At 64.7% G+C, this 44,785-nt stretch carries 34 protein-coding genes, 2 other RNA genes and 3 pseudogenes; 21 read left to right on the forward strand and 18 right to left on the reverse strand.

What is annotated here, in order from left to right; translation table 11 throughout:
* The 4 genes and pseudogenes from WJW29_RS00515 to WJW29_RS00530 form a co-directional block, all read right to left on the reverse strand.
* A pseudogene (locus tag WJW29_RS00515) lies at positions 1-242 on the reverse strand (transposase); the annotation flags it as partial.
* 108 nt (positions 243-350) lie between these two features.
* Positions 351-1,658, reverse strand: a complete 1,308-nt coding sequence (locus tag WJW29_RS00520; protein WP_041182257.1) for an MFS transporter — start codon at positions 1,656-1,658, stop codon at positions 351-353.
* 161 nt (positions 1,659-1,819) lie between these two features.
* Positions 1,820-3,859 carry an NADPH-dependent 2,4-dienoyl-CoA reductase gene (locus WJW29_RS00525; RefSeq protein WP_011260130.1) on the reverse strand — a complete coding sequence of 680 codons (2,040 nt, stop codon included), beginning with the start codon at positions 3,857-3,859 and terminating at the stop codon, positions 1,820-1,822.
* Between the two features lie 207 nt (positions 3,860-4,066).
* Positions 4,067-5,089 (reverse strand): zinc-binding alcohol dehydrogenase family protein, encoded by a 1,023-nt coding sequence (locus WJW29_RS00530; RefSeq protein ID WP_011260129.1) that lies wholly within the window; start codon positions 5,087-5,089, stop codon positions 4,067-4,069.
* Between the two features lie 415 nt (positions 5,090-5,504).
* Between WJW29_RS00530 and WJW29_RS00535 the strand changes: the two genes are divergently transcribed.
* From WJW29_RS00535 to WJW29_RS00545, 3 genes are all read left to right on the forward strand, one after another.
* Positions 5,505-6,602, forward strand: a complete 1,098-nt coding sequence (locus WJW29_RS00535) for an OmpA family protein (protein WP_011409308.1) — start codon at positions 5,505-5,507, stop codon at positions 6,600-6,602.
* A 192-nt stretch (positions 6,603-6,794) separates the two neighbouring features.
* Positions 6,795-7,304, forward strand: coding sequence for a hypothetical protein (locus WJW29_RS00540; RefSeq protein ID WP_011260127.1), 510 nt, complete (start codon positions 6,795-6,797; stop codon positions 7,302-7,304).
* Positions 7,305-7,323: 19 nt separating this feature from the next.
* Entirely contained in the window at positions 7,324-8,184 is an 861-nt protein-coding gene (locus WJW29_RS00545; RefSeq protein ID WP_011260126.1) for a pseudouridine synthase, read from the forward strand.
* Here the strand turns inward: WJW29_RS00545 and WJW29_RS00550 are convergent.
* Together WJW29_RS00550 and kbl are read right to left on the reverse strand one after the other, a co-directional pair.
* Complete coding sequence (locus WJW29_RS00550) at positions 8,135-8,527, reverse strand: hypothetical protein (protein WP_011409307.1); 393 nt, start codon at positions 8,525-8,527, stop codon at positions 8,135-8,137. The two genes, WJW29_RS00545 and WJW29_RS00550, sit on opposite strands and share 50 nt — an antisense overlap.
* A gap of 2 nt (positions 8,528-8,529) precedes the next feature.
* Positions 8,530-9,738, reverse strand: a complete 1,209-nt coding sequence (gene kbl / locus WJW29_RS00555; protein WP_011260125.1) for a glycine C-acetyltransferase — start codon at positions 9,736-9,738, stop codon at positions 8,530-8,532.
* Positions 9,739-9,828: 90 nt separating this feature from the next.
* On the opposite strand from kbl, the gene WJW29_RS00560 reads away from it, so the two are divergent.
* The 5 genes from WJW29_RS00560 to WJW29_RS00580 all read left to right on the forward strand — a co-directional run bounded on the left by WJW29_RS00560 (position 9,829) and on the right by WJW29_RS00580 (position 14,849).
* Positions 9,829-10,926 (forward strand): sulfate ABC transporter substrate-binding protein, encoded by a 1,098-nt coding sequence (locus WJW29_RS00560; RefSeq protein ID WP_011260124.1) that lies wholly within the window; start codon positions 9,829-9,831, stop codon positions 10,924-10,926.
* Between the two features lie 3 nt (positions 10,927-10,929).
* Positions 10,930-11,790, forward strand: coding sequence for a sulfate ABC transporter permease subunit CysT (gene cysT, locus WJW29_RS00565; protein ID WP_011260123.1), 861 nt, complete (start codon positions 10,930-10,932; stop codon positions 11,788-11,790).
* Complete coding sequence (cysW, locus tag WJW29_RS00570; RefSeq protein WP_011260122.1) at positions 11,787-12,740, forward strand: sulfate ABC transporter permease subunit CysW; 954 nt, start codon at positions 11,787-11,789, stop codon at positions 12,738-12,740. The genes cysT and cysW overlap by 4 nt, the downstream gene beginning before the upstream one ends.
* Before the next feature lie 7 nt (positions 12,741-12,747).
* On the forward strand, positions 12,748-13,782 hold the full coding sequence (locus tag WJW29_RS00575; protein WP_027703808.1) for a sulfate/molybdate ABC transporter ATP-binding protein: 1,035 nt from the start codon (positions 12,748-12,750) through the stop codon (positions 13,780-13,782).
* Positions 13,783-14,135: 353 nt separating this feature from the next.
* Positions 14,136-14,849, forward strand: a complete 714-nt coding sequence (locus tag WJW29_RS00580; RefSeq protein WP_011409306.1) for a TorF family putative porin — start codon at positions 14,136-14,138, stop codon at positions 14,847-14,849.
* A gap of 69 nt (positions 14,850-14,918) precedes the next feature.
* Here the strand turns inward: WJW29_RS00580 and tdh are convergent, their stop codons facing one another.
* Both tdh and WJW29_RS00590 read right to left on the reverse strand, forming a co-directional pair.
* Complete coding sequence (gene tdh / locus WJW29_RS00585; protein WP_011260119.1) at positions 14,919-15,953, reverse strand: L-threonine 3-dehydrogenase; 1,035 nt, start codon at positions 15,951-15,953, stop codon at positions 14,919-14,921.
* A gap of 502 nt (positions 15,954-16,455) precedes the next feature.
* A complete protein-coding gene (locus tag WJW29_RS00590) occupies positions 16,456-18,789 on the reverse strand; it encodes a TonB-dependent receptor (RefSeq protein ID WP_011409304.1) in 2,334 nt (777 codons plus the stop codon).
* A gap of 55 nt (positions 18,790-18,844) precedes the next feature.
* Between WJW29_RS00590 and WJW29_RS00595 the strand changes: the two are divergent.
* The 3 genes and pseudogenes from WJW29_RS00595 to WJW29_RS00605 all read left to right on the forward strand — a co-directional run.
* Positions 18,845-20,834 (forward strand): annotated as a pseudogene (locus tag WJW29_RS00595) (phospholipase C, phosphocholine-specific); the annotation flags it as partial.
* 241 nt (positions 20,835-21,075) lie between these two features.
* Positions 21,076-23,151: a S46 family peptidase gene (locus WJW29_RS00600; protein ID WP_027703644.1), complete on the forward strand. Its 2,076-nt coding sequence runs from the start codon at positions 21,076-21,078 to the stop codon at positions 23,149-23,151.
* A gap of 91 nt (positions 23,152-23,242) precedes the next feature.
* Positions 23,243-23,887: a histidine phosphatase family protein gene (locus tag WJW29_RS00605; protein WP_011409301.1), complete on the forward strand. Its 645-nt coding sequence runs from the start codon at positions 23,243-23,245 to the stop codon at positions 23,885-23,887.
* 713 nt (positions 23,888-24,600) lie between these two features.
* Here the strand turns inward: WJW29_RS00605 and WJW29_RS00610 are convergent.
* A non-coding RNA gene (locus WJW29_RS00610) (sX9 sRNA) lies at positions 24,601-24,677 on the reverse strand.
* A gap of 182 nt (positions 24,678-24,859) precedes the next feature.
* On the opposite strand from WJW29_RS00610, the gene folC reads away from it, so the two are divergent.
* From folC to WJW29_RS00635, 5 genes are all read left to right on the forward strand, one after another.
* Positions 24,860-26,158 carry a bifunctional tetrahydrofolate synthase/dihydrofolate synthase gene (gene folC / locus WJW29_RS00615; protein WP_011409300.1) on the forward strand — a complete coding sequence of 433 codons (1,299 nt, stop codon included), beginning with the start codon at positions 24,860-24,862 and terminating at the stop codon, positions 26,156-26,158.
* A 67-nt stretch (positions 26,159-26,225) separates the two neighbouring features.
* Positions 26,226-27,308 (forward strand): SPOR domain-containing protein, encoded by a 1,083-nt coding sequence (locus WJW29_RS00620; RefSeq protein ID WP_011260113.1) that lies wholly within the window; start codon positions 26,226-26,228, stop codon positions 27,306-27,308.
* A 214-nt stretch (positions 27,309-27,522) separates the two neighbouring features.
* A complete protein-coding gene (locus WJW29_RS00625; protein ID WP_011409299.1) occupies positions 27,523-28,269 on the forward strand; it encodes a CvpA family protein in 747 nt (248 codons plus the stop codon).
* A 30-nt stretch (positions 28,270-28,299) separates the two neighbouring features.
* Entirely contained in the window at positions 28,300-29,766 is a 1,467-nt protein-coding gene (gene purF / locus WJW29_RS00630; RefSeq protein WP_011409298.1) for an amidophosphoribosyltransferase, read from the forward strand.
* A 138-nt stretch (positions 29,767-29,904) separates the two neighbouring features.
* Positions 29,905-30,717 (forward strand): ferritin-like domain-containing protein, encoded by an 813-nt coding sequence (locus tag WJW29_RS00635; RefSeq protein ID WP_113079141.1) that lies wholly within the window; start codon positions 29,905-29,907, stop codon positions 30,715-30,717.
* A 46-nt stretch (positions 30,718-30,763) separates the two neighbouring features.
* Here WJW29_RS00635 and WJW29_RS00640 read toward each other — a convergent pair.
* Positions 30,764-30,841: non-coding RNA, sX9 sRNA (locus WJW29_RS00640), on the reverse strand.
* 564 nt (positions 30,842-31,405) lie between these two features.
* Between WJW29_RS00640 and WJW29_RS00645 the strand changes: the two are divergent.
* Positions 31,406-31,531 (forward strand): annotated as a pseudogene (locus WJW29_RS00645) (peptidyl-Asp metalloendopeptidase); the annotation flags it as partial.
* Positions 31,532-31,797: 266 nt separating this feature from the next.
* Positions 31,798-32,217: a hypothetical protein gene (locus WJW29_RS00650; RefSeq protein ID WP_011260109.1), complete on the forward strand. Its 420-nt coding sequence runs from the start codon at positions 31,798-31,800 to the stop codon at positions 32,215-32,217.
* A 179-nt stretch (positions 32,218-32,396) separates the two neighbouring features.
* Here the strand turns inward: WJW29_RS00650 and lpxH are convergent, their stop codons facing one another.
* The 8 genes from lpxH to WJW29_RS00690 all read right to left on the reverse strand — a co-directional run bounded on the left by lpxH (position 32,397) and on the right by WJW29_RS00690 (position 43,545).
* Positions 32,397-33,140 (reverse strand): UDP-2,3-diacylglucosamine diphosphatase, encoded by a 744-nt coding sequence (gene lpxH, locus WJW29_RS00655; RefSeq protein WP_011260108.1) that lies wholly within the window; start codon positions 33,138-33,140, stop codon positions 32,397-32,399.
* Between the two features lie 647 nt (positions 33,141-33,787).
* Entirely contained in the window at positions 33,788-34,330 is a 543-nt protein-coding gene (locus WJW29_RS00660; RefSeq protein WP_011409295.1) for a phosphatase PAP2 family protein, read from the reverse strand.
* A complete protein-coding gene (locus WJW29_RS00665) occupies positions 34,311-35,447 on the reverse strand; it encodes a glycosyltransferase family 1 protein (protein WP_011409294.1) in 1,137 nt (378 codons plus the stop codon). The genes WJW29_RS00660 and WJW29_RS00665 overlap by 20 nt, the downstream gene beginning before the upstream one ends.
* A gap of 204 nt (positions 35,448-35,651) precedes the next feature.
* Positions 35,652-37,172 carry an exopolyphosphatase gene (gene ppx, locus WJW29_RS00670; RefSeq protein ID WP_012445948.1) on the reverse strand — a complete coding sequence of 507 codons (1,521 nt, stop codon included), beginning with the start codon at positions 37,170-37,172 and terminating at the stop codon, positions 35,652-35,654.
* A gap of 177 nt (positions 37,173-37,349) precedes the next feature.
* Positions 37,350-39,452 carry a polyphosphate kinase 1 gene (gene ppk1, locus WJW29_RS00675; protein WP_011260104.1) on the reverse strand — a complete coding sequence of 701 codons (2,103 nt, stop codon included), beginning with the start codon at positions 39,450-39,452 and terminating at the stop codon, positions 37,350-37,352.
* Between the two features lie 115 nt (positions 39,453-39,567).
* Complete coding sequence (gene phoR, locus WJW29_RS00680; RefSeq protein ID WP_012445946.1) at positions 39,568-40,896, reverse strand: phosphate regulon sensor histidine kinase PhoR; 1,329 nt, start codon at positions 40,894-40,896, stop codon at positions 39,568-39,570.
* A gap of 72 nt (positions 40,897-40,968) precedes the next feature.
* Entirely contained in the window at positions 40,969-41,658 is a 690-nt protein-coding gene (gene phoB, locus WJW29_RS00685; RefSeq protein ID WP_011260102.1) for a phosphate regulon transcriptional regulator PhoB, read from the reverse strand.
* A gap of 180 nt (positions 41,659-41,838) precedes the next feature.
* A complete protein-coding gene (locus tag WJW29_RS00690; protein ID WP_027703647.1) occupies positions 41,839-43,545 on the reverse strand; it encodes a M48 family metalloprotease in 1,707 nt (568 codons plus the stop codon).
* 89 nt (positions 43,546-43,634) lie between these two features.
* Between WJW29_RS00690 and grxC the strand changes: the two genes are divergently transcribed.
* The 3 genes from grxC to WJW29_RS00705 all read left to right on the forward strand — a co-directional run.
* Positions 43,635-43,943, forward strand: coding sequence for a glutaredoxin 3 (gene grxC / locus WJW29_RS00695; protein ID WP_012445944.1), 309 nt, complete (start codon positions 43,635-43,637; stop codon positions 43,941-43,943).
* Entirely contained in the window at positions 43,940-44,335 is a 396-nt protein-coding gene (locus WJW29_RS00700) for a carboxymuconolactone decarboxylase family protein (protein ID WP_011260099.1), read from the forward strand. Before grxC ends, WJW29_RS00700 begins: the two co-directional genes overlap by 4 nt.
* Positions 44,336-44,485: 150 nt before the next feature.
* Positions 44,486-44,785: transposase (locus WJW29_RS00705; RefSeq protein WP_146760417.1), on the forward strand; the 300-nt coding region annotated here is incomplete at its 3' end.

Raw genomic sequence — 44,785 nt, forward strand, 5'->3', positions numbered from 1 at the left:
GATCCACTCGCGCACCAGCGCACGACGCGCCGGTGCGCTCACCATTGTTTTTGCAGCGCATCCTTGATCAGGTCGTTCTGGAACACCTGCTCGGCCAGCAACTTCTTCAGTCGCGTGTTCTCGGCCTCCAGGTCCTTGAGCCGCTTGGCATCGGGCACGCTCATGCCGCCGAACTTGCTGCGCCACAGGTAGTAGGACGCCTCACTGAAGCCATGCCGTCGGCACAGGTCCTTGATCGGCATGCCGGCCTCGGCTTCGCGCAGGAAGCCGATGATCTGCTCTTCGGAAAAACGCTTCTTCACGTCCAATCTCCTCGGGTTAGGGAATTGGACTCCAAACTGAGGTGCTACTCAAACTTGGGGGGACGTCGCCGCTGCAGCGGGCGTTTTTCGTCTGAGCGGCAAGGCCAGGCTACCGGCCCAGGCCAACAGCACGCACAAAAGGCCGCACACCACCGGACCCAACGCCATCGCCCATGCTAGCGCCTCGTGGCGACGGTCGCTGGAGTCGCAGGCACTCAACAACAGACCGATCAGTGCGCTGCCGATCGCCAGCGCCACCTGCGCGCTGGCGGTGAGGATGGCGATGCTGTTGGCCTGCTGAGCGGCCGAGTGGCTGCAGGCCAGTTCAGCATGCCGTGCCCAGACCCAGTGCCCAGCGGTGCCGGCCGCCATGCCCATGCCCAACGCGAGCGCTCCATCCAGCCACACGTGCCTGGCCGCATCCAGCGCAAACAGCAGCCCGAAGGCCGTCAGCACGACGCCGCTGGCTCCTAGGCGCCGCAAGGCGGTGGTGAGCCAGCGTGACGCCAGCGGCTGCACCAGGATCGTGCCTGCCGCATAACCGGTCAGCACCGCGCAGCTCCAGCCCGGCGAGCTGCGACCGGTTTGTGCCAGATACGGCGCGAGCTTGGTAAAGGTCGGCAGGGCCAGCGACAGCGCCGCAATCACCGATGGCGGCAGCAGACGCTGTCGTTGCCAGCGCAGCGTCGGAGCCGGCGAGGGCGCACCAGTGGTTGCCACCACATGCGTCTGCAGAGACTGCCGAAGCCACCATGCAGACAGCAGTGCGATCGCGCTGACGGTCGCCACGAAGGCCAGCGCAATCGATGCGGATGTCTGTTCGCCGGCGCGCAACAACAAGCCGATTGCCGCACTGATCGACAACGCAGCCAATCCGCTGCCGATCAGGCGCAGTGCGCTGACGCCGCGCGCGCCCCGCCAAGGCCAACGCGCCAACCCGATCAAGGTGTTCTGGGCGACATCGCCGACCGCGTAAGCGATACGGAAGGGCAGGCTGACAAGGAGCACGCAGACCAAGCGCATTGCCGGTGGCAGCAGCGGCGTCAGAAACAGCAGCGATAACGCAATCGCGGCCCAGGCAATGCCGTGCCATTGCGATCGTCCGGCCCAAGCCAGATTGGCCCCCGGGCGCCAGCGGCGCGCCGCGAAGACGCCCATCGCTGCGCTGATCAGCAGGCCGGCGGCCACTGAGAAGCCCGCCGCCACAGAACTCAGTCCAACATATTCGGTCAACGCAAAAATCAGCAGCAATTCGCCGATGTACCAGAGCAGGCTCTTGCCGAAATGCGCTGCCGCGTAGGCAAGCAATGCGGCAGACGGTAGTGCAGGAGGTAATGCGTGCGGTGGCAATGACATGCGAGTGGTTATAGCCGAGCCGCACGACAGGAAAAAGAAGGCGGCCAGTGCGGACCAGGGCATCCGCGCGCATGTTGGCGTTGGTCACGCCGCATGCAGGTCAGCATTGCAACCAGACCCGACCGCAGCGGCGGCGTCGTGACCCCGTCCTGGCGAAACCCTTACAACGTCGCGGCCAGCCGGCTCGCCTGGTTGATCGCGCGTTTGGCGTCCAGTTCGGCCGCCACATCCGCGCCACCGATCAAATGCGGCTGCTGGCCGTTGGCTTGCAGCGCGGCTAACAATGCGCGACGCGGCTCCTGCCCGGCGCATACCACCACCGTGCCGACGTCGAGCAACTGCTCGCTGCCTTCCGCGCGAATGCGCAGACCGGCATCGTCCACGCCCAGGTATTCCACGCTGCCGAGCATCTTGACGCCCTTGGCCTTGAGCGTGGCGCGGTGGATCCAGCCGGTGGTCTTGCCCAGGCGCGCACCGGGCTTGCCGGGGCTGCGCTGCAACAACCAGACCTGGCGGGCAGGGCGCGCCGGCTGCGGTTTGGTCAACGCGCCGCGTGTTTCGAAGCTCGGGTCCACGCCCCATTCGGCCATCCAGCGTTGCGGGTCCAGCGACGGCGATTCACCCGTGTGTACCAGAAATTCACCGACATCAAAGCCAATACCGCCCGCACCGATGATCGCCACCTTGTCGGCGGCCACGTGGCGGCCCAGCACGACATCGAGATAGCTCACCACCATCGGATGATCGGCGCCGGGGAAATCCACCTTGCGTGGCTCGATGCCGGTCGCCAGCACGATCTCGTCGAAGTCTTTCAGATCAGCCGCCTGCACGCGGGTACTCAAGCGCAGTTGCACGCCGGTCGCCTCGATGCGATGGCCGAAATAGCGCAAGGTCTCGTTGAATTCCTCCTTGCCCGGGATGCGTTTGGCGACATTGAATTGCCCACCGATCGCATCGCTTGCATCGAACAAGGTCACCCGGTGCCCCCGTTCTGCTGCCACTGTCGCGCAGGCCAAGCCAGCCGGGCCTGCGCCGACCACGGCGATGCGCTTGGGCGTGGTGGTCGGCGTGTAGTTGAGTTCGGTCTCGTGCGCAGCGCGTGGATTGACCAGGCAGGTGGCCAACTTGTTGTCGAAGACGTGGTCCAGGCAGGCCTGGTTGCAGGCGATGCACGTATTGATGGCGTGCGACTGCCCGGCGCGCGCCTTGTTGGTCCACTGCGGGTCGGCCAGCAGCGGGCGCGCCAGCGACACCATGTCTGCCGCACCGTCGGCCAGGAGGCGTTCGGCCACGTCCGGCATGTTGATGCGGTTGGTTGCGACCACCGGAATGCGCAGATGCGGCTTGAGCTTGGCGGTGACGCCGGCAAACGCGGCGCGCGGCACCGAAGTGGCGATGGTGGGGATGCGCGCTTCGTGCCAGCCGATACCGGAATTGATGATGGTCGCGCCGGCCGCTTCGATCGCTTGCGCCTGCGCCAGGATTTCCTGCCATTGATTGCCGTTTTCGACCAGATCCACCAGCGACAGCCGATAGATGATCATGAAATCCGGTCCACAGGCCTCGCGGATGCGCCGCACGATCTCCACGGCAAAACGCATGCGCTTGCTGGCATCGCCGCCCCACGCGTCGCTGCGCTGATTGGTGCGCGCGGCGGTGAATTCGTTGATCAGATAGCCTTCCGAGCCCATCACCTCGACGCCGTCGTAGCCGGCCTCGCGTGCCAGCCGCGCGGCGCGTGCATAGGCGACGACCTGCCGGTCCACGGCGCTGGCCGACAAGGCGCGTGGGGTAAACGGGGTGATCGGTGCCTTGAGCTTGGACGGCGCCACCGACAGCGGGTGGTAGGCATAGCGCCCGGCATGCAGCAGTTGCAGGCAGATCTTGGCCCCGTGTTCGTGGACGGCGCGGGTGACCTGGCGATGTGGGCGCACTTCCCACGGCCAGGACAACTTGCCACCGAATGGCTTGAGCCAACCCACCACGTTCGGCGAGAACCCGCCGGTGACGATCAGGCCCACGCCGCCGGCAGCGCGCTCGGCGAAATACGCCGCCAGCTTGGGGAAATCGCGCGCACGATCTTCCAGGCCTGTGTGCATCGAGCCCATCAGAACGCGGTTGCGGAGTTGGGTGAAGCCCAGGTCGAGCGGGGTGAACAGGTGCGGGAAGGGTGAGACGGACGGGCCGGTGGCGGGCGACATGATGTGGATACGCTTGCGTACGGAGTGCGCACGATGCCGTCAAACGCGGCAGGCGGCAAGTCCTCAGGCATCCAGCGCTGCCGTTGGGCGCCGCGGGGCTCGGTCAGCAATACGCCTTCGCTGCCGCCTGCACAAACCGCGCCCCGATGCGCCGGCGCTCTGCGCACCGAGGCGCAGAGCGCCGGCCAACCCTGCCCGGCCGGTGCATTACCAACCGGCCAGGACTAACTTACCGATCGTGTTGCCACTTTCCAGACGGCGGTGCGCCTCGCGCAGGTGTTGCGCATTGATCGGCGACAGCGTTTGCGTATGCGTGGTGCGCAGCTCGCCGGCATCAATCAGGCTGGCGGCCCGGTTGAGGATGCGGTGCTGCTCGACCATATCCTCGGTCGCGTAGCGCGCGCGGGTGAACATCAGTTCCCAATGGATGCCGATGCACTTGGACTTGTAGGGGTCGCCGATCGATAGCGGCCCGCGCGGCTCCACGATCAAGCCCACATGCCCCTGCGGCGCGAGCACTTCACCCAGTTGCTGCCAGTAGCGGTCGGTGTCGGCCAGATTGAGCGCTGCATCCACTGTCTCCATCCCCAGCGCCTGCAGCTGCGGTTGCAGTGGTTGGTGATGATCGATCACGTGGTGCGCGCCCATTTGACGTACCCATTCGATGCTCTCCGGCCGCGATGCGGTGGCAATCACCGTGAAGCCGGCATGCCGCGCCAACTGGATCGCGATGGAGCCCACGCCGCCAGCGCCGCCGATGATCAACAGATGCCTGCCGCGATTGCGCGCACCGTCGAAGGCAAACGGCATGCGCTGGAACAGCAGCTCCCATGCGGTCAGGGTGGTCAGCGGCAGCGCGGCCGCCTGCGCGAAGCTCAGTGAGGTCGGCTTGCATCCGGCGATGCGTGCATCCACCAGCTGGTACTGCGCGTTACTGCCTTGCCGACCGATATCGCCTGCGTAGTAGACCTCGTCGCCGACGGCGAACGCCGTGACCTCCGGGCCCACCGCCTCGACCACCCCGGCTGCGTCGTAGCCCAGGATCTTCGGCGCCTGCAGCGGCTGTGGCTTGGGCGCGCGCACCTTTGTATCGACTGGATTCACCGAGATCGCTTCCACCCGCACCAACAAGTCATACCCCGATGGCGCTGCAGGCGTCGGAAGTTCCAGGTCGAGTAACGACTCGGGGTCATCGATCGGAAGATGGCGGGTGAGGGCGACGGCTTTCATCGGGGCGCTCCGGAGCGGGAAGTTCAGGGTGCGTTGTGGAGTAAGTCGTCTGCAACCATCAACCCCACACTTCAGCTCGAACGGGGCTTGGCGTTCACCAATGTGGTTTTCGGCAGCGCTTGGAACGCTAAATATCAGTCGGTCTGGAAGCCTCTTCAGTCAGCTTAATTGGGCTGCCGTTCATGCAGGTCCGACCCCCGAATTGGATGCCCGGTCCTTTCCTTCATGAAACTGTATACGTAGTATTGCGTGGGATTGCGGGACCTGGTGATTGCTTTCACATGTTATATGACCGTTAACGCGATCTTCACCGAGGCCGGCTTAATCTGCGCCCCGATGGCTCTGGATGTGACGAGCATCTTTACCAAGAACAATGTCTCTATCGGTTTTATCTCCCAAAGAAGGAGCTGTATAAATGAACAAGAAAATTCTCACTGCCGCGTTGCTTGGCGGTCTGGCAGTTGCCCAGGCTGCTTCCGCGCAGGAGTTCGACGACCGTTGGTACCTGACCGGTAGCGCTGGCTTCAATTTCCAGGACCGCGATCGTTTGACCAATGATGCCCCGTTCGTGACCCTGGGCCTGGGCAAGTTCGTGAGCCCGAACTGGTCGATCGACGGTGAACTGAACTATCAGAACCCGAACTTCGACGCCAACCAGGATCTGAACTGGAGCCAGTACGGCATCTCGTTCGACCTGCGTCGCCACTTCATCCAGGAAGGCCGCGGCTGGAACCCCTACCTGCTGTTCGGTCTGGGCTATCAGCGTTCGGAAGAAGAATTCGACGCGACCCCGAACCCGGTGTCGCCGGGCCAGCGTAAGGACGGCAACTTTGCCGCCAAGGCTGGTGTCGGTCTGCAGACCACCTTCGACAAGCGCGTCGCCGTGCGTGCCGAGTTGGCCTATCGCGCTGACTTCAACGACCAGAGCGTCGCCGCTCCGCGCGAAAACTGGTTCGGCGACGTGCTGGCTTCGGTCGGCGTCGTGATCCCGTTGGGACCGGCTCCGTCGACCGCTCCGCCGCCGGCTCCGGCTCCGGTTGCTCCGAGCTGCGCCGATCTGGATGACGACGGTGACGGCGTCAACAACTGCGACGACAAGTGCCCGAACTCGCAGCCTGGCCAGACCATCGGTCCGGACGGTTGCCCGGTGCCTGTCTCGATCGACCTGAAGGGCGTGAACTTCGACTTCAACAAGTCGACCCTGCGTCCGGACGCGATCTCGATCCTGAGCGAAGCGACCGAAATCCTGAAGCGCTACCCCGACCTGAAGGTCGAGGTTGCCGGTCACACCGACTCGAAGGGTACCGACGCGTACAACCAGAAGCTGTCCGAGCGTCGTGCGACCACCGTGTACGACTACCTGACCAAGAACGGCGTCGATGCGTCGCGTCTGGTCGGTCCGATCGGCTACGGCAAGAGCCGTCCGATTGCTCCGAACACCAACCCGGATGGTTCCGACAATCCGGAAGGCCGTGCGAAGAACCGTCGTACCGAGTTGAACGTCCAGAACTAATTGGACCGCTAGCGTTGTTGCAGACAAAACCCGGCCTTGCGCCGGGTTTTGTCTATGCAGGCCCTGGAAAAGCGCGCTCAAGCGCTGCTGATCCTGTCTGTGTTGTCATCCCGGCACGGTTCCTGTTGAAACAGCGTTCATCGCTGCCTACACTCGCCGCGTCAAAACCACACTCATACTTGGAAGAACCCGATGCTGCGTACCGCTACGGCAGGACTGCTCTGTCTCGCTCTGATTCCCGCCGCCTACGCCGCTACGAACTGCGCTGGCAGCACGGTGTCCCAGCCACTGCCGTTGCCCGCTACCGTCGTCGCACCGGCGGCTGCCGAGTTCTACACCCGCAGCGTGCAGTTGGGTATGCCCACCGGCGTGCTGGCACAGCCCTACAGCAGCGACCAGTCGGTGGACCGCGTACTGCTGCGCCTGCGCGTGGAAGGTTGCCAGGATCTGGCCAAGGTCATTCCGCCCGGCGGCACCGTCAACCCGAACGATCCGGCGGCCTACAAGGCCAAGACGGCGTTCGACAACACCCCGTGGCGCTTCGACATGAGCCAGAACGGCAAGCGCATGACGGCAGAAGAATTCGATGCCTGGATGAAGGCGCGCGGTGTGCGCGTGGTCAAGGCACGTCCGGCCGCTGGCGCGGCACCGGCAGCGCCCGCCGCACCTGCGGCCGACGCCAAGCCGGTCGAGAATAAGTAAGCCGCGCGGTCGGGACGGCATGCCCCGGCGGCCACCGCCGGCAACGTCCCGGCAACGTCAGCGTGGTCCGGGAGCGGCAGGCGCAACGCGTGCCCACGTTGCTGCACCCGCCAATGCCGCGCCACGCCATGGGCTGGCGCGCGTGTTGTCCAAGCTCGGTGTGTGTTCGCGCACCGAGGCGGCGCGTTGGATCGCCGATGGCCGCGTCAGCGTCTCGGCACGCGTGGTGCGCGATCCCGAATTTCCAATCCGCGCCGATCAGCAATTCTCAATCACCGTCGACGGGCAGCCGCTGACAGGGCCGGCGCGTTGCTATTTGATGCTCAACAAGCCGCGCGGCGTGGTCACTACCGTGCGCGATGAGCAGGGCAGGGACACGGTCTATCGCTGTTTCGATGGTGCCGGTTTGCCGTGGATCGCCCCGGTCGGGCGCTTGGACAAGGCCAGCGAAGGCCTGCTGCTCTTCAGCAACGATCCGCAGTGGGCGGCGACGGTGACCGACCCGGCGACCGGGCCGGACAAGACCTATCACGTGCAGATCGATTGCCTGCCTAATGTCGCGCAACTGGCGCAGCTGCAGGCCGGTGTGGTCGACCCGGATCCTGAGGGCGAGGGTATGCTGTTGCGCGCCAAGCAGGTCAGCGTGCTGCGCGAAGGCGAGCGCAATGCCTGGCTGGAAATCGTGCTGGACGAAGGCCGTAATCGGCAGATCCGCCGGCTATTGGCTGCCGTGGACATCGGTGTGCTGCGGCTGATGCGCGTGGCGATCGGTCCGCTGGCGATGGGCGAGCTCGGCAAAGGCGCGTGGCGGATGCTGAGTGCCGAAGAAGTCAGGGCGTTGGTACCGGCGGCGCACGCCAGCGCGCCAGACGCGCGCTGAGCAGGGCGCTGACCACCTCGTAAGCGCGCGGGTCGCCGGCGCCGTTGGCATCGTGACGGCGGCCTTTGGCGTGATTGCAGCCGGCGCAGGCCAGCGCCAGATCGCGCGCATCGTTGGCATCGTCGCCCACCAACGCGCACAGCGCCGCCGCTGCGTGCCGCCCAAACCAGGCTTGCGGCACCACGTGTTCCAGCGTGGTGTGGCCAAGCGGCTCGCCGTCGGCGCGCACCTGCAGATGCAGGCGGCAGTGCAGGCAGCGCGTATGCCAATGACCGTCGAGCAGTTGCGCCTGCGCATCGGTCTGCGCCGCCAGCAGCAGCCGTTGGCGCAGCGCCGTGCGCATGCTCAGGCGTCGATCACCTTCAGTTCGCGCCCGATCTTGATGAATGCGGCGATCGCTTGATCCAGGTGCTCGCGCGTATGCGCCGCGCTGATCTGAGTGCGGATACGCGCTTGCCCGTTGGGTACCACCGGGAAGAAAAAACCAATGGCGTAGATGCCTTCTTCCAGCAAACGCTCGGCGAATTTTTGCGCCAGCGGTGCCTCGTACAGCATCACTGGGCTGATCGGATGCACGCCGGGTTTGACGTCGAAACCGGCGGCGGTCATGCGTGCGCGGAAATACGTGGTGTTGTCGACCAGCTGCGTGCGCAGCTCGCCGGCGGCATCCAGCATCTCGAAGGCCTTGATGCCGGCGGCCACCACGTGCGGTGGCAACGAGTTGGAGAACAGGTAGGGGCGCGAACGTTGGCGCAGCAGCTCGATCACCTCTCGCTTGGCGGTGGTGAAGCCACCGAGAGCGCCACCCATGGCCTTGCCCAGGGTGCCGGTGAAGATATCGATCTGGTCGAGTACGCCCTTGACCTCGGCCGAGCCGCGGCCGGTGGCACCGAGGAAGCCGGTGGCGTGGCATTCGTCGATATGCACCAGCGCGTTGTACTTGCGGGCCAGGGCAGTGATTTCGTCCAACGGCGCGATGAAGCCGTCCATCGAGAACACACCGTCGCTGGTGATCAGCTTGGTCTTGCAGCCGGCGGCGTCGGCGGCCTGCAACTGCGCCTCCAGGTCGACCATGTCGCAGTTGGCGTAGCGGAAGCGCTTGGCCTTGCACAGGCGCACGCCGTCGATGATGGACGCATGGTTGAGCGCGTCGGAAATGATCGCGTCGTGCTCGCCGAGCAGCGGCTCGAACAGGCCGCCGTTGGCATCGAAGCAGGCCGCGTAGAGGATGGTGTCTTCGGTACCGAAGAACTCGGCGATGGTGCGTTCGAGCTGCTTGTGCAGATCCTGGGTGCCGCAGATGAAGCGCACCGAGGCCATGCCGAAGCCGTGGCTATCCAGCGCGTCCTTGGCGGCCTGGATGATGTCCGGGTGATCGGCCAGGCCCAGATAATTGTTGGCGCAGAAATTCAGCACGCGGCGGCCATCGGCCAGGGTGATCTGGGCCGACTGCGGGCCGGTGATGATGCGCTCGGACTTGAACAGGCCCTGGGCCTGGATCGCGTCCAGTTCGGCGGCGTAATGGGCGGTCAGCGCGGCGGGAGCGGTGGTCATGGCGGTCGCAGTGGCAGAAAGAAGCGCAATGTTAACGATCACGGTGGCATACCACTACGTCATACAAAATCGGCATAAGCGGCGGCGCTGATGTCATTTCACCGCCTGCGTGACGCTGCGCAGCATGGCATGCTTGCTGTTCAGCTGTGCTCAACCGGCCAGGAGATTGTCGTGACATACCCCCGTATCCGTCTTGCTTGCCTTCTTTGCACCCTGCTGGTCCTGGCCGGCCCGGCAGGCGCACGCGAGATCGGGCTGCTTAACGTGAGCTACGACCCCACCCGCGAGTTCTACCGCGACTACAACACCGCTTTTGCCGCGCACTGGAAACAGCAGCACCCGCAGGACGCCGTCACCGTGGAAACCTCGCACGGCGGCTCGGGCAAGCAGGCGCGCGCGGTGATCGATGGCATCGAGGCCGACGTGGTGACGTTGGCGCTGGCCTACGACGTGGATGCCATCGCGCAAAAGGCCAAGCTGATCGATACCGATTGGGAAGCGCGCCTGCCCGACAACAGTGCGCCGTACACCTCGACCATTGTGTTTCTGGTGCGCAAGGGCAACCCCAAGAACATCCATGACTGGCCGGACCTGCTGCGCTCGGGCGTGTCGGTGGTGACCCCGAATCCGAAGACCTCCGGTGGCGCGCGCTGGAACTATCTGGCCGCCTGGGCGTACGCCGACCATATCTTCAAGGGCGACCGCGAGCGCACCCTGCGCTACATGCAGGCCTTGTTCCGCAATGTGCCGGTGCTGGATACCGGCGCGCGCGGCGCAACCACCACGTTCGTGCAGCGTGGGATCGGTGATGTGCTGCTGGCCTGGGAAAACGAGGCGCTGCTGGCGCGCGAGGAATTGGGCAAGGACAAGTTCGAGATCGTGGTACCGAAGTTGTCGATCCTGGCCGAGCCATCGGTGGCGCTGGTCGACAAGAACGTCGACAAGCATGGCACCCGCGAGGTGGCCGAAGCCTACCTGCGCTATCTGTACGCGCCGGAAGGCCAGAAGCTGGCAGCCAAGCATTTCTATCGCCCGCGGCATCCGGAATTTGCCGACCCCGCCGACATGGCGCGTTTCCCGGATATCCAGCTGGTGACCATCCAGCAGGCGTTTGGCTCTTGGGACAAGGCGCAACAGGAGCACTTCGCCGACGGTGGTGTGTTCGACCAGATCCAGGCCAACAAGTAGGCGATGGCGATGTCGGTTGCACCCCACTCAGCGCCGTCATCGCGCCGACGCGTGATGCCGGGGCTGGGCCTGAGTTTGGGTATCACCCTGACCTGGCTTGGCCTGATCGTGCTGATCCCGCTGCTGGGGATCTTTATCAAGACCAGCGGCCTGGGTTGGGAGGGTCTGTGGCGGATATGGAGCGAGCCGCGCGTGCTGTCGGCATTGCGGGTGAGCTTCGGTACGGCGCTTGCGGCTGGCGCTTTCAATGCGGTGATGGGCACGTGGGTGGCGTGGGTGTTCGTGCGCTACCAGTTTCCGGGCAAGCGCTTCCTGGATGCGGTGATCGATCTGCCGTTTGCGTTGCCGACGGCGGTGGCCGGCATTGCGCTGACCGCGCTGTATGGCGGCAAGGGTTGGGTCGGCCGCTGGCTGGAAGCAATCGGTATCAAGGTGGCTTACACGCAGCTGGGCATCGTGCTGGCGCTGGTGTTCGTCGGCTTACCGTTCGTGGTGCGCGTGGTGCAGCCGGTGCTGGCCGAGAGCGATCGCGAAGTAGAGGCTGCCGCTGCCACATTGGGCGCCTCGCGCTGGCAAACGGTATGGCGGGTAGTGCTGCCAGGCGTGTGGCCAGCGGTCCTGACCGGATTCGCGCTGGCGTTCGCACGTGGCGTGGGTGAGTACGGTTCGGTGATCTTCATCGCCGGCAACTTGCCCAATTCCACCGAGATCGCGCCGCTGCTGATCACCATCCGGCTGGAAGAGTTCGACTATGCGGGCGCGACTGCCATTGCCGCGGCGATGTTATTACTGTCATTCGTCATTTTGCTGGTGGTCAATACCTTGCAGGCACGCCTGCTGCAGTATCAACGGAGGCCCGCATGAGCGATGCTGTTTCCTCGCTGCCCTCCATGTTGCCGACCCATGCCATGACCAGGCAGGCGCGTCGCATCACCGAGTCGGCCAGCAACGAGCCGCGTTGGGTGCAATGGCTGATGATGTTCGGCGCGGTACTCTTTTTGTTGGCGTTTTTGCTGCTGCCGCTGGTGCTGGTGTTTGCCGAGGCGTTGCGTGGCGGTTGGGAGACCTTCCTGCGCGTAGTGGTCGACCCGGACGCGTTGTCGGCGATCAAGCTGACCTTGCTGGTGACGGCGATCGTGCTGCCATTGAATCTGATATTCGGCGTGGCCGCTGCGTGGGCCATCAGCAAGCACCAGTTCTGGGGCAAACGTCTGCTGGTCAGCCTGATCGACCTGCCGTTTTCGGTGTCGCCGGTGGTGGCGGGCTTGATCTTCGTGCTGATCTTCGGCCGCAGCGGCTGGGCCTGGCCATTGATCGACGAAGGCTGGCATGTGCAGTTGCCGGCGCTGGGCGAATGTGTGATCCAGCTGCCGCGGATCGTGTTCGCGTTGCCGGGCATCGTGCTGGCGACCACGTTCGTGACCTTCCCCTTCATCGCGCGCGAACTGATGCCGCTGATGGAGCAGCAGGGCAGCGACGAAGAACTGGCGGCACTGAGTCTGGGCGCGAACGGCTGGCAGATGTTCTGGCGAGTGACGCTGCCCAATATCCGTTGGGGCCTGTTGTATGGCGTGCTGCTGTGTGCGGCGCGTGCGATGGGCGAATTCGGCGCTGTGTCGGTGGTGTCCGGGCATATCCGTGGACGCACCAACACGCTGCCGCTGCATGTGGAAATTCTCTACAACGAATATGCCTACAGCGCCGCATTCGCCTGCGCCTCGCTGCTGGCACTGACCGCGCTGCTGACCTTGGCGCTGAAGACGTATCTGGAATGGCGGCACGGCGATTCGCTGGCCGCCAACCACCGCCACTGAGGTGACCATGGGCATCCGCATCCACCATCTGCGCAAGCAGTTCGAGACCTTTACCGCGCTGGACGACATCACCCTGGATGTGCGCCAGGGCGAGTTGCTGGCGTTGCTCGGACCCTCCGGCTCGGGCAAGACCACGCTGCTGCGCATCATGGCCGGGCTGGAGCATGCAGATGGCGGGCAGGTGCTGTTCGGCGATGAAGATGCCACCCGCATGAGCGTGCAATCGCGTCGGGTCGGCTTCGTGTTCCAGCATTACGCACTGTTCAAGCATATGGACGTGTTCGAGAACATCGCGTTCGGCTTGCGCGTACGCCGCGGCAACGAGCGTTGGGCCGAAGCGCGCATCCGTGCACGCGTGGAGGAACTGCTGGCGCTGGTGCAGCTGCAGGGTCTGGAACAGCGTTATCCCACCCAGCTCTCCGGCGGCCAGCGGCAGCGCGTGGCGTTGGCGCGTGCGCTGGCAATCGAGCCGTGCGTGTTGTTGCTCGACGAGCCGTTCGGCGCGCTGGATGCGCAAGTGCGCCGCGATCTGCGCCGCTGGCTCCGCGAGCTGCATGAACGCACCGGCCTGACCACGGTATTCGTCACCCACGATCAGGAAGAAGCGCTGGAACTGGCCGATCGGGTGGCCATCCTCAACCGCGGCCGCATCGAGCAGCTCGACACACCGGCAATGATCTACGACAAGCCGGCCTCGCCTTTCGTGTATTCGTTCGTTGGGGCAGTGAACCGGATCCCCGGGGTGCTGGCGCAGGGCCAGATCCAGGTGGCTGGGCACGCACTTCCCTTGGCCAATGCCGCGCTGGCTGCAGGGCCGGTGGAGGTGTACGTGCGGCCGGAAGATCTGGTGCCCGATGAGGCCGGCTGGCCGGCGACGGTGGCGTGGTCGCAGCGCAGCGGGGCACGCCTGCGTCTACGCGCAACGCTGGAGCCGGCAGGCAACGAAGTGGAAGTGGAACTGCCTGCCTCGGCCGGTAGCTTTCAGCCAGGGCAACAGTTGCGGCTGGCGGCGCGGCAGTACGGGGTCTTTCCTGCCGTTTGATCGTCAGCGATGCTCTCCCGCGCATGGGCGAGGATACCCGCCGTGCGAATGGGTGAAGCGCTTGGCTCGACCAGCAGACGGGCGCAAGCGGCGACGATACCGGAACCTGGCGGACTGCGGTCTGGCCTGACATGGTGTAGGGGAATGCGGCGATGCAGACTGCGTCTCAAGAAGCGGTTTCTGGCGTCGATGACGTTGCCGGTAGCACTCCTATCGGCCTCTGACGCGCCGAAGGTGTGCGCTGTGTCAAGCGAGCGATACTTTTATGTTGTGCTGCTATGGCATTCCAACTATGAAGTGAAGGCAATTCCGATTCGCGCGATTCGATCACCCATCGCTCTAGGAGATGCCCGATGAAGATGTCTACGCTTGCTTGTTGTCTCTTGCTGTCGCTGAGTGCCGCGCCGTTGGCGCAGGCGCAGGAACAGGAAGCCCCCGTGTCGCCGTTCACCGGCACCTTTGCAGTCACCAGCGACTACGTGTTCCGCGGTGTGTCCCAGACCAACGGGGATCCTGCATTCCAGGCCGGGCTGACCTACAAGCATCCTTCCGGCTTCTACGTGGCCGCCTGGACATCCAACGTCGATCCCGGCGAAGGCGATCCGGATTGGGAAGTGGATACCACGGTCGGCTATGGTGTCGAACTGGGCAAGCAGTGGGACCTCGATGTCGCGGTCACCCGCTACAACTATCCGGGTGCGGGCAAGACGAACTACAACGAACTGGTCACCAAGACGACGTTCCTGAAGACCTACAGCCTCACCGTCGGATACACCAACGATCTGTACGGCACCAAGACCGACGGCTATTACTATGCGCTGGATGCCAACTGGCCGTTGCCGCACAAGTTCAGCATCGGTGCGCATGTCGGGCACACCCGCTACACATCGGCGCTGAAGCAGGTGGATCACGACTACAACGATTACGCGATCACCGTCGGCAAGAGCTTTGGCCCGCTTGCGTTGAACATCGGCTACTACGACACCAGCGAGCCTGCCGAATTCGGTTTCGGTCGTCCTAATACCGAAGGCCGGACCGTCGCCACCGCCACGGTGACCTGGCCGTGACACGGCTGCACTGAGCGAACACGCAAAAGGCGCCCTCGGGCGCCTTTTGCGTTCAAGCGGTTTGTGCGGTCAATTCCAGCTCAGCACGACCTTGCCGGCCTTGCCTGCTTCCATCAGGTCGAAGCCCTTCTGGAAATCGTCGATCGGCAGCTGATGGGTCAGCACCTTGTGCAGCGGAAAACCCGACAGCACCAGCTGCGTCATCTTGTACCAGGTCTCGTACATCTTGCGGCCGTAGATGCCCTGCACGGTGAGGCCCTTGAAGATGATCTTGTCCCAGTCGCAACCGGCGCCGCGCGGCATGATGCCGAGCATGGCGATCTTGCCGCCGTGGTACATGCAATCGAGCATGTCGTTGAACGCGCGCGGGTTGCCGCTCATTTCCAGGCCCACGTCGAAGCCTTCCATGTGCAGGTCGGCCATGACGTCCTTGAGCGAGGTCTTTGACACGTTGACCACGCGCGTGGCACCCATATCGGCGGCCAGCTTGAGACGGAAATCATTGACATCGGTGACCACCACATTGCGCGCACCGATATGCTTGCAGATGCCGGCCGCAATGATGCCGATCGGGCCGGCGCCGGTGATCAGCACGTCCTCGCCGATGACGTCGAATTCCAGCGCGCAATGCGCGGCATTGCCGTAGGGGTCGAAGAATGCCGCCAACTCGGACGGAATCTGGTCCGGGATCGGCCACAGGTTGCTGGCCGGCATCACCATGTATTCGGCGAAGGCACCATTGACGTTGACGCCGATGCCCATGGTGTTGGGGCACAGGTGCGGGCGGCCGCCACGGCAGTTGCGGCAATGGCCGCACACGATGTGGCCTTCGGCCGACACCCGTTGACCGACCTGATAGCCGGTCACTGCCGAACCGAGCTCGGCCACGCGACCGACGAATTCATGGCCGATGGTCAGGCCCGGCTTGATCGTGCGCTGGCTCCACTCGTCCCACAGGTAGATGTGCAGATCGGTGCCGCAAATGGCGGTCTTTTCCAGCTTGATCAGCACCTCGTTGGGGCCGGGCGTCGGCACTGGCACCTGTTCCAGCCAGATGCCCTTGTTCGTTTCGCGCTTGACCAGCGCCTTCATCGTCTGCGCCATCTGGCGGAACCTGCTGAGTGAACGTAAGCCGGCGATTATAGGCGTCGCGGCCTCTATGCCATACGGCGGTGCAATGATGCCGCCCTGGATCCACGGTAGGGCAGGGCCGATCTGGCCCGTGCCCGTTGAGACGACGTTGGCACCTCAGCACAGGATGAGAGCCGCCGCCCACACCTGTCGCCGCCTGCGCGGGTAGCGCGTTCGCCAAACATCGCAGGCGTGAGTCATCGGCGCCTGCATCGCTCCAATGCCCTTGCTCCGCGCTACGGCCTCATCGACGGCGCGGCAGCGCTGGCTTGGATGCATGGCGCGCAGCCTGGTCTTTTTGGCCCGGCAGGCGCAAGGAGCAGGCAGCGGGGCCAGAGCAGCTAAAAAACCACTGCACCGTCGCCATGCGGGCGCGCCCGCCACTCCGAATCGGCGTGTACCACGCGTACATTCCGGTGGTGAGCGCGCCGTCCATGGCCATCTGCCCGCTGCTCGCGACGTTGCTCGGCCGCGCTTAGAACTTCACATCCAGACTCATGAAGTACTGCCGTGGGGCGCCGACCACCATGGTCTGGTTGTAGCCATCCGGATCGGAGGCGACATAGCCGTTGGTGCCGGTGCTGGCGAAGTAGCGCTTGTCGGTGAGGTTACTGACGTTGAGCGCCAGGGCGACATCCGCCACGCCGCCGACGCGGCCGAAGTCGTACCGCGCGCCGGCATTCAACAGCCAGTACGACGGCACCTGCGAGTCGTTGAGGAACGTGATGTAGCGCTTGTCCACGTACTTGCCATCCAGATCCAGACGCAGATTGCCGATCTGGTAGCTGGCGCTGGAAGAGAACATCAACGCCGGGATGCCGACCACATCCTTGCCGGATGTCGCGACCACACCGTTGTTGAGGTAATTGTCCTGGTAACGCGAGCGGTTCCAGGAGAGCGAGTTCAACCAGCTCAAGCCTTCGGTCGGGTGCCACATCAGTGTCAGATCCGCACCGGCGCTATGCACTGCGCCGATGTTGCTGAGGATCGCGGCGCAGGTCTGCACCGCGGTGCACGGCGAGGTGGTCAGCAGGCGATTGGAGAACCTGGTGAAGTAGGCATCGGCCGACAGCTGGAACTGCGCATCCTGCACGCGATAGCCCACCTGCACGGTCTGCGATTCTTCCGGCTCCAGCGTGGAGCGGCTGCGGTCGAAGGCGGCCTGCGAGGTGGCGAACGGGGTGAAGCCGAAGGCGGCGATGTTCTTGCTAAAGGACGCGTAGAGGTCCTGGCGCTCGTCGAGTTTGTAGTTCACGCCCACCTGCGGCAGGAAATGATCTTCGGCGGGAATGCGGCCTTGCGCCAGTGCGGTGGTCGGCACCAGCGATTGCGCGCGCGTGGTGGTACTGAGCGCTTTTGCGCCGTAATTCAGCGTAAGGCGATCGTCGAGCAGGCGCACGGTGTCCTGCAGATACAGCATGCGCGTCTGCGTGGTGTAGCGCTGCAGGAAATCGTGGCGGAACGGGATCTGTGCTTCGTAAACCTTGTACAGCGAGGTCTGCCCCTCGTTGCCAAGCGCGAAGTAATTGCGGCCCTGCGAGGTGCGCGCGTTCTCTGCCCAGGCGCCCACTTCCAGGTCGTGATTACCCCATGACCATTTCAATGCGCTGGTGCCGCCGAAGCGATCCAGGCGGTAGTCGGTGGTGCGCATCGACAATGGAATGTCTGCGGAGGTGCGCACGTACGGCGTCACCCATTGGCCTTCGCCACGATTACCGTGGTAGTACCCACTGCCATCGAGCGTGGCGCCGCCAAACACGAACGTGCCCGACAAGCCCGCCAGGTTGTCGCGACGCAAGCCGCCGCCGGCGTAATACATGGCATCGAGCCAGCTGTAGTCGCTGGGCAGGCCGGCCAGCGATTGCGGGTAGCCGTTCGCCACGCCGCTGGTGGCGCCGGTGTTCTGATACGCGCGTGCCATCTGCACGGCGGTGGCCCAATCCGGCTGCAGGTAATCGTAGTCCCAGCCAAGCGCGCGCTGGCTGGTCAACGACAGATCCATGTAGTCGTATTCCTTGCGCCGCGAGGTATCCACGAACAGGCTCAGACGGTTGCCGTCGCCCCATTGGTATACCGTCTTGAGATTGGCCTGCTCGGATGTTTGATCGCCGTCGCCCTTCCACTTGTCGGTGCTGGCATTGGCGTAAGACAGATATGCCGACAGCCCATCGCGATCGCCGGTGTCAGCGCGCACGAAGGTACGCCGCGTTGCGTCGCTGCCCATCGTCTGTACCAACCGCGCACCCGGGGTGGTCTGCGGATCGGCCGAGTAGAACTGCATCGTGCCGCCGAGATTGGTGTTGGACGCTGTGCCAAGTGCGCCGGCGCCTTGCGCAATCTCCACCGAACCGAGGTTTTCCGAAATGATGGCGCGCGTGATGTGCAAGCCATTGGTCACGCCGTAGCTCATGTTGCCGAGCGGAATGCCGTCGAGCGTATGACCCAGGCGGCTTTGATCGAAGCCATGCAAGGTGACCTGTGTGGACCACTCGTACGTGCCAAACGGATCGGCCGACTGGAACTGCACGCCCGGTAGTTTCTCCACCGCCTTGAATGCGCTGCTGCCGGGTGTCAGCTGCTCGATATCCTGCCGGCTGATGCGCTGCACCTGGCGCGTGCTGCCTTGCGATACCACATTGATTGCATCCAGCTGCGTGGCATTGGTGGCGGCATCGGCGGGCGCCGCTGCTTCCGCTGCAGGAGCAACAGTAAACGGTTCGGCCGGCGACGCGGCCTGCGCGACGACGGGAAGCAGCGTTGCCAGGGCGAGCGCCAGCGGAGTGACATGAAAGCGACGAGTGGAAATCATGGGGGGTAGTCCTGTTCGGGCACGGCTGAGAGCGGACGCACGGTGCAATGCGTTTGCGCTGCCAGCCAACGCGCGTACCGGCACGCTGCGCGATCTCGAGCATGTGGTGATCCTGATGCAGGAAAACCGCTCGTTCGATCATTACTTTGGCGTGTTACGTGGCGTGCGTGGGTTCGGCGATCCGCGCGCGCTGCAGCTGCGCGACGGTCACCCGGTATGGAGTCAGCCCGCAGCCGATGGACGACGTCTGCTGCCGTTTGCGTTCGATTCGCAAACTACCTGCGCGCCCTTGATCAAAAGCCTGGATCACTCCTGGAAGGCCGGCCATGGGCAAGACCCGGCACGCTGGGCCGAATACGATGCGTGGGTGCCGTACAAGGGCGAATTGACGATGGGATATTTCCAGCGTCATGACATCCCGTACTACCACGCGCTTGCCGACGCGTTCACCATTTGCGATGGCTACTACTGCTCGCTGCACGGGCCGACCAATCCTAATCGCATGTATCTGTTCACCGGTACCAGCGGCCAGAGCATGGGCAACTTCGGTGCGCAAGCAGTGACCAACGCCGACGACAGCAACTGGACCGCCGATATGGCGCGCGACAAGCCCGGTTACGCGGCGTTGGAGTGGACCACGTACGCGCAGCGTCTGCAGGCGGCCGGCGTGGACTGGCGCGTCTCTCAGGAATACGACAACTTCGGCTGCAATTCGCTGGCGTATTTTTCGCACTATCGCGATCTGCACACCGACGACGAACGTTACCAGCGTGCCCGTGCATGCGTTCCCGGTTCCACTGCTGAAAATGCCGTCATCACCCAGGCCGAGCATCTGGTTGCCGCAATCGCTGCCGATGTGCAGGCCAATCGTTTGCCGCAAGTATCGTGGGTCATTCCGCCCACCGCATATTGCGAACATCCGGAAGCACCGCCTGCGTATGGCGAGTCGCTGGTGGCGCGTTTGATCGCTGCGCTCACCGCCAACCCCGAGGTGTGGGCAAAGACCGCGCTGATCATCAACTACGACGAAAACGACGGCTTCTTCGATCATGTGCCCGCGCCATTGCCGGCACTGGACGCACGCATGGGGCGCAGCAATGTCGACACGCGTGGCGAGGTCTACGACGGCTTGCCGATCGGCCTGGGCATTCGCGTGCCGATGCTGGTGATTTCACCTTGGACGCGCGGTGGCTGGGTCAACTCGCAGGTGTTCAATCACACCTCGGTGTTGCGCTTGCTGGAACGGCGCTTCGGCGTGGCCGAGCCGAACATCAGCCCATGGCGGCGTGCGGTCAGTGGCGATCTCACCAGTGTGTTCGACTTTCGCAAGCCGGACGATTCGGCATTGAGTGCGTTGCCGTCGGTCGATGACTATCGCGCACGCACAGCTGCCGTGCGCGATAAACCGCTGCCGGTTCCGCCCACCGCCGCAACGATGCCGAAACAGGAGTCAGGACAACGTCCCGCGCGCGCATTGCCATACGCATTGCAAGTGCACGCACGCGTGCACGCTGCCACCGGCCTGCAATTGCAGTTCGTCAACAGCGGCGCAGCTGCAGCGGCGTTCAACGTTTACAGCAGCGCTGCCAACGGCGGCCCGTGGTACTACACGGTGCTACCCGGCACGCAGCTGGATGATGCGCCGGTCGATGCCACGCAGAACGGTGCGTACGCCCATGCGTTTGCATGGGCCGAATGGCTTTTTGCGCGAATTCGCGGGCGAGGTGTCGCAGGCTTCCCCTCCATCGGCAGTGCCGTGGGTGGACGCGCGGCAGGATGGCGACGCCTTGGTGCTGGAGATCGGCAATGCGGGGCAGCGCGCATGCACCTTGCAGCTGCGTGCGCTGGACTACGCAGATCCAACCGCGCGCACGTTGCGGCTGGCCGCAGGTCAGCGCGAGACCATTCGCTTCGCGCTCGCCGCCAGCGACCACTGGTACGACCTTGTAGTCGAGCAACCGGGTAGCGCCTTCCGTCGCCGGCTGGCCGGGCATCTGGAAACCGGCAGGCCCGGTCGCAGCGATCCCGCGTTCTGCCGCGTCTAAGCGCGGCCCACGCCCAGCCCCGCACGCTGCAGGCCGATCAACTGGCGCGTGCTGCGCGCCGCCGTATCTGCGTGTCGAGAGCGTGCGCGCAGACCCTGCCATCAGTCATGGGTTGCGCCGCAGACACTGGCGTTACACTGTAACGAAAATGACTCTGGGGCTTTCGATGCGTCCAAACCTGTTCGCTGTTTCCATGCTGGCCACGCTGGCAGTGGCGTCATCTGCACAAGCCGGCGAGGGAATGTGGGTTCCACAACAACTGCCGGAGATTGCCGGCCCACTGCAGCAAGCCGGCCTGCGTCTGTCGCCGCAACAACTGGCCGACCTGACCGGCGATCCGATGGGCGCCGTGGTGTCGCTGGGCGGCTGCACCGCCAGTTTCGTGTCGCCGCAAGGGCTGGTGGTGACGAACCACCATTGCGCCTACGGCGCGATCCAGCTCAACTCCACTGCGCAGAAGAATTTGATACGCGACGGTTTTAGCGCCACCAGTGCCGGCGCGGAACTGAGCGCCGGACCGAACGCGCGCATCTACGTGCTGGACCGCATCACCGACGTCACCGCGCAGGCGAAGGCGGCGATCGTCGGCGCCGGCAGCGATGCGCTCAAGCGTACCCAGGCGCTGGAAACGTTCGACAAGGCACAGGTCGCGGCCTGCGAGTCCGAGACCGGTTACCGCTGCGAGCTGTATAGCTTTTCAGGCGGCAATACCTACCGCTTGTTCCGCACCCTGGAGATCCGCGACGTGCGCCTGGCCTACGCGCCGCCATCGGGGATCGGCAAATTCGGCGGCGACATCGACAATTGGATGTGGCCGCGCCACACGGGCGATTTCTCGTTCTACCGCGCCTATGTCGGCAAGGACGGCAAGCCCGCCGCCTATGCCAAGGACAACGTGCCGTACCGGCCCCAGCACTTCCTGAAATTTGCCGACCAGCCGCTGGGCGCTGGCGACTTCGTGATGGTGGCCGGCTATCCCGGCCGCACCAATCGCTACGCGCTGGCCGCCGAATTCGACAACACCGCCAACTGGGCGTATCCCACCGCCGGACGGCAGTACCGCGAGCTGATTGCGCTGGTCGAGCAGGCCGGCAAGCAGGACCCGGACATCCAGGTGAAGTACGCCGCAGCCATGGCCAGCTGGAACAACGCCGCCAAGAACTACGAAGGCCAGCTGCAGGGTTTCAAGCGCATCGACGCGGCCAGGCAGAAGCAGGCCGAAGAACGCGCGGTGCTGGCCTGGCTCAAGCGCCAGGGCCGCGACGGCCGCGCCGCGCTGCAGGCACATACGCAACTGCTGGCACTGGACGAGCAGGCCAAGGCCACCCGCGACCGCGACTTGATCCTGCGCCAGATGCGCCGTACCGGTGTGCTCGGCAGCGCGCTGTCGCTGTACCGCCTGGCAATCGAACGCGCCAAGCCTGACGCCGAGCGCGAACCAGGCTACCAAGCGCGCGACTTGCCGGAGATCGAGGGCGCGCAGAAGCAGATGGAGCGTCGTTACGTTGCCTCGATGGATGGGCAGTTGCAGCGCTACTGGTTCGATCAGTACCTGAAGCTGCCCGCCGCGCAGCGCTTGCCGGCGCTGGACCAATGGCTGGCCGGCGCCGACGCGCAGGCCGCTGCGGCGCGACTGACCGGCACCAAGCTTGGCAGCACGGAAGAACGCTTGAAGTGGCTGCATGCCGACCGCGCCGCGTTCGAGGCCAGCGACGATCCGGCGCTGCGCTATGCGGTGGCGCTGATGCCGTCGCTACTGCAGATCGAGCGCGACGAAAAGCGCCGTGAAGGCGAAGAACTGCTGGCGCGTCCGCGCTATCTGCAGGCGCTGGCGGACTACAAGAAGAGCCAGGGTGAGTTCGTCTATCCGGACGCCAATTCCTCGCTGCGCATCACCTTCGGTAACGTCAAGGGCTACACCCCCAAGGATGGTGTGGCCTACACGCCGTTCACCACCCTGGAGGGAGTGGCCGCCAAGGACACCGGCGCCGATCCGTTCGATTCGCCCAAGGCCCTGCTGGATGCGGTCAAGGCCAAGCGCTATGCCGGCCTGGAAGATAAGCGCCTGGGCACGGTGCCGGTCAACTTCCTGTCGGACCTGGACATCACCGGCGGCAACTCCGGTTCGCCAGTCATGGACGCGCAGGGCAAGCTGGTCGGCCTGGCGTTCGACGGAAATTGGGAGTCGGTGAGCAGCAACTGGGTCTTCGACCCGGCAATGACCCGCATGATCGCCGTAGATAGTCGTTATCTGCGCTGGATCATGACCGAAGTCGCCCCGGCGCCACAGCTGTTGAAGGAACTCGGCGTGCGCTGACGCGGGCGGCCGGCGGGGCGGCGTCAGGGGTATGATGCGGTCCGGTTTCGCTGCGGCGAGCCGGTCCCTCCCCCCAAGGAACTCCCAGCGCATGCGCATCCTGCTTGCTCGTCACGGCGAGACGCCGTGGAACGCCGAAGGCCGTTACCAGGGCCAGATCGATATTCCGCTGTCGCCGGTTGGCGAAGGTCAGGCGCGCGCGTTGGGCGAACGGCTACACGCGCTGCAGATCGACCGCGCAGTGGCGTCGCCGCTGTCGCGTGCGCAGGCCACTGCCAAGGCTGCGCTGGGCGCGTCGCGCGAGGCGCTGTTGCAGACCGATGCCGATCTGCAGGAAATTGCGCACGGCGAGTGGGAGGGCCTGCTGGCCAGCGAGATCAACGACAAGGATCCAGCACGTTTGCGCGCCTGGCGCGAAGAGCCCGACACCGTGCTGATGCCGGGCGGCGAATCGTTGCGTCAGGTGCTGGACCGCAGCTGGCGCGGCCTGGTGCGCGCCGCCGATGGACTGGGCGCCGACGACACCTTGCTGGTGGTCGCACACGATGCGGTCAATCGCGTGATCCTGTGCAATATCCTGGGGCTGCCGCTGTCCAAGCTGTGGAGCTTCCGCCAGGCCCCGACCACGCTCAATCTGCTCGAAGGCGATGACGTCGAGCACCTCGAAGTGGTCCGCCTCAACGACTGCGCCCACCACACACCGTTCTTTGGTGAGGCCAAGCATCGGGCGTTGTAGCCTCTGGCAACCTCAGCGCAGGTCTACCAGGACGGAGACGAGTCATCATAGGCATGTTGCGAGACACAGGACGTCTGCAGCGCGTCTGCCTCTTTCTGGCATTCTCGTTTTTTTCTGTTTGGTCCACTACTCCAGGGTTCTTCCGCCGACGAATGCATTGGTCGATCTGACCTTTGTGGTCGCATGTGTTGCAGTTGCGATGTTTTTTCCTTGTTGCTCTGGGCCAATGCAACTGGCCGGCTTCAACGTCAGATCGAAGGACATGGTGTCGGCAGCGTCGTGTTCCGATGGTCGTTGCTGGGCAGCGTCGTTGCGATGCTGGGATGGGCATTGATCGTCAGACTCGGTCCCTGGGTATGGACAGAAGTCTTTGGCGATGTGTCCTCAGAAGATGTCGTGGTCCGCTCGGCGTCCGGGAGTTTGCCATGCCCGCATGCGGTAACCGTGGACCCCTGCCGCGTGGGGCCCCGCAACGGCTTTGCATGTTGGTTGGTGAAGCTCCTGATTTGGGTGGCGGACATGGACAGGCAGTGATCGAGGGAAAACGCTCCGCTGCTGGCTCCACAGTGCGCAATCTTCATCTCAATGCCACCCATCAGTGATTGGGTCGTGACCTGCCGTCCTGACGGATGGCGTGAGGTGGTCGCTCAAGCCATGGCTTGCGATTTCATCTTTGCCTCATGCGCACCAGTGCCCGTCAGCAAACCAAGAGCGGCTGGCAGGACGTAGCGAGCAGTCGTCAGTTGGGTGTGGGCGGCGCGCTCAGAACCGCAGTGGACGCGTGGTCCATCCCGATTCCGAGCACCGACCGCGCCCGCCTGACGGCTGTGCAGTAGCTTTGTTAGCCGCTCTAAGGTGCGTTGCCTCGCCAGCGCCATCTGCCCAGGCAATGCATCCAGTGTTGCGACCGTTGGTAGGCCACGCTGGCGTCACGCGCGCGATAATCTCGCTCGCACGGCATCAGGTAACCCCATGACCACCCCCACCACACTCTCCGAGTGGCTCGCCTACATCGAGCAGCAACACCCCAGCAGTATCGCGATGGGATTGGAGCGCGTGCGCGAGGTGGCTGCGCGCCTGCAGATCGCAGCGCCAGCCAAGCATGCCATCGTCGTGGGCGGGACCAATGGCAAGGGCTCGACCGTGGCCTTTATCGAGGCGATCGGGCGTGCTGCCGGCTGGAAGATCGGTGCCTACACCTCGCCGCATCTGCTGCGCTACAACGAGCGCGTGCGTATCGACGGCGAGGAGGCCAGCGACGCGCAGCTGGTCGATGCGTTTGCTGCGGTAGAGGCAGCGCGCGGCGACACCGCGCTGACCTATTTCGAATTCGGCACGTTGGCGGCCTTGTGGCTGTTCCAGAGCGCCGCGCTGGATCTGACGGTGCTGGAAATCGGCCTGGGCGGGCGCCTGGATGCGGTCAACATCGTCGATGCGGATGTGGCGGTGATCACCACCGTCGACATCGACCATACCGATTGGCTGGGCGAAGACCGCGAGGCCATCGGCACCGAGAAGGCCGGCATCATGCGCGCCTGGAAGCCGGTGGTGCTGGGCGAGATCGACCCGCCATCCAGCGTGTTGCGGCGCGCCTACCAGCTGGGTGCCAATGCGATCCGTGCCGGCAGCGATTATTTCTTCGAGCCGATTGAGGTGCAGCACCCCGAAAACCCGCAATCCGACGCGCCGCAATGGCGCTGGCGCGATGTGGCAGTGACATTGGAATTGCCGATGCCGGCATTGCACGCGCCGGTACAGCTGGCCAACGCAGCCGCTGCGATCGCCGCATTGCAGGCGTTGCCGGTGGAGGTGCCCGCTGCAGCTTGGGTGCAGGGCATCGGCAACGCGCAAGTGGCCGGGCGATTGCAGCGCCTTGCGGTCGATGGCCTTCAGGTGTTGCTGGATGTCGGCCACAACCCACAGGCCGCACGCGCGCTGGCCGCCGCGCTCGGTGCGCAGGCGCACGCCGGCAGCACCTACGCGATCTACGCTGCTCTTGCCGACAAGGATGTCGTGGGCGTGGTGGAGGCAGTCGCTGCGCAAATCGACCACTGGGCATTGGCGGGGCTGGAGGGCGCGCGTGGACAATCGGCGCAGGCGCTGCACGCACGCCTGCAAGGGACTGCCGCCGCGCAGGCGCTGTGTCACCGCGACGTTGCCAGCGCAGTGGAGGCGGTCCTGGCCACAGCCAGCCCCGGCGACCGCGTGCTGGTGTTCGGCTCGTTTCACACCGTGGCCGACGCGCTTAGCGCACTTCATTCAGCCTGTTGAGGTCGTCGAGGTGGCGCCGGCCTTATAATCGCCGCGGCACCCCGCCACGCCGCCTCTCGTCTCTTCCGTGGATACTGCTCTGAAACAGCGACTGATTGGCGCCATCGTTCTGGTGGCGCTTGCCGTGATCTTCCTGCCGATGCTGGTCAAGGGCCCCGCGCCGTCGAGCGGTGTGGCCGATGTGCCGCTCCAGGCACCTGCAGCACCTGCCAAGGGCGAGTTCGAAACCCACGAATTGCCGCTGGTCACCCCTGGCAATGCGCCGGCCGGTGGCGCGCTGGGCATGGCCGGTGCGCCGGCGTCGGTGCAGAACAACCCCGATGCCGCCGATCTGGCCGCCCCGTCCAGCACGCCTTCCGCACCGGAAGTGGCCGCCGGCAATTACGCGGTCAATTTCGGCGCCTACGCCACCAGTGCCGATGCCGATGCGGTGATTGCGCGACTCAAGCAGGCGCAGTTGCCCGGCTTCAGCGAAAAAACCCAGATCAACGGCCGCCCGGCCTGGCGCGTGCGCGTTGGGCCGTACGCCGACCAGGCCCAGGCCGAATCGGCGCGCCTGCAGGCAGTGAAAGTGCGCAGCGACGTGAACGCCCAGGTGGTGACGTTGGATGCCAACGCCGCCGCTCCGGCGCCTGTGGCCACCCCGCCCGTGCACGCACCGGCCACCAAGCCAAGCAGCAGCGTAGCCGCCGCGAGCACCACGGCACCGACCAAGACCGAAAGCCTGCCGCCGGAGCCTGCCAAGCCGATCGCCGCCGCGCCCAAGCCGGCTGAAGCGCCCAAGCCCGTGCCGGCCAAGCCTGAAGTCACCAAGCCTTCAACCGCTCCGCCTGCAGCCGCCAAGCCGGAAGTGGCTGCCAAGCCTGAGCCTGCCAAGCCGGTGGCCACCGCACCGGCAGCGCCTGCGGCCAGTGCGGTCGGTTTTGCAGTACAGCTGGGTGCGTTCGCGCGCGCCGAAGACGCCGACGCCTTGCGCGACCGTGTGCGCGCTGCCGGCTTCAGCGCCTTCGTCGAACAGGTGCGGACCGACAAGGGCGCGCTCAACCGCGTGCGTGTCGGCCCGGTCGCCAATCGCGGCGATGCCGAACAGTTGCGTGCCCAGGTGGCAGCCAAGGTCGGGATTTCCGGCATGGTGCGGCCACATCCGTAATGTCTGTACCAGCTGCAAGCACACGCGGCCACTGCGGACGTGGCAGCCGCCCGTCCACTGCGTTGCTGGCGCGCCGTCATGTGTCGGCTAACTGCCTGCACTGCGCAGCCCGCAGGCACTGGAATTGCGAACGCCTCGCACCCATGGAGGGGAGGGCAATGACTACCGAGCCAGATTGCACTAGCGGCGTACGCGCCGCGCTGAGAGCTTGCCGATGATCGACATGGTGCTGGGCGTGATCATTCTGGTGTCGGCGTTGTTGGGCTTGCTGCGCGGTTTTGTGGCCATCGTGGTCGGCACCTTGTCCTGGTTGCTGGCCGGCTGGGCCACGTTCATGTTCGGCGGCGCGGCCGCGCACTGGCTGGCCGATGGCAAGCATCCCTCTGCCACCGAATCGTTCGGCGGTTACGCGATGGTGTTCGTCGGCGTGTTGATCAGCGTTGCGGTGATCGGCATGGTGATCCGCGCGGGCGTGGAGGCGATCAAGCTCGGCGGCACCGACCGCATGCTCGGCTTCGTCCTGGGCGTGGTGCGCGGGGCGTTTCTGGCCAGCGTGCTGGTGCTGCTGATGGGCTTCACCCCACTGCCGCGCGAGGCGGCATGGCGCCAGTCGGTGCTGCTGCCCATGCTGCAGCCGGGCGCAGGCTGGATGCGGGCGCAATTGCCGGCCTGGCGGATGCCGTCGATGGAAATGCCATCAATGGAGCTCGGCGACTTGCCAACGGAGTTGGGGAAGTTGCATTCGGCAGGCGATAATACGGACCTGGGCAAGGCACTTGGCGGTTCCGGGCTGAGCGACACCATCACGCGTGCGCTCGGCAAACCCGCCAAGACGGCTCGCGACGGACGCGATTCGACCCAGGCGATGCCGGCCAACATCGATCCGGCGCAGGTTCGCGGCGGAGAAAGCGACCCGGCTCGGGTCGAGTCCCCAGGCCAGGCACGGCCACCTTCACAGTAACGGCGCAAGCCGAAGCGGAGAACGCGCACCATGTGTGGCATCGTCGGTATTGTCGGCAACCAGAACGTCGCCGGGCAGCTGTATGACGGCCTGACCGTCCTGCAGCATCGTGGGCAGGACGCCGCAGGCATCGCCACCGCAGATGGCACGCGCCTGCGGGTGCAGAAGGCCAATGGCCTGGTCCGCGACGTCTTCGACGAAAAGAAAATGGCGGTGCTGGAAGGCCGCGTCGGTATCGCGCATTGCCGTTACCCGACCGCAGGTTCGGAAGGCATGGACGAGGCGCAGCCGTTCTATGTCAACTCGCCTTACGGCATCGCGCTGGCGCACAACGGCAACCTGATCAACACCGAGGCCTTGCGCCAGCAGGTGTTCGAAGCCGACCGCCGCAACATCAATACCGATTCGGACAGCGAAGTGCTGTTGAACGTGTTCGCCTACGAGCTGGACGCGCAGCGCATGCTTACCCCCGAAGCGGCCATCCGCGCGGTGGCCGGCGTGCACCGCCGCTGCAAGGGCGGCTACGCGGTGGTCAGCGTGGTGTTGGGCCTAGGCCTGGTCGCGTTCCGCGATCCGCACGGCATCCGCCCGCTGGTGCTGGGCAAGCGCGAGCATGCCGAAGGCGCCGAATACATCGTGTCTTCCGAATCGGCAGCGCTGGACATCCTGGGTTATCAGCGCGTGCGCGACGTGCGCCCGGGCGAAGCGTTGGTGATTACGGCGCGCGGCGAGCTGTTTTCGGAAATCTGCGCTTCGCCGACCAACAACGCGCCGTGCATTTTCGAGTACGTGTATTTCGCCCGTCCCGATTCGATGATCGACAACATCTCGGTGCACAAGGCGCGCATGCGCATGGGCCTGAAGCTGGGCGAAAAGATCCTGCGCCTGCGCCCGGATCATGATATCGACACCATCATTCCGATCCCGGACACCTCGCGCGATGTGGCGCTGGAGATGTCCAACGTGCTCGGCGTGAAGTACCGCGAGGGCTTCGTCAAGAACCGTTACGTGGGCCGCACCTTCATCATGCCGGGGCAGGGCGAACGGCAGAAATCGGTACGCCGCAAGCTCAACCCGATCCACCTGGAATTCCGCAACCGTGTGGTGTTGCTGGTCGACGATTCGATCGTGCGCGGCACCACCAGCCGGCAGATCGTGCAGATGGCGCGCGACGCCGGCGCGCGCAAGGTGTACCTGGCCTCGGCTGCGCCGCCGGTGCGTTACCCAAACATCTACGGCATCGACATGCCGGCGGCCGAAGAGCTCATTGCGCATGGCCGCAGCGAGTTGGAAATCCAGGAGTTTCTGGGCTGCGACTGGCTGATCTACCAGGATCTGGAAGACCTGGAAGTGGCGGTGCGCGAAGGGAATCCGGACATCAAGCAGTTCGACTCTTCGTGCTTCAACGGCGAGTACATCACCGGCATCGAACCGGGATATTTCGAACGCATCCAGCAGCTGCGCTCAGACGATGCCAAGAAGCGTCGTCGCGCCTGAATTACCGCGGCGACGCGGCCGATTGGTCGCGCGCGCCGGGCTGGCGCTGCCGGCTGGCTGTGCAAGGCAAAACGCGTGTAAGTGCATGCCGGTGCGCTGCGTTTCTGCAGCGGGCCACCATCTGCTGTGGCCGACAGCATGAGCATCGGTCTATTCGAAAGCACCGATGTGTTCGATGCTGCTCGCCTGTGTCTTGACCAGGCCGACCCGCTGCAGAAAGTCGCGTTGACCCAACACTACGCAGCAGCCTTTCGCGCAGGCCGTCTTGCGATCAATCCGACAGCGCCTGCGCCGGATCCGATTCGCATGCCGGGCCGTCCGCCGACGCCGCCGCTGGTGCATCCGCGCGAGTTGCCACGCCGCGGATTGGGTACGCCAGAAGGGCGCGCCGCATTTATCCATGCCATTGCGCATATCGAACTCAATGCCATCGATCTGGCCTGGGATGCGGTGTATCGCTTCCGCGGTCTGCCGCAAGCGTTCTACGCCGATTGGGTGGCGGTGGCCGATGACGAATCGCGGCATTTCATGCTGTTACGCGCGCGCTTGCAGGCGCACGACCGCGACTACGGCGACTTCGCCGCACATAACGGGCTGTGGGAAATGTGCGAGACAACCGCGCACGACGGCCTGGCCCGCATGGCCCTGGTGCCGCGCGTGCTCGAAGCGCGCGGCCTGGATGTGACGCCGGCGATGATCGTCAAACTACGTTTGCTCGGCGACGCAGCCACTGCCGAGGTGCTCGAAACCATCCTGCGCGAAGAAGTGGCGCACGTCGCCGCGGGTTCGCGCTGGTACCGCTGGTATTGCGAGCAGGCCGGCGTCGAGCCACGCGCACGTTTCAAGGCGTTGCTGCGCCAATACGCTGGCGGCTATCTGCATGGGCCGTTCAATCTGCAAGCGCGCCTGCTTGCCGGTTTCGACGAAGACGAGCTGGCAGATCTGGTGTAGCAGGCTGGCTGAGCGTGGCGGCGGTGTTTGCGTAGCGAATAAGAGCGGCTCACAAAACGAAGCGAGCAGCTGTCAGGTGGGCGCGGACGGCGCGCTCAGAACCGCAGTGTACGAGTTGGTACATGCCGATTCCGAGCACCGGCCGCGCCGGCTTGGCGGTGAGCGCAGTCGTTTTATTCGCCGCTCTAAGCAGTCGTAGCTTATGTCCTGAATTTTTCTTGCGCGTTCGTGCGCTGGCGCCGTGTCACCTGAGCGCGCCTGGCGATGCTCGGCGGATGAGTTCGATCCTTCCAGGACGACCCGGCGCGAGCCGCCGGCGCCGATACGACAGGCGCCGCGGTGTCTTGCACCATAGGGAAGATTCGCGCAGCCCATCGCGTGGCGAAGGCGAACAGGTCCATGCAGAGCGATCTCCATAACGACGCGATGTCGCTGTGTTACGCATCAATGCGGCTAGCGCTTGTTCGACATGGCCCAGATAGACCGCGTTTTTTTCCGCAGGACTGTGCGATGGATCCTGCGTGATCGCTGCTGGAATCGCATCCAGGCGTCGGCAAACATCGCAGAACCGTAATTTTCTATTGCAACAACCTGCATTCGGTCCGGTGCAACGCGCCCTGATGGCGTCCCGTGGGCAGGGGGCAGGAGTTTCACATCCGTAACTTTCATGTCTTAGGAGAGAAAGACGATGAAGTCGAAGTCGATGTGCACCGCGGTGGGTCTGATCGTCATGTGCCTGGCCGGTTCGGCCGTCGCTGCCGGCAAACCGCTCTATCAAACCGGGCCTGCGCCAAGCCGCAGTGCCGCCGCCACCGACTGCTCCGGCTGCACTGTTGGTCTAACCCCAACATCAGCTACAACGGCGTGCCCATGGGCAATGCCAGCACCGCCGACAACCAACGCGCGCTGGTCAACACCAAGGCCACGATTGCCGGCTTCCGTTCAGTCTCGTGGAGTGATCCAAACCTGGCCCGGCACCGCACGTGCCGGGCGTTTTTACGCTACACCCACGCGCGTGGATCGCGCAGACTAGGCGCACCGCCGGTCACTGCCGGCCCTGTCTTGTCGAGCGGAGCCTTCATGTCCACGCCCCTGCGTTATGCGCTTGTCTGCCTGGCCGCACTGGCGGTTGCCGGATGCAAGCAGCAACCGGCCGAGCCCGTTGCCACGCAGCCCAAGCCTGCCGTTACCGCGCCTGCAGCGCCCGCCAGTGAGGACGCGCAAACCCGCGCGCTGCATGTGCTTGAAGCCCGTTTGCAGAGCGACCATGTGTACCCGGATAACTGCATCGGGATCATGGCCGAGGAAGGCGATGCGCCTTCGCCTGACGCTTTCGATTTTGCAGTGCGCGAACGCCACGGCGACGGTTGCCCCGGTGATCCGCAGACCAGCCCGGTACGCGACCGTTTCCGCGTGCAGGCCGATGGCACGTTGCTGTGGTACGACGTAGTAAATGCGGATTTCTTCGACTACGCGCAGCGTGCGCGAAGCATGCAGTGATGCTTTGTGGTCATTGATCCAGTGCAGACTGACTGCGCGCAGATGTCAGCAAGCGCCACGACAGCCGTTGCGTAGCGGCGAGGCGGTCGCGTAAGGCGCGCTTGAGATGACCCGGCGCGCGCATGTCATTCAGCGTCACGGTGTCTTGCGTTGCAGGCACAGCGTGTGGATGCGCTGCCTTACAGCGCGAACTGCTCCAGCGACACACCATCGGCATCCAAACGCAAGACCGAGCCTTGTTCGTACCAGTCGCCCAGCACGATGCGCGTGCAGGTGTTGCCGCCGGCCTGTACGGTGTGGATGGCAGGGCGATGCGTGTGGCCGTGGATTAGCCGATCCAGCCCGTAACGCACGAAGGTGGCTTCCACTTCGGCCGGCGAGACGTCGGTGACGGTTTCAACGTTCGACTGGTCGCCCTGCTTGAGTTCTGCATGGCGCGCCTGGCTGGCCGCGCGCGCCTGCTGCGCGAACGCCACGCGTGCGGCCAGCGGCTGGGCCAGGAACTGCGCCTGAAATACCGGATCGCGCGTCTGTGCGCGAAACGCCTGGTAGGCAGTGTCGTCGGTGCACAGCAGGTCGCCGTGCATCAGCAGCGTGGTGTGCCCGTATAGATCGATCACGGTGGGGTCGGGCAGGATGCGGAAGCCCGCGCGCTGTGCGTAGGTTTCGCCCACCAGGAAGTCGCGGTTGCCGGCCATGAAGAACACCGGCACGCCGGCATCGGCGACCGCATGCAGCGCCACCGCCACCGCATCGGCGGCCGTGGACGGGGTGTCGTCGCCGATCCAGGCTTCGAACAGGTCGCCCAGGATGTAGAGCGCGTCGCTGCCCCGCACCTGCGTGCGCAGGAAATCCAGAAACAACTCGGTAATCGCCGGCCGGGCCGGATCCAGATGCAGGTCGGAAATGAACAGGGTGGTCATTGCGCCATTGTACGGCGGCAGCGCGGGGCGGTCAGGGGCAAGGATGCGAGATTTGTGATTCGGGAGTGGAGAGTCGAGATTGGCGGATCACGGTTGATAAGTGATTTGGTATCAGAAGTTGGGCTTGTCGATCTGCTATTGGTGGCACGCGTCAGTCATTGGCTTCGAAGCGACTGGCGATCCGTGTCAGTTGCCCAATGCCCGACGTCTGATGCCTCTGATCAGTGGTCACGCAGGTGTGGCGCTCGTGAGCATGACTCGGCACCAGAGCGTCATGCGCAGCGGCTATCGTCAAGAGCGAAACGCAGCTCGCAGCTCGCCCCTCTCCCTGCGGGAGAGGGTAGGAGTGAAGGTACGGGGCGAAGCCACACGCTGAAATCGCACCGCTGCGCCATACGGTTTCATTATCAACCTCCGTGCAAGAACAATTGATCGTGCCAGACCAATCGACGGCAAGTGCATGAGGCCTCGCACCTACCCGCATCCGTCCCTGCAGGGCGCCTTCTCCCCCATCAAGTAGGACAATGTCCCGCAGGGAGAAGGGTGAGGCGAAGAAGCGCTGCTGCCTGCTTGGTTCCGTCCGGGTTGCTCGTCGGTCTCTCTTTCCGCCTGCCTGTCAGTCAGCCGCGCCTCCCCATGGCTGGCGCTTAGCCCAACACCACCGGCAGCCCCCACAGCGACAGGCTCGCCAGCAGCACACCGATCACCGTGGCGGCGAGTACGTCGCTGGGATAGTGCAGCCCCAGTACCACGCGCGAAAGCGCCACGCCGGCCGAAAACGGCACCAGCAAAGGGGCGAGCCAGGGATAATAGGCCAGTGCCACGATGCTGAAGGACACCGCATGCAACGTGTGGCCGGAGGGGAAGCTGAACTCGTCCAGCGGTGCCACCCAGGCGCGAATGCGCACGTCCGCCGCATACGGGCGCGGACGCCGGGTCCAGCGTTTGAGCGCCTTGTATAGCATCAATGCAAGCACGCCGGTGGCGGCCATGTGCGCCGATGCACGCACGCCATGCATGCCGTCGAGCACCACCAGCAACCCCATCAAGGCGTACCAGAACACGCCGTCGCCTAGACGGCTGATGGAGGCGAAGACGCGCCGTACCGGGTTGCGTCGGCACCACAGATTGGCGCGTCGGCACCAGCGCGCTTCGTGACCGCGCAAGACCTCAAGCCGCGTTGACGACATAACGCCCCCGTGCAGCGCTGATTCCCAGCAACAAGGCTTCGAAATCGGACACCACATTGTCCGGATGCAGTTTTTTCATCGCCTGTGCCGCTGCCGTGCCCATGCGCTGGCGCAGTGCATCGTCTTCGGTGAGTGCGACGGCGGCCTGGATGAAGGCCTCGTCGGTATCTACCGCCGCGCCGGTATGGCCGTTGCGCAGATACTCGCGTGCGGCGCCGTAATCGAAAGCGACTGTCGCCACGCCGCTGGCCATCGCTTCCAGGGTCACATTGCCGAAGGTTTCGCTGCGGCTGGGGAACAGGAACAGATCACCGCTGGCGAAGTGACGCGCCAATGCATCGCCACGCTGGATGCCGCAGAAAATGAAGTCCGGATTGTCGTGGGCAATCTTCTCGCGTGCCGGGCCATCGCCCACCCACACGAAGCGCGCTTTCGGGCGAATCTGCTGCAAATTGCGAAAGGCACGCACGGCCAGCGGCAGATTCTTTTCGTTGGCGATGCGCCCGACGTAGATGGCGGCAACGCCTTCGCCCTCGATGCCCCAGTCCGCGCGCAATGCAAGATCGCGACGACCTGGATCGAATTGCTGGCTGTCCACTGCGCGCGCCAGCAATCGCACGCGCTCGAAGCCGTCTTCGCGCAGAAACTGTTGCAATTCGCGCGTGGGCACCAACGTGGCTTCGGCCTGGTTGTGGAAGCGCCGCATCCAGCGCAGCGCGGTGCCCTGCAGCCACGCGGCGCCGTAATCGGGCAGGTATTGGTCGAAGCGGGTGTGGAAGCCGGTGGCGACCGGAATGCCGAGCCGGCGTGCTGCGCGCATTGCCGACCAGCCCAGGGGGCCTTCCGTGGCCACATAGATCGCATCCGGTTGCGTGCTGCGCCAATGACGTACGAGACGGTGCGTGGCCGGCAGGCCGAATTTCAATCCCGGGTAGCGCGGCAGCGATGCACCGCGTACCAGTAGCGCATCGGTCGCTGCGGTGTCGGCGCTCTGGCGTGGACGCACGACATCCACTTGGTGTCCGCGCGCGCGCAGGCCGGTTTCCAGGCCGTGCACGGTCAACGCAACACCGTTGACCTCGGGGGGATAGGTTTCGGTAACGATCGCGTAGCGCATGCCCGTTCTCCCGTTTTGGCTAGCTTCCGGGAGGGCGATGGCATTGATGTTGCGCTAGTAAGACGTGGCAGTGACACGTGCGACGGGATTGGAGATTAGGGATTCGCAAAAGCAAGATTATTTCTTCAGCACGAATCGCGAGGACGGTGGAGTTTTGGATTCGAGCGAATCCCGATTCTCCAATCCCGCCTGAGGCCCCCGGCCTCAGGTCACAAACGGTTTGAACGCAATTCCCAGGCCGGCCATGCTGTCGACTTCGCCGATCAGGTCGGCGCGCAGCAGCGGGCGCGAGTCGATCCAGCTTTGCGACAGGATCAACGACAGCTGGGTGTCGTCGGCGGTGAGTTCCAGGGTCGGAATCGGGTCCGGATCATGCGCGCGGTGCAGCAACACCGCCAGCCGCAGCAGCGCGGCCTTGCGCCGGGTCGGCAGCAGCACGCGGTCGGGCAGGGCGTCGAAGGCGGTCTTGGGCACATTGCGCCGATGCGTGCGCACCAGCGCGGCCAGTACCTGCTGTTCCTGCCGTGAAAACCCCGCGATATCCGAGTGCTCGAGGATATAGCTGCCGTGCACGTGGTACTGGCTGTGCGCAATGATCAGCCCCAGCTCGTGCAGGCGTGCGGCGCGGCGCAGCACTTGCGCATCGTCGCCATCCAGTTGCCAGGATTCGCAGACTTGGTCGAACAAGCGGCAGGCGGTGGCTTCCACGCGTGCTGCCTGTACTTCGTCGATCCCGTAGCGCTGCACCAGCGAGGCCACCGAGCTGTCGCGCGGATCGTTTTCGCCGCCGCGGCCAAGCATGTCGTACAGGATGCCTTCGCGCATCGCCGCCTTGCTGACCATCAGTTTCTCCAGACCCAGCGCCTGGAACGCAGCTTCCAGCACCAAGATGCCACCGGCGATGATTGGCCGCCGTTCGGCCGCCAGGCCGGCCAGCTGGATGTCTTCGATGCGTTTGGCCTTGAGCAACTCATCGCGCAGCGCCGGCAGCGCCTGCGCCGTGATCGCGCCCTTGGTCAGCTTCATTGCCGCGCACATCTCGCCGATGGCCTTGTGCGTGCCGGACGAGCCGATCGCCTCGTGCCAGCCCAGCGCCTTGTACTGGCCGGCGAACTGCTGAAACTCGGCGCCGATCTCGGTCAGCGCATCCTTCCATTTTTTCTTCGACAATTTACCGCCGGGAAAAAACCGCCGCGTGCTGGCAATGCAGCCGGCCTGCAGACTTTCGCGTTCCAGCGTCTGAAACCCGCGACCGATGATGAACTCGGTCGAGCCGCCACCGATGTCGATCACCAACCGGCGTTGGTCGGGCTTGGGCGGCTGCGCATGCGCCACGCCGAGATAGATCAGGCGCGCTTCCTCACGCCCGCTGACCACCTCGATCGCATGACCCAGCGCGGTTTCGGCCGGCATCAGAAACGCTTGCGGCGAACGCAGCTGACGCACCGTGTTGGTTGCCAACGCGCGCACGCGCAGCGAAGGCACGTCACGAATGCGCTGGCCGAACCGCGCCAGGCATTCGAGCGCGCGCTGCCGTGCTTCATTGGAGAGCCCACCTTTGCCATCCAGGCCATCGGCCATGCGCACGGTTTCGCGCAGGCGATCGACGACGCGCAGCTGACCCATCAGGCAGCGCGCAATGACCATGTGGAAACTGTTGGAGCCTAGGTCGATGGCGGCAAGAAAATCGCCATCGCGCAGGGGCGGAATCGTGGGGGAGGGCATTGGCATGGCCGCATGGTAGCCGATGGTCCGTTGGCCCCGTGAGAGGCCCTGCGTGGGCCTCTCAGCGTCAGGGTGCGGTCGGTGCTCGGAATCGCTGGGTGCCACCTGCAGGCTGCAGGTGCGAGCATGACGCCCGCCTTTGCGAACGGCTTCCCACAGTGCCTGCTGCAGCGTTACTCAGATCCGATCGAGCAAGGTCATCTGCGCCGAATGCGGTGGCTCGCCCGGGGCAGGCGTGCGCTTGTGGTACACGCCCTCTGCGTCCAGTTCCCAGGCGCTGACGTTGTCGTCCAGATAGTTCTGCAGCACTTCGCGGTAGACGCGCTTGGCAAGGTCCGGTTCCAGGATCGGGAAGCAGGTCTCCACCCGCCGCAGCAGGTTGCGTTCCAGCCAGTCGGCGCTGGCGCAATACAACTCGGCGGCGCCGTCGTTGCCGAACCAGTACACGCGGCTGTGTTCCAGAAAGCGCCCCACGATCGAGCGCACGCGGATGTTGTCCGACACGCCCGGCACGCCGGGGCGCAGCGTGCAGGCCCCGCGCACGATCAGATCGATCTGCACGCCGGCCTGCGATGCCGTGTACAACGCACGCACCACCTGCGGTTCGTTGAGGGCATTCATCTTGGCGATGATGCGGCCCGGGCGACCCTTGCGGGCCAGCCGCGTTTCGCGATCGATCCGCTTCAGCACACCGGCATGCAGCGTAAACGGCGACTGCAGCAACTGCTCCAGCTTCATGCGCGGCGCAAGCCCGGACAACTGCTGAAACAGCATGTGCACGTCATTGCCGATCTCGGCATCGGCGGTGATCAGGCTGATGTCGGTATACAGGCGCGCGGTGCCGCTGTGGTAATTGCCGGTGCCCAGGTGCACGTAGCGTTTGAGCTTGCGACCCTCGCGTCGCACGATCAGCAGCATCTTGGCGTGGGTCTTGAAGCCGACCACGCCGTAGACCACCTGCACGCCGGCTTCCTGCAGCTTGTCGGCCAGGCCCAGGTTGGCTTCTTCGTCGAAGCGCGCACGCAACTCCACCACCACGGTGACGTCCTTGCCGTTGCGTGCGGCCAGAATCAGTGCATCGACAATCAGCGAATCCTTTCCGGTGCGATACAGCGTCTGCTTGATCGCCAGCACGTTCGGGTCGACCGCAGCTTGGCGGATGACATCCAGCACCGCTGTGAAGGCATCGAAGGGGTGATGCAGCAATACATCGTTTTTTTTGACGATCTCGAAAATGCCCTCGGTGTCGCGCAAGGTGCGCGGATTGAACGAGTGGTACTTGAGCTCGGGGCGCTGCACCAGGTCATAGACCTGCGTGACGCGGCTCAGGTTGACCGGCCCGATGATGCGGTACACCGCGTTCTCGTTCAGTCCGAAATTTTGCAGCAAGGTGCGCAGGATGGGCGCCGGGCAGTCGTGCGCGATCTCCAGCCGCACCGCCGGCCGGTAGCCGCGCGTGACCAACTCGTCGCGCAAGGCCAGCGCCAGGTTTTCGACTTCTTCCTCGTCCACCACCAGTTCGGAATTGCGGGTGACACGGAACTGATACGAGCCCATGACCTGCATGCCCGGGAACAGTTCGTCGACGAATTCGGACAACACCGACGACAGGAACACGAAACTCTGCGCGCCCTCCGGCGACAGGCTGGCCGGCAGCTGGATGATGCGCGGCAGCGAACGCGGTGCGCGCACGATGGCCAGATGCCCGGCGCGGCCGAACGCGTCCTGGCCTTCCAGCACCACCACGATGTTCAAGGTCTTGTTGAGGATCTTCGGGAACGGGTGCGCCGGGTCCAGCCCCAGTGGCGACAGCACCGGCATGATCTCGTTGCGGAAGTAGGCACGCAGCCAGCGTTTCTGGCGCGAGGTCCATGCCGAGGGGCTGAGCACGGCAACGCCGGCGTCTTCCATCGCCGGGCGCAGCACTTCATTCCAGGCGTGGTATTGCTGCTCGACCAACTTGGCGGCGCGATCGTGCACTGCGTTGAGGATGGCGGTTGGGCTCAGCCCGTCCGGTGCCGGCGGCAGCCCGAACTCCTGCGCATGCCGCACGGTGGCCGCGCGGATCTCGAAAAACTCGTCCAGATTGGTACACGAGATGCACAGGAAGCGCAGCCGCTCCAGCAATGGCACCTGCTCATCGAGCGCCTGCGCCAGCACCCGGAAGTTGAAGTCCAGCTGCGACAACTCGCGGTTGATGTACAGCGCCGTATCACGCAACGGATCGGTGGCGATGTCGTCGCCGGGTGTGATGTCGTGCAGTTCTTTGGCGTGGCCCATGGAATCGATCATCAAGACGGAGTATGTGCGTGGTTACCGCGCAACTGCAGCGCAGGCGATGCGGCGCGCGCGGGACGCGACCATTGCGCCGCGCTGGACGCGTACTGACTACATATTACGCCGAGTGTGACAGTGGCACCGATGGCTCGCGCTGCACGACGCGCGCAGCGACGAAATGGCACGAAAATTCGCTGCCGCGTCCCACTTCGCTTTCGATGTCCAGGCGCGCTTGATGCAGCCCCAGGATGTGCTTGACGATCGACAGACCGAGCCCGGTGCCGCCGCTCTCGCGCGAACGGCTGCTGGACACGCGATAGAAACGTTCTGTGATGCGCGGCAGATGCGAGGCCGGAATACCGTAGCCGGTGTCGCGCACGGCCAGCGCGGCACCATCGCCTTCGCGCACAAAGCGGATCGTCACCGTGCCGCCGCCGGGCGTGTAGCGCACCGCGTTGGTGACCAAGTTGGAAAACGCGCTATGCAGTTCCTTGTTGGAGCCGAGCAGATCCACGCCGGCCTCGTCGATCACCTCCACGGTGTGGCGGCCCTGGCTGTGCGCCTCGGCCTCGCGGCGCAGGGTCGACAGCATCGGCGCCATCGCCACATGCTCTTCGCCGAGTTCTTCCTGCGATTCCAGCCGCGACAGCGTCAACAGATCTTCGACCAGCTGCGCCATGCGCTGCGACTGCTTACGCATCTCCGCCAGCATCGGGCCCGACTCCGGAAAGTCTTCCGGGTCGAGCATGTCCAGATAGCCATGCACCACCGTCAGCGGGGTACGCAGTTCATGCGAGACGTTGGCGACGAAATCGCGGCGCACCTGCTCCAGTCGCAGCAACTTGCTGACATCGCGTGCCACCAGCAACAAGTAGTCGTCGGAATACGGAATCAGGCGCAGATTCAGGCGCAGATCCGGGTCCGCCGGCGAGGCGGCATCCAGCATCGGTTCGGCGTTGCGCCCGGCTGCCAGCCAATGCGCCAGCGGCAACGGCTGCAGCCGCTCCACCACCGATACGCCCATGTCGCCGGGATGGTGCAAGCCGAGCAAACCGCCCGCCGCCTTGTTGAACCACTGCACGCGCTGGCTGTTGCGATCCACCACCACTACCGCATCCGGCAGCGCCTGCGCCGCGGCGCGGTAGGTGCGCAACATTTCGATCAGGCGCCGCTTGCGCCCGCGCATTTCGGCCTGGCTGCGATACAGCAGACGGTCCAGTTCGTTCCAGGCGCCGATACCGGCGGCTGGCTCGGCCCGTTGACGCGCGGTGAGCCGCCGCAGCACCTGGCGCAGCCGCCAGTAGTGCCAGGCCAGCACGCCCAGCGCGGTGAGCGTCAGCGCCATCCACACATGCCCGATCAGCACGCCAGCGAAGACGGCAGCGCCCAACAACAGCGCAAGGGTGCCAAGCGTCTTGAGCCAGGCGGAACGGATGTGTTGAGGCATGGAAGGCGTTACCACGAAGCGTCAGGTAGGCAGCCACCCGGCCAGAACGCGGCCGGGGGGCTTTACGGCACGTCAGGTCGCCGAAGAAAAACGATAGCCCGAGCCACGTACGGTCTGCACCATGTTTTCCAGGCCGAATGGTTCCAGCGTCTTGCGCAGGCGGCGGATATGCACGTCGATGGTGCGCTCTTCCACATATACGCTGCCGCCCCAGACATGGTCCAGCAGCTGGGTGCGCGTATACACGCGCTCCGGGTGGGTCATGAAGAAATGCAGCAGGCGATATTCGGTCGGGCCGATCGGCACAGGCGCATCGCCGGCGAACACGCGGTGCGCGGCGCCATCGATGCGCAGGCGTCCCACCGCCACGCTGCCGTCTTCGTCGTCTTCGCGGGTGCGCCGCATCACCGCGCGGATGCGTGCCAGCAGCTCGCGTGCCGAGAACGGCTTGACCACGTAATCGTCGACGCCGGCTTCCAGGCCGCCGACGCGGTCGTTTTCCTCACCGCGCGCGGTCAGCATGATGATCGGAATATCGCGGGTCAGCTGCTCCTTGCGCCAGCGCCGCGCCAGGTCCAGCCCGCTGGTGCCCGGCAACATCCAGTCCAGCAGGATCAGATCCGGCACGCGGTCGGCGATGGCGGTCTGCGCCTCGCGGGCATCGCCTGCATGGATGGGCTCGAACTCGCCTTTGCGTAGCGCGAACGCCACCATGTCGCGGATCGCGGGTTCGTCATCGACGATCAGAATGCGTTTCTGCACGCGGGGCTTACCGTCTGGTTTTGGTGATCGTCAGTAGACTACGGTTTTGTGACTCTAATGTGACGTCGCTCGCGCCGCTTATGCGATGGCGATGGGGATGGCCTGGCGAAGCGGGCTCGGCAGTTCCATTGCCGGCAGATGGTCGCTCGGCCGCCCACAGCCGGCAACGCGCATCAGCGATCAGCGGGTGGATAAATCCGGGTCGCGAATGCCTTGGCGCCGCAGCTCTAGCACGGTCGGCGTGATGGCGGCGATGCGCGCATCCACGCGCGCCCGTGTCACATAGTCGAGATCTTTCTTTTTCAGCGCTTCCAGCTGGATCAGTGCCTGTTCGGCGCGACCGTTCAAGAACGCCGCTTCCGCATACGCTTCGCTGGCGCGCAGTTGGTCGCCGGAGAGCTCGCAGGCACGGGCGTAGCTCTGTTGCAGCAGCGGGTCGTCGCTGCTCCGGTGCACCAACGGCTCCAGCACCTGGCGCGCGCGCTGGCCGGACTCCTTGCTGGCCTGCTCGTTGAGTGCGCTGGCATAAGTCAGCGCCACCGCACGGTTGTTCGGCAATTGCTTGAGCAACGCATCGAAGCGTGCATTGGCCGCCTCGCGTTGGCCCACGCGCGCCTGCGCCTGACTCAGGCCCAGCGCCAGCCACAGATTATCCGGATGAGCCTCAAGCAGGCTGCTCAGCTCGGCCACCGGCTCGCTTGGCCGCCCGCCGCTGTTGCGCAGCTTTGCCAGCGCCAGGCCATAACGTTGCGCATCGCTCAAGCCTTGCTTTGCGCTGCGGCGCAGGTTTTCGTATTCGCGAATGGCTGCATCCGGCGTGGCTGCGCTGAGCACGCGCAGGCGTTCTTTCGCCCAATCGAAGCCCTGCTGGTCGGCGCCGCGGCTGAGCGCGTCCACCGGCAGTCGCAGCGCGTAGGGCAGCAGCGCGTTGCCGTTGTGGCTGAGCGGCTCCGACAGCGACGGGTCGGCCGGGTCCACGCGTTCCTGGCGGCTTCCACCCGGCACCGAGGTGGTCAGCACCACGGTGTTCTTTTTCATCTGCTCGGCGCGCGCCTTGGCTTCGCTGATGCGGGTGACGGTCACCGGGTGGGTCTGCAGGAAATCCGGCGCGCTGTAGCCACCCTCATTGGCCCGCATCGCCACCGACATGCGCTCGAAGAACCCGGCCATCGCATCGACGTCGTAACCGCTGCGCGCCAGCGTGCGGATGCCCAGCCGGTCGGCTTCGGATTCGTTGGAGCGGGTGTAGTCGATCTGCCGCTGCTGCATCAGCCCCATCGCGCTGGTGATGGTGGCCATGGTGGCGTCGCCCTTGGAGTTGCCACCGGCCTGCTGCGCCGCCACCACCGCCGCCAGCATGCCGAGCAGGATCGGGATCTGGTCGCGCTGCGCGCGCTCCACTGCACGCAGCACGTGCTGCTGGGTGACGTGGGCGATTTCATGCGACAGCACCGCCGCCACTTCGTCCTCGCGCTCGGCGGTCAACACCAGCCCGGCATTGACCGCGACATAGCCGCCGAGCGTGGCGAACGCATTGATCTGGCGATCGCGCAGCATGAAAAACGTAAACGGCTGCTGCGGCTGGTCGCTGTTGGCGCCCAGCCGGGTGCCCATGGTCTGCAGCCAGTCGGTGATCAGCGGGTCGTCCAGCACGTAGTCGTAGTTGCGCAACTCGGCCAGCATCATCTTGCCGTACTCGGCCTGACGCGCCGGGGTCAGCAACTCGCCGGCCGACGAGCCGATGTCGGGCAGGCGGTTTTCCTGCGCAGGTGTCACACCCATGGCAACAGCCAGCGTGAGGGCAGTGGCGAGCGGTAGCAGGCGCAAGTGGAACTCCCAGGTAGTTCGCGGAGCATGCGGGCAGCACGGCGCGACGGCGTGAATCATCGGTTAACCCGCAGTGTTGCGGTGAGGACATGGAAATTCCAGTCGCCCGGTACCATGTGTCAGACCCCATACCAACCACGGAGTTTCCCGTGAGCCAAGACCATACCGATCAGGGCGCGGCCTCCGGTCCGCAGATCACCCTGTATTCCTCGGCCATTTGCCCGTATTGCGTGGCAGCCAAGAACTTCCTCAAGAGCAAGGGCAAGACCTGGACCGAGGTGCGGATCGACCTGGATCCGGCCGAGCGCGACAAGATGGTCGCCCTGGCCAAGCGCACCAGCGTGCCGCAGATCTTCGTCGGCGACGTCCATGTGGGCGGCTACGACGACATGATGGCCATGCACCGGGCCGGCAAGCTCGAGCAGTTGTTGGCCGGCAGCGCGGGCGGTCAGGCATGAGTGGTTCCGACGAAGGCAGCGCCGACCGCCTGCGCGAATTCACCGAATTCCGTCAGCGCATGAATCAGCGCATCCTGGCCGAGCCGAACCAAGTGGTGCGGCGCTTCTTTGCGCTGGACACCCAGACCTATCAAGCCGGCACCCTGGACGTGAAGACCAAGGAGCTGCTCGGCCTGGTCGCCTCGATGGTGCTGCGCTGCGACGACTGCATCAGCTATCACGTGGCCCAGTGCAAGGAAGCCGGCGTGAGCCGCGAAGAGTTCTTCGAAACCTTTTCGGTCGGCCTGGTGGTCGGCGGCTCCATCGTGATCCCGCACTTGCGTCGCGCAGTGGATTTCCTCGACCAGCTCGAAAGCGGCGCGCAGGCGCCGGCCCCGCACGCGCACGACTGAGTGTGTAGCCGAGGCCTGGGGGTGGGGATTCGGGATTTGTAAGAGCCGGCAGGACGCGCGCGCCGACCATCGAGACGGCGCGTTGCGCTTGGGCGCTTGCTGCCCTTAGAACCTGTTCACGATCTTATTCAAACCATGCAAACTCCACGAATGCGCAAGAAGAACGATCCAAGTGACATGAGCCGTGAGCGGTTCGAGCAAATCCGCCCGATTCTGGAGCAAGCCCGCAAGCGCACCAAGCCTGTGACAGTGGATATGTATGAGGTGTGGTGCGCAGTGCTGTATCTGCTACGGACAGGGTGCCCGTGGCGTGCGTTGCCCAGTGACTTTCCGAAGTGGCGCACGGTGCATTCCTACTTTGCCAAGTGGAGCGAAGTGGACGATGAAGGAATGAGCCTGCTGGAGCGGGCGCTTAAAAAATCAGGTTGGCGCGGCCCGCGAGAAACAGGG

The sequence above is a fragment of the Xanthomonas sp. JL1 genome, assembly GCF_038405005.1.

What these genes read in the sequence shown, in the direction of transcription:
- WJW29_RS00520 (WP_041182257.1), bottom strand. Translation starts at nt 1,658, where the DNA reads ATGTCATTGCCACCGCACGCATTACCTCCTGCACTACCGTCTGCCGCA.
- WJW29_RS00525 (WP_011260130.1), bottom strand. Translation starts at nt 3,859, where the DNA reads ATGTCGCCCGCCACCGGCCCGTCCGTCTCACCCTTCCCGCACCTGTTC.
- WJW29_RS00530 (WP_011260129.1), bottom strand. Translation starts at nt 5,089, where the DNA reads ATGAAAGCCGTCGCCCTCACCCGCCATCTTCCGATCGATGACCCCGAG.
- WJW29_RS00535 (WP_011409308.1), top strand. Translation starts at nt 5,505, where the DNA reads ATGAACAAGAAAATTCTCACTGCCGCGTTGCTTGGCGGTCTGGCAGTT.
- WJW29_RS00540 (WP_011260127.1), top strand. Translation starts at nt 6,795, where the DNA reads ATGCTGCGTACCGCTACGGCAGGACTGCTCTGTCTCGCTCTGATTCCC.
- WJW29_RS00545 (WP_011260126.1), top strand. Translation starts at nt 7,324, where the DNA reads ATGCCCCGGCGGCCACCGCCGGCAACGTCCCGGCAACGTCAGCGTGGT.
- WJW29_RS00550 (WP_011409307.1), bottom strand. Translation starts at nt 8,527, where the DNA reads ATGCGCACGGCGCTGCGCCAACGGCTGCTGCTGGCGGCGCAGACCGAT.
- kbl (WP_011260125.1), bottom strand. Translation starts at nt 9,738, where the DNA reads ATGACCACCGCTCCCGCCGCGCTGACCGCCCATTACGCCGCCGAACTG.
- WJW29_RS00560 (WP_011260124.1), top strand. Translation starts at nt 9,829, where the DNA reads ATGTCATTTCACCGCCTGCGTGACGCTGCGCAGCATGGCATGCTTGCT.
- cysT (WP_011260123.1), top strand. Translation starts at nt 10,930, where the DNA reads ATGGCGATGTCGGTTGCACCCCACTCAGCGCCGTCATCGCGCCGACGC.
- cysW (WP_011260122.1), top strand. Translation starts at nt 11,787, where the DNA reads ATGAGCGATGCTGTTTCCTCGCTGCCCTCCATGTTGCCGACCCATGCC.
- WJW29_RS00575 (WP_027703808.1), top strand. Translation starts at nt 12,748, where the DNA reads ATGGGCATCCGCATCCACCATCTGCGCAAGCAGTTCGAGACCTTTACC.
- WJW29_RS00580 (WP_011409306.1), top strand. Translation starts at nt 14,136, where the DNA reads ATGAAGATGTCTACGCTTGCTTGTTGTCTCTTGCTGTCGCTGAGTGCC.
- tdh (WP_011260119.1), bottom strand. Translation starts at nt 15,953, where the DNA reads ATGGCGCAGACGATGAAGGCGCTGGTCAAGCGCGAAACGAACAAGGGC.
- WJW29_RS00590 (WP_011409304.1), bottom strand. Translation starts at nt 18,789, where the DNA reads ATGATTTCCACTCGTCGCTTTCATGTCACTCCGCTGGCGCTCGCCCTG.
- WJW29_RS00600 (WP_027703644.1), top strand. Translation starts at nt 21,076, where the DNA reads ATGTGGGTTCCACAACAACTGCCGGAGATTGCCGGCCCACTGCAGCAA.
- WJW29_RS00605 (WP_011409301.1), top strand. Translation starts at nt 23,243, where the DNA reads ATGCGCATCCTGCTTGCTCGTCACGGCGAGACGCCGTGGAACGCCGAA.
- folC (WP_011409300.1), top strand. Translation starts at nt 24,860, where the DNA reads ATGACCACCCCCACCACACTCTCCGAGTGGCTCGCCTACATCGAGCAG.
- WJW29_RS00625 (WP_011409299.1), top strand. Translation starts at nt 27,523, where the DNA reads ATGATCGACATGGTGCTGGGCGTGATCATTCTGGTGTCGGCGTTGTTG.
- purF (WP_011409298.1), top strand. Translation starts at nt 28,300, where the DNA reads ATGTGTGGCATCGTCGGTATTGTCGGCAACCAGAACGTCGCCGGGCAG.
- WJW29_RS00635 (WP_113079141.1), top strand. Translation starts at nt 29,905, where the DNA reads ATGAGCATCGGTCTATTCGAAAGCACCGATGTGTTCGATGCTGCTCGC.
- WJW29_RS00650 (WP_011260109.1), top strand. Translation starts at nt 31,798, where the DNA reads ATGTCCACGCCCCTGCGTTATGCGCTTGTCTGCCTGGCCGCACTGGCG.
- lpxH (WP_011260108.1), bottom strand. Translation starts at nt 33,140, where the DNA reads ATGACCACCCTGTTCATTTCCGACCTGCATCTGGATCCGGCCCGGCCG.
- WJW29_RS00660 (WP_011409295.1), bottom strand. Translation starts at nt 34,330, where the DNA reads ATGTCGTCAACGCGGCTTGAGGTCTTGCGCGGTCACGAAGCGCGCTGG.
- WJW29_RS00665 (WP_011409294.1), bottom strand. Translation starts at nt 35,447, where the DNA reads ATGCGCTACGCGATCGTTACCGAAACCTATCCCCCCGAGGTCAACGGT.
- ppx (WP_012445948.1), bottom strand. Translation starts at nt 37,172, where the DNA reads ATGCCCTCCCCCACGATTCCGCCCCTGCGCGATGGCGATTTTCTTGCC.
- ppk1 (WP_011260104.1), bottom strand. Translation starts at nt 39,452, where the DNA reads ATGGGCCACGCCAAAGAACTGCACGACATCACACCCGGCGACGACATC.
- phoR (WP_012445946.1), bottom strand. Translation starts at nt 40,896, where the DNA reads ATGCCTCAACACATCCGTTCCGCCTGGCTCAAGACGCTTGGCACCCTT.
- WJW29_RS00690 (WP_027703647.1), bottom strand. Translation starts at nt 43,545, where the DNA reads ATGATTCACGCCGTCGCGCCGTGCTGCCCGCATGCTCCGCGAACTACC.
- WJW29_RS00700 (WP_011260099.1), top strand. Translation starts at nt 43,940, where the DNA reads ATGAGTGGTTCCGACGAAGGCAGCGCCGACCGCCTGCGCGAATTCACC.